Origin of the sequence: Coleofasciculus sp. B1-GNL1-01, assembly GCF_040220235.1 — a bacterium.
Classification (GTDB): domain Bacteria; phylum Cyanobacteriota; class Cyanobacteriia; order Cyanobacteriales; family Coleofasciculaceae; genus Coleofasciculus.
The window spans coordinates 1-53,822 of the sequence record NZ_JAVJTO010000050.1 but is presented as its reverse complement, the minus strand read 5'-3'; the positions used below and the strand labels follow the sequence as shown (position 1 = coordinate 53,822).

Sequence of the window (53,822 nt, the reverse complement as noted above, 5' to 3'; positions counted from 1 at the left end):
TGTCAATTTCTGTCAAGGGCGTTCTGACCAAACTCCCAGTCATTTTATCATCAGTGGACGCGGCGGAGTTCCGCCCACAATTTCTCAAGTCACGGGAACCGATAATGTGTGGGAAGATTTACGTCCGTTGACTCCCAGTAGTGATAACTCTCCGGCAAAAATTGAACCTGTAACCCAGACTCGTTCAACCCCAATCATTGAAGCCCAAGGCTTCCTAAAATTACCCGATGGAACAATTGTTCTCACCGCCCAAGCGCCTAATGTTACTCCTCATCCGGGTTGGCAAAATCCGATACATTGTCAGAGTGCGGTTGAGTGATAAGTGGGGGATAATGAGGAGATTGAGTTGATGAGTATCGAGGGTATATTTTTTAACGCAGAGGTTCGCAGAGGTTTACGCAGAGGGCGCAGAGGGATTGAGTGGTGGGGAGGTGAGGGGTTGATGGTTCGGAAATAAATAGGAGGTGGATGATTGATGACGTTTATTAATCCGAAAACCGATTTTGCCTTTAAGAAGATTTTTGGGTCGAAGAAAAGTAAGGAAATTTTGATTAGTTTCCTGAATGCCATTCTGTATCAAGAACAGGAGATGATTCAAGACCTAGAAATCCTTGACCCTTATCAATCGCCTCGCATCCAGGGAATTAAGGATTCCTATTTAGATGTGAAAGCCGTCATCACCGGAAACAAAACCGTCATCATTGAAATGCAGGTACTTAATGTTTTAGGCTTTGAAAAACGAGTCCTGTATAATGCCGCTGAAGCCTTTTCAATTCAACTGGGAGTTGGGGAAGATTACAACCTCTTAAATCCGGTGATTGCCTTAACCATTACTGACTTTGAGATGTTCGCCAACAGTGCCAAAGTCATCTCTCGCTATTGCCTCAAGCAGAAAGAAACCTTAACCGATTATACCGATGATATTGAATTAGTCTTTGTCGAATTACCCAAATTCAATAAAACCTTGGAGGAATCAGAAACCTTAACCGATAAATGGCTCTACTTTCTCAAATTTGCCAACACCTTAAAAGACGTGCCGCCGCCAATGGCAACGATTCCCGCCATGAAACAGGCATTTACTATCGCCAGACAGAGTAAACTAACCAAGCGAGAGTTAGAAGCCCTAGAGAAGCGAGAGCTATTTATTCACGATAGTCAAAATGCGATTCGTAAAGCCAAACTGGAAGGAAAAGAGGAAGGTATGAACGAAAAAGCAAATGCCATTGCCCGTGAACTCCTTGATGTTTTAGATGTTGAAACAATCAGTCAAAAAACCGGATTAAGCATTGCCGAAATTCAAGACTTAACCTAAATGTCAGTTCCCCTTCTCCCTTGATGGGAGAAGGGGTTAGGGGATGAGGGTGAAAACCTTACCAGTCATGCTTTTTACCTTAAATTGACACTAATAAAGACGTGCGCCCCATCCAGGATTGAGTTAAATCGATGCACTTCCCAAACAACAAACAACAAATGACAAAGGACAAATGACGAATGACTAATAACAATCGCCATCTACTCATTGGATTTATTCTCGGATTATTCCTATTCATCGGTATCCCCCCTGTCTTATCCCAACTGGATACAATTACCCCCCCTATCCAATCCGCCGCCCAATCTATAACCCAAGGGAGAACCTATTACGCCGCCAAAGAGTATCAACAAGCCATTCACTTCTGGCGACAAGCCGCCCAAGGCTACGAAACCCAAGGGGATACCCTGCATCAAGCCCAAGCCTTGAGTTATCTCTCCTTAGCCTATCAAAAACTGCACCAATGGACAGACGCCGACGCCGCCATCACAGCCAGTCTGACTCTATTAGATACCGTAGCAGAATCAACAGAGCGATCGCGCCTTTATGCTCAAGCCCTGAATCACCAAGGTCGTCTAGAATTAGCCTTAGGGCGGGCGGAATCTGCATTAGCCACCTGGAAGCAAGCCACGCAAATCTATCAGCAACTCGATGATGACATCGGCGTCACAGGTAGCCGATTCAACCAAGCCCAAGCCATGGAAGCTTTGGGATTCTATCGTCGCGCCTGTCAGATTTCCCTGCAAGCCCTCCAGGTAGACAATCATTGCAACTTATCTGAGTCAGGCGAATTAGACGCCGCCGTTAACACCTTTACCCAGCACTCTCAACCCGCATTTACCGTTGTCGGGTTACGCCATCTAGGAAATGTTCTCCGCCTGGTTGGACATTGGCAAGAGTCAAACCTTATGTTACACCAAGCCTTAGACTTAGCCGCACAAATCGACTCCCCATCCAACCAAAGTGCTACATTATTCAGTTTAGGTAAAACCCAATACGCCTTATACCGTCAAGCCAAAGACTTATGGGAGAGAAGTAATATAATCGAAAATCGCGACAAAGCCAAAGAATTGGCAAGGGATGCATTAAACTCCTATCAGCAAGCCGCCGCCATCAACACCGACTCCACCACCCTACCCCTAGAAGTCCAACTACATCGACTCCATTTATTAATCGACTTTCAACAGTGGTTACAAACCCTAGCCAAAACCGATACAACCGCAAACCCCGCCGAATTTACCCCTCAAATAAAATCCCAAGTTGAAACATTACTCAACAGTCCCCTTGCCAACTTACCGCCCAGTAAAATCGCCATTTATAGCCAACTCACCTTTGCCCAAGAATTACTGCAATTACCCCAATATGACCCAAACTTTAGTCATGCCCTAAATTATAGCCAAACCGCATTTAACCAGGCAAAATCCCTGCAAAACAAACGGGCAGAATCTGAAGCCCTGGGCACCTTAGGTCACATTTACGAACACAATCACCAATGGAAAGATGCCCAAGACTTAACCCATCAAGCCCTCGGTTTAGCCCAATCCCTTGACACCGAAGACTTAGCCTATAAATGGTTATGGCAATCGGGACGAATTTATTGGCAACAACAGCAAAAAGAAAACGCCATTCACGCCTATAACACCTCAATCAACGTACTTAATTCCGTGCGGCGGAACTTATTAGCCATCAACCCTGGCGTGCAGTTTTCCTTCTTAGACGATGTGCGACCCATTTATCAAGAATTCCTGCAAATCCTACTCCAACCCGACGCCAATCTTGACCATCTCCGCCAAGCCACACGCATCAGCGAAGCCCTACAACTGGCTGAACTCGAAGACTTTCTCCGCTGTAGCTTTACCAACTTAGTCTCCATTGACCAAAGTGAAAATCCCCCCGATGCAATTATTTATCCCATTTTACTCGAAGACCGCCTCGAAGTTCTAGTTAAATTGCCCCAATCTGAATCATCTCCGGCAAACGTTTATCGGTATACAACCCAAGTTTCTGCTAAAGACTTTAGCCAAACCCTCTACGACTTACGCCACCAATTAGACGACTACCAAAATCCAGTCAACACCCTCATTTTACCCTCTGCCCAAAAACTCTATAACTGGTTACTAAAATCAGCGCAAGCAGACTTACCCAAAACCGGAACTCTAGTCTTTGTACTGGATAGCACCCTACAAAATCTCCCCCTTTCCATTCTCCACGATGGTCAGCATTACTTAATCGAAACCTATAACATTACCGTTAGCCTCGGGTCACAATTTCCCAACCTTAAACCCTTATCCCCAAGCAATTGGCAAGGGCTACTAGCCGGAATTCATAAACAAGCCGATAGTTACCCACCCCAATTACCCCCCTTATCCAGTGTCTGGGAGGAACTACATCAGATTCATAATACTGTCCCCAGCCAACTTCTAGAAAACGAACAATTTACCCAAACCAACTTCCTAAACCGACTGATTGACCATCCATTTTCCGTAATTCATCTAGCCACCCACGGCGAATTTAGTTCAGATGCAACCAAAACCGTCATCTACGCTTGGGACAAGGAAATACCCGTAGAAAAATTTGGTCAACTCCTGCAACAGAGAGAACAAACTCGCAGCGAACCGATTCAATTATTAGTCCTCAGCGCCTGTCAAACAGCCTCTGGAGATCAACGCGCCGCCCTAGGATTAGCCGGAGTCGCCTTAAGAACAAATGCTAGTAGTACCGTCGCTAGTTTATGGCGAGTTAGTGATAATTCTACCGCCCAATTAATGAACGAATTCTACCAGCAATTAAATCAAGGCATTCCCAAAGCCGAAGCCCTAGCCAACGCGCAACGAAAACTTCTAACGAATCCCGATAATCCATCCCATAAACATCCTTACTATTGGGCAGCATTCATCCTCGCCGGAAACTGGTTTTAATCGTTCGTAGTAAGGGAACCTTAGCCTGTAAAAATGTTGGGTTTTCTACGTAAACCCAACCGACAATCAACTTATCATAGTCAAAATGTACTGGCGTGACCGGGTTAAAATAGGACTTTGTTTGTAGTAAGCACTTTAGTGCTTTAACGCCTAGCTGGAGAGGGCTAAAGCCCTCACTACGAACCAAATCTATTTCACCAAATTAGCTGGGTCAGTCCACTACGTCAGCTACGTCAGCATTTGAGTCTATGACAAATCAATTTAATCGCTGCATCGCTTTTTCTATGTTCTCAATCCGCTGTTCAGCACCAATTGCCTCATATCCCACCTTAGCTTCTTGATACCAAAGCCGCGCCTCTTCATAATTATTATCCATTTCATAAACTTCGCCTAAAAACTGGGCTACTTGCGGAGTCAATTCAGCATTATTTAACTGCTGATAATGGCTGTATGCTGCCGTTAACACCTCAACAGCTTGCGGTAATTTTTCCTGCGCCACAAAGGATCTCGCCAGTCCAATTTGCGCCTGGGCAAGTCCGGCAATATCTTGACGACTTCTTGCCAAATCTAGGGATTCTTGATAAACTAATTCTGCTACTCTCGGTAACTCCAATCGATTATATAAATTCCCCAGACTCTGATAAACCTCTAAATTTTGGCGATTTTTTTCAATCGCGTCTGTTAGCGTTTGAATCGCCAGAGTCATCAAGTCATAATCTTGGTAAACTTGGGCAAGTTGTAAAGCCATTTCATCTGCACTCAGATTCTGCTGGCGAATCTCTTCCACCTCAGCCATAACAGATTCAGCTTGGCTGGATGTCATCAGTCTAAACATCGATTTCCCCGCCTTTCCATCCGCCTCAACCATTAATTCATAATTAATCCCAGGAGTTAATGGAGATTGATTAGCCGGATAGGAAATTTCGGTGTCTCGCACATTCGGTAATTCCCAGACAGTTTCCCCCGATCGCAACAAACGCACGGTATACTCTTGAGTATCGGCTAGCGGTGTCCAAGACAAGGTAGGTTGAGGATTTAGCAGCGAACCTCTGGGGGGAGTGATAACCCGAATATCCGTAAAACCACTGCGACGAGGGAAACGACAAGGACCATTTTCTGGGCAGATTGGCTTGGGGTTTTGGGTATCCGCGATCGCACGTTGCCAAACAATGCTTTCGATTCCCATTGCTAGAGCAAATGCGACGAGTAAGGAAAATAATACCTTAGGCTTCATATTAACACAAAAGCACGGTAGCAGCACAAAACATTAATATCATTGTATAGACATTAATGGCTACATTGCTATCACTATTGCTTGTATTAACAAAATTGTTGCTTGTCTGAACAAAATCGTAGGGTGCGTTAGCGCAGCGTAACGCACCGTTGTTCTGTAGAATTACTGTGAATTTAAATATTCCTGGGCTTCACCTTGCCAAGTTTGAACTTCGGGCAATCCTCTCGACTCAAATTCAAGGCAGTTTTTCCAGGAAATCAGTGCATTTTTCTCATCGCCTTGTTTTTGCTGTACTTGGGCGAGTAAGCAGTGTGGCGCAGCTTGGGTTTCATCTAGAGTAATAGCAGCTTGCAAATAGTTCTCGGCTTGCTGATAGTTAGCTTTTTGTCTAAATGCCCAGCCGATATTTTTGTAGAGTACGGATTGGAGACTATTTTTTTCGGTCTGATCTAAATCCAGGGTTTCTGTACGCTTCAATGCCTTGAATAGCAGATTAATCGCTAAGTCATAATTCAACTTTTTCCAGATTTGCAGACGGGCGAAATTGTTCGTAGCATCAATACCGACATAACCGTTATCTTGCATGGCACGTTTATATTCAGCCAGCGCCTGTTCAAGGTCAAATTTTTCGATGTCTTTGTGGGGTATTTCTAACTCGTAAAGTACTCCTAAATTGTAGTGAAGTGTTGCCCTTGTTTCAGCGTCTGGCTTTAGTTGTAAAGCTTGGATGAATTGTTCTTTAGCACATTTAAAGTCTTCTTGATAATTACAAATCAGTCCTAAGTCACTACGCGCTATGGCACTATTAGGATTAATTTTAACCGCTCGTTCCAGATTTAATCTAGCTTGCTCTAAGCGAAGTTCCATGAGATCTTCTCGTCCCTGTTTAAAATAATACTGAAATCGCCAAGGTTGTGAGACATGATATCCGCCAATTCCCATGATTCCTAGAGTAATAATAGTGGCAATTCCTTTAGGCGATCGCACCCAGCAACCCAACCCCCGCAACCACAAACTGACGCGGGTTAACCCCTGCGCGATCGCTTTCACATCTTGGGGACGATTCACCGCCGCATCCGCCATCAAATCATCGATAAACTCTGCCAAAGGTTTAGAGATTTGCGGTGCTTTATCTTGCCAAATTAACTGACCTGTTTTAGGATTGACAGGTAAGCAACTGGGCGGTTTATTCGTGAGTAAATAAACCAACGTGCGTCCCAAAGCATAAAAATCAGACTGAGGCAAACATTTACCCTGAATTTGCTCCGGTGCGGTGTATCCTTCTGATATAATCTTAGTTAGTTCAACATCGCCCCGAAGTTTAGCCAAGTACGTCTCGGTAATCTCCCGCACACTACCAAAATCAATCAATACCAATCTGCCATCCGGCTTCAGGATAATATTACTGGGTTTAATATCCCGATGAAAGAATTGGTTTTGGTGCAAGTAATCAATAATCTCCAGAAGTTGTCTCAGCCAGTTGAGCGCTAATGATTGAGAAATCGCCCCATACTGTTTTGCCCAGGCTTCTAAATTCTGTCCCTCAATTTTTTCCAGAACTAGGCAGTGTAATTCTGTGTTATTATTAACAGTAACCGTAAAATACCCATCACTCTCAACTTTCGGAATTCCTGGATGATTTAACAGTTCCAGCGTCAAAGCTTCCCGTTCAAACAGTTCAACTAATTTGGCATGATTATCTTTGAGAACCTTCATCACTTTCCCGGTTCCCTGATCATCCACCTCAAAGATATCGGTATATTTCCGCGAATCTAATCGACGTAGGGGTTGAATCAACCGATATCGGTCATGAATCAATAGTGGAGTACCGCAGGTTTGGCAACACTCCAATTCATCGGGATTTTGACGCTGTTGACAGTGGGGATTAATACAGTAAATCACATAGTTATTAAGGGTAGGAGGGTAAACCTGTAGAGACGTTGCATGCAACGTCTCTACAAATCATTCAGTTTGAACGTTTTCACATATTTCCTAATAATCGGTTGTAAAGTAAAAAATGGTTCGCTAGTCTTTTTCTTATCACCCCCAGTCTTCTCAATCAGAGAACGTCCCCGCAAGGAGTCCAATACCTCTAATAATTCCGAAAACGAGATAGAATTATTTTTTTGCAACGTCCTCAGAGACAGCGGCTTGTCTTGACTCGCTAAACTCTGTATAATTTCTTTCTCTAAATCCGATAACTTCTCAAACTGTCGGTCGAGGTTTTCCCGAAAGATATCATCAACTAAAATCGTTTGCAGGTTAGTGAATTCCACCACATCCCCATTAAAATACTCTTTAATCGTCGCAGCGACTAACTTTAAAGCTAAAGGATTCCCTTGATAATCCCGAATCAAACTCTCCCATTTTTCCTCACCCGTTAACCCGTTTTCGGCTAAGATTTGGCGGGCGGCGTCGTCGGGTAAGGGGTTAAGTTGTAAGGAATGAACCGAGGGACGAGTTGTTTCTAAGCGCCGGATATCTCTCAGGGTTTCTTGAGAACAAAGTAATACACAACCTTGATGGGACGTTTCACCAACTTGTCTCAGGAGTAACCCATAATCCTCATAGTCAGGACTATAGCGTCCAAATCTATCACCGCTTCGCACAATTGTCTCCACATCATCCAGGATCAATAGACAACGGTGCTGACTTAAATAATCTCGCAACAGAGAGAGTCTCTCATTCAAGTCTGTAGGTAAATCCGATTCTTCCTGATTTCCCAAACTTGTAAGCCAATCCGCTAAAAGACTGTCCAGGGGTAGCGGATTTCTAAGCGATCGCCAGATAATAAACTCAAACTCCTCCTCTATCTCCTGCGCCAGGTTCACCGCCAACGTGGTTTTACCAATTCCACCCATTCCCAGGATGGCGACTAAGCGCGAGTTATCCTTGACAATCCATTGCTTTAGCCTCTCCAGTTCCTCTTTACGCCCATACATCACCGAGACATCCGGCGCTTCTCCCCAATCTCGACGCCGAGCGGACTGAGTTTGATGAGTTTGATAAGCACGGATGAGGCGTTGTTTCAATTCCACTAACTTACCCGGACCCGTTCCCGTAATCTCAAACTTGCGATAAACTTCACCCAATCGCTTCCGCAAGGCGATAGGAGTGATCCCCAGGAATTGAGCAATCTCATCCTGAGTTGACTGACCTGTCAGGACTAACGACAACGCCTCCAGTTCAGTGTCAGACACACCGCGTTCGTCGGTCAAGGTTTTCAGGAATTCAGGGGGAATCGGGGAAGTCAATGTCTTCGTTTCTCACGTCAGTCTGTACTTCTCATTATAGACTGTGAGACGGACAGTTTGCTCCGTTCGTCGTTCGTTCGTCGTTCGTAGTTGAGGAACCTTAGCCTTATCCACCTATAGCAGTATCCTCTCGCGTAGTTACAGTACAAATGTTCTAAAGCACTCCTGATAAAGCCTCCATTTCTAATGTGTAAATACGCCAGCGCGTAGCGCTATATCAAGGGAAGCATCTCTAGTCTTAGTCCATTTTAATGGACTTTAGCTATAAGCCCGGAGTTTGAACTCCGGGTTCCTCCAGGTTCCGGGCGGGTATCTGACTTTATATAAGGTGAGAATTAATTCAGAATTTTATCTGCCACAATTGGGTCTTTGGATCATTTTTTGTCCCTAAACACTACCAAAAACCCAAATGTGAGGCTTGGTTAACCCCATCACAGAGGCTAACGCCGAACATTTGATCCACCAGAAGAACGCAACGATGGAGCCGCAGCCGCACCATAATTCACTCGGCAACCAATATTAAAGATACTGACACCACATTCTAGGGGAACTACGTCACCGTTCCGCATGGCACTACAGCTCACATAACCATCATTGTTGGTATCTTTCATCATGCACTCAATGGGTTCTGCACCAGCACGATCAGACCAAGAATTCATCCCCATCCCAGCAACAATGTGATGCCAGAAGAAAACCAGCAGGAAGAAACCCAGAAAAATTGAAACAACGGCTGTCGTGATTAACCCGGCTTTAAATTTCCAACTTTGCAGAAAATTGCCCGACTGAGTTGGAGCTGCGTCTGGCGTAGACGTAGATTCATTAATTGGTTTATCTTGAGTTTCGGTCATTTTTTTCCTCAGATCTTAAAGTTTAATCGAATCTGACCACTTTATATTCAACGTTGACCACTCTGAAAATTATAGTAAATTAGTAGGTAGTCGTCTCTAGAGGCACTGGGGCTGGACTCGTTGGCGAAGCCTGTTCCGAAGGAACGTATCGCACTCCCTTCATTACCATCTGCACACCCCCTTCTGGGGAAACCGTGAAGCCACGACGTTTGGGTTTTACGGGTTTGGTATCTCTTAGTGCTAACTGATAGCGCGACAAAATAGTCGCCAGAACCAGTTTCATTTCCATCTGCGCCAATGCCAAACCCACACAGCGACGACTGCTACCCCCAAAGGGTAAATACTCGTAAGGAGAAAACTGGCGTTCTAGGAAACGTTCTGGCTGAAACTGTTCCGGTTCGGCATAGATATCTTGCCGATGATGAGTCAGGTAAATGGCAGGAAACAATGTTGTGTTGGCGTCATAGTCATGACCCATAATTTGCATCGGTGCTTTGGTAATGCGGGGGAAGGTAATGAAAACAACCGGGTAAATCCGCAGGGTTTCTTGGCAAACGGCAGTGAGATAGGGTAATTTTGCGATCGCCATTGGTTCTGGGTGAGTCCCTAAGCCATCCAATTCTTGTATCAGTTTTTGATAGACCTCAGGATGTTTGTGAATCCAATAAAACGCCCAGGCTAACGCCGTCGCCGTCGTTTCGTGACCAGCAAACAGAAGCGTCAGCAACTCATCTTTCAACTCCGCATCGGTCATCGGCTGACCCTGTTCATCACGCGCCGACATCATTAAACTAAGGACATCATCTCCTTCTAGGTGTGACTGTTCTCGACGTTCATCAATCTCCGCTTGCAAAAGTTGATAAATTTGCTGCCTGCGCCGGACAAAGCGCCCCCAGGGACTCCACGCGCCCCAATCTTGTTGCAGAAATTGGAAAAATAGCAGACTGGAACTCAGGGGAGAGTCGGTCATATTTAACAGGGTTGCCAAAAGGGGCTTGAGGCGTTGGTAACGCGCCCCCTCCCGCAGACCAAACACGGCTTGCATAATCACTTGCAGGGTAATGTCCTGCATTTGCTCCCGCATACAGAGTGGCTTGTCAACTTGCCACTGACTAGCAACCTGTTCGGTAATGTCGCCAATTAATTGAGCGTAAGTCTGCATCCGTTCCCCATGAAAGGGCGGCATAATCAAACGTCGTTGCTGTCTGTGACGGTCGCCATCAAGCAACGATAGGGAATTTTCTCCCACTAAGGATTCAAGAATCTTGTTCCCCCGACCTGAGTCAAACTGTTTGGGATCGGTGGTAAAAATTTCCCGAATTGCTTGGGGATGGCTGAGGAAAACGAAAGGCTCAAAGTTTCTCAGATTTACGGTAAAGGTGTCCCCGTAGCGCTTGGCACAACTATCCAAGAATTCCAGAGGGTCAATAATCCACTGGATCAGTTGCACAATGGCAGGGCTTGTCGGACCTTCAGGCAGTTTCATGGCAGGGTGTTTGAGTTCATGTTTCTTAGAGTAGCGAATTATCGCCTATTGACATAATCCTGATTGTATGAAATAGATTCAACTCCTTCCGTGAATCCCGTCTGATGACCTGGAATTATCGCTGCATAACCCAGAATTGATTAACTTTAACAACATTCAAGTTGCAAAACGTTGTAAAATTTTCATAAAGTTAATCTACCGATACAATTATTTAAGGTACTCAGCATGACTGCAACAACCCCAAAAACTACGTCACCCGTTCCAGCCTTTTGCGAAGGCATCCAATATTTTGGGCAAGCCTTACCGGGTTTGGAGACGTATGGTGGAAAATCTGCCATTGCTGAGGACAAGGTTGCGATCGCCTCTCCCTCTGACCCAGCGGCTGTCTTCCAAACTCTCCTCGCGGCTGATGCCCTGCGTTACCTCACCCTGCAAGTCACGGCATCGAAAGCATCCGGTCATCCGGGCGGATTTGCCAGCGTCGCCGAAGGTATCGCCGCCTTAGTCATGCTGGGCTATAAAAATATTATTACCGAAGTGGGACACCATGCCCCCGGCTTTTACAGCACCATGTTCTTAGACCGTTCCTTAGAGGACATGGGGATTACCACCGTGCAACAGATGCGGGAACGGTTCCGGGAAATGCATGGACTCCTAGGACACCTTTCCGGTCAAATTCCTGGACTGCTTAACCCCGCAGGACCCTTGGGACAAGGGCAGCATTTCGCCATGGCGGGGGCGTTACTGCACCGGGATACCCTTTTCCCCGTGACAATTGGCGACGGGGGGATTGGTGAACCTTACGTGATGAGTAGTTTCGGTCACTTCCACACCGCCTATCCCGATGTCACTAACTTCCTACCCATCTTAGTTTGGAATGGATACTCTCAGGAACACCACAGTATGGTATCCACCAAACCCAATGAAGAGATGATTGAATATTGGGAAGGTAATGGATTTAAAGAAATTATCCTAGTCAATGCCAAAGACTTTGACGACGCCAACCAACCCGGTGAATATGTGGATAGCACCGCCTTTTCCTGGGAAAAACGCTTGGAATTTACCAAAGCTGTCTTAGAAGCGACAGACAAAGCCGCTAAATCTGCCCTGGGCGGTAAGCTTACCGTACTAATTATCAAACAGCTTAAAGGTTCCGGTGTCCATGCGCGAGGGGCTAAAGCCCACAACCTCTACGGCTACCATACCTTAGACAATGAAGAGATTGTCCAAGCCTTAAAACAGCGTGCCTTACCTCCAGCCGCGTGGCAACTGGTACGCAGCAACTTTGAACGGGCGGCTGGGGGTCCGGCGTCCCATCAGGTAGTGACGGAGAAGGAGTTATCCCTACCGGATTTAGGCACATTACCCTTAAACGAATTTGAAATTAAGAGTGATAAGCAAGTGGCGACGACGGCGATGGGGGCGTTAGTTGCCCATGTCGGGAAACAAGACCCTAACTTTATCATTTCTAACGCCGATGGCAATGCCGCCTCTGGGATTAATAATGTTAACGTGGCGCTGAAGATTCTCCATCCTACCGTTGATGACCTCTATTATCAGGGACCCAAGGGTCAGGTATACGAACCCTTAAGTGAAGATGCTTGTGCAGGGTTAGCCGCGAGTTTAGCTTTGTTTGGTTCCCGTACTCTGTGGTGTTCCTATGAATCCTTCGCGGTGAATGGGTTACCAATATGGCAAACCGTTACCCAAGCCATGGCAGAATTGCGCCGTCCAACACCTGCGACAATTACCTTATTTACCGCTGGCGCATTGGAACAAGGGCGTAATGGTTGGACTCACCAGCGTCCAGAGATTGAAAATTACTTTGCTGCGATGATGCGGAATGGTAATGTGTTCCCCTTGTTTCCCTGTGATGCCAATAGTATCCAGGTGTGTTACGACTGGGCGTTAACGATGAAAAATAAGGGGATTACGATTACGGCGAGTAAGTCACCTTTACCGGTATTAACCACATTTGAACAAACCCGTCAAGCCTTAAAAGATGGGGGTGTGGTACTCCATGAAACCGAAGGGAGTCAGAAAGTCGTATTTGCCGTGATTGGCGATATGCCACTGATTCCCGTCTTAGATGCAGCCGTTCACCTGGAAAATCAAGGAATTGGGGTGCGAGTTGTTTCTGTAATTAGTCCCCGACGTTTGTATCGTCCCCATGATGTGGCGTGGGAAACTTGTAAGGAACCCGATAGCCACTTTTTAGATGATCAAAGATTTGAGGAGTTCTTTGGTGGCGATGCGTTAATTGGTGTAACCGGAGGTGCCAGTGCCATGCTGGAACCATTGATGTTACGGAGTACCGTTAAGCGCGATATTTTTTCCTGGAAGCGTGGAGAAACGGCATCAAGTGCGGGTCAAGTTATGGCGTTTAATGGGTTAACGGCTGAGAATTTGACGAAGCGGGCGACTGAGTTGGTTGGATAAGATTGATTTGCATTAGGGCTTGCTGAATCAGGATTGTAGAGACGCGCCATGGCGCGTCTCTACACAGTGGGGTGGGGTTGACGGTCGTGATATTTCTGACGCCGTTACCTGTTTGCAAAATTTGAAATCAAGTTCTAGCTTTGCGATTAGTATAGTCACACAAATGGAATTAATTGTCGGCTGTGCTAACAAGGCAGAGTTGCAAACACTATATCGTATCCGTAAAGCAATCGAATTATATTAGTAAGCTAATGTTAGAAAGCTTAGTTGATAGGTTGGACTCTTGAAACGTAGGCTCTCGCCTTCTCGTACTCGCCTAGGAGAACCCGAAGAGTAGAGTAACCCAATGCAAGCGGGTTAGACTGTTGGGTTTCGACTTCGCTCAACCCAACCTACTTGAACTTACCCAAAAGAACAATGACGGTTCATATTGTGTAGATGTAATATTAAATGAGTTGGAGAAAGGCTATAGATATGACTTTGGCATCAAATGGAAAAGCCGCAATCATCCGTACAGAACGGGGACTGACTATAGTAGGTACACGCATCACCCTCTATGATGTGATGGATTTTTTGAAGGCTCAGTATCCCCCTAAGTTAATCCGTGATAAATTTAATCTTACGGATGAGCAAATTAATGCCGCATTGTCTTATCTTGAAGCTAATCGCACTCAAGTAGAAGCTGAATATCAACACGTTCTGCAAACCAGGGAAGAAATTCGCCACTATTGGGAAGAGCGCAACCGCGAACACTTTGCCCGAATTGCCACAATGCCCCATAAACCTGGTCAAGAAGCTTTATGGGCAAAGCTAGAGGAGCAAAAAGCCAAACGCGCCTCAAAATTGCCATGAATTTTCTGGTAGACTACAATCTTGATGGATATGCCCTGGTTTTTCTGGGAATCTTAACCAAAGGGGCTTGGCTAGAGTTTCTGTCTATCCAGTTTGTAACATTTACAGAAGCTGGATTGTCAATGGATAGTAGCGATCGCCTTGTCTGGAGTTATGCTCAAGCCAACCATAAGATGATTCTCACAGCGAACCGGAATATGAAGGGTGATGATTCATTGGAGCAAGTCATACGCGAGGAAAACAGATCGAATTCATTTCCTGTCGTTACCATTGGTAGTCTTGAGCGCCTTGACGAATTTGACTATCGAGAGCGATGTGTTGAACGCCTCATCGAGATTGTACTGGACATTGAAAACTATATGGGGGTTGGTCGCTTATTCATTCCATAGTGCCAGATAAAGGAGCGAATTCATGAAAGCACAATACCCTATGTTTTCCCAAGTTGCCCTGGCTCAAGACTTACCAGAATACAACCTAAAACGGGGAGATATTGCCACAATTGTAGAATATTACCATAAGGCTGAAAGTGAAGAAGATGGATACAGTTTGGAAGGGTTTGATCTGCCTCAAGTGACAATCGAGGTTGCCGCCTCGCAAATTATCCCCGTTGTTCAATAGCAGTGAGAATCAGCAATTTTACGCAAGTTGCGTCAGCTATCAGAATTGATACCAAATCCAGGTTAGCCACCCCCTTTATAATCTAGTCCGCGCAGGCGGACTTTGTTTGTGTAGCTGCGACTTCCAGTCGCCATGGCTAATTCTAAACATATTTTTCAATACAATCGTATTAGTGTACTCCTGGTACGCTCTGTGTTAAGGTCTGATATAGTTGAGGCGAGAATGGCGTTTATTAATGGGATACGACAGTCGTAATTTCCCGGTTAATCTCATGTTAAGTTGAAGGTTGAGACTTGGGCAAAAACAATGACTAGGAGAAACCCTATGCAAATCACAATAAACATCCCCAAAGACCTAGAACAAAAGCTGATTCAACAAGCTACCCAACTCAATATTCCCATTGAAAGCTTTATCCTCCAATCCTTGCGTCAACTGACTCAAACAACCCAAAGCAAAGTTGCCTGTTGGTCAGATACTATCCTTAGCTATAAAGGTGATCCTGACTTTCCAGTATTTGAATCTTACCGTGATCAACTTCTACCACCCCGCGAACCGGAGTTATTCTAATGCGCTACCTGCTTGATACCTGCGTCATTAGCGACTTCATCAAAGGGGAACCCGCTACCCAAGCCCGACTCAAGCAAACGTCACCAACTGACATTGCGGTTTCCGTGATCACGGTTATGGAATTGCGCTATGGGTTACAACTCAACCATCAACGCGCCCAGAAAATTGAACCCGTTATTACCAGTTTTCTCAGTTCCATTACCCTGCTTCCTTTTGGCATTTCAGAAGCAGAACAAGTGGCTCATATTCGTGCCATTCTCAGATCTCAAGGACAGCCAATTGGCGCTTACGACGTGCTAATTGCTGCTACTGCTCTTCAGTACAACCTTGTCATGATCACTGCCAACCAACGGGAATTTGATCGAGTTCCTGGTTTACAAACTGAAAACTGGCGACAGTTATAGAAGAGCATTATTTGAAGAGCAAGCTTTTGGATATCACTCACAATGTCCCGTCAACTCGGTCAAGCAGCTTTATGGGCAAAGCTAGAGGAGCAAAAAGCCAAACGCGCCTCAAAATTGCCATGAATTTTCTGGTTGACTACAATCTTGATGGATATGCCCTAGTTTTTCTGGTAATCTTAACCAAAGGGGGTTGGCTGGAATTTATGTCTATCCAGTTTGTAACATTTACAGAAGCTGGATTGTCAATGGATAGTAGTGAATTATTCCGGTTGTTCAGTAGCAGTGGGAATCAACAATTTTACGCAAGTTGCGTCAGCTATCAGAATTGATACCAAATCCGGGTTAGCCACCCCCTTTATAATCTAGTCCGCGCAGGCGGACTTTGTTTGTGTAGCTGCGACTTCTAGTCGCCAAGGCAAAAAGGGGTTTACTTGCGTTGACATGCAGCCTTTCAACTGAGCGCTCTTATGGGATTAGCCACTAAAAGATATAGTATAGTTTTAACAAGGTATCAGCATGACACAGGAAGAGTTGTTGAATGAGTTTTTATCCCTACCTGCTGAAGCACAGCGCCAACTTCTAAACTTCATCGCTTTTTTACGACAAAAATACAGGATAACTGAACCTGCATCTCAAGCCAGAGATGTTGATTGGATAAATGATCCATTCATTGGGATATGGCGAGAGCGTCAAGATTTAGCTAATAGTACGGCTTGGGTGCGTGGTGTTCGAGAAAACGAGAGGCTAAAATCCCGTAGCTAATCCAACTATTGTAGATATATAATCAATGTTAGAAAGGTTAGAACTCCATAATTTTAAAAGCCATCAATCTACACAACTTAGCTTTGATCGTTCCCGTTTATATGCTATCGTCGGACAAAACAGTGCTGGGAAAACATCAGTCCTGCAAGCGTTGCATTATCTTAGTCGATTGGCTGGCTCAGAATTTAAAAATATCTTCCAGCAGGAAAGATCACCTCAATTTATTACAACAACAGGCAAAAACAATATGTCGGTTACTGCCAGCGGTTTTTGGGGATATGACAAGCGGCAAGATTGGCAAGCATCCTATAGCTGGACACAAGAAAAGCCGGATTATTGGCATCCAAAGGCGTCGTGGAAAGTAGATGGCAAACTCGATAACTGTGAGGGATGGCAAAGCTCACTAAAAGATGCGGAATATCCCATTCCTCAGTCTCTCAGACATACAGTTTATCTTAAGCTAGTAGCCAGTAATCTTGCCAAAGCAGCGTACAGTGACGAAATTACACCACGAGTTGAGTATGATGGTTCAGGACTAGCACCGACTCTGGACTTTCTGCGTAATGAGAATCCAGATAATTTTCAAGCTTTAGAAGAAAGGTTAAGGCAAATCGTACCCGGTATACGCAAGATAGGCGTCAAGCGAGCAAAGGTTGTCGTCAATCGCCAGCGTTCCCTCGAAGTCAATGGTAAATTTATTCCTTATGAAGAAACTCAGGAACTTACCGGACAAGAAGTTGTACTCGATATGAATAGTGGTGAGCGTATACCAGCCCATTCCGTTAGCGAAGGAACAATACTTACCCTAGGATTGCTGGCTGTGCTGATGAATCCTAATCAACCTAATTTGGTTTTACTCGATGATATTGAACAGGGACTTCATCCCAAAGCCCAACGAGAGTTGATGACTGTTTTTAAGGAAATTATTCAAGACAACCCGAATTTGCAAATTATCTTTTCAACTCACTCTCCCTATATTATTGATGAACTGGTTCCTATTCAAGTACATGTTTTAAATAATACTGATTCCGGCTTCACTATCTCCAAGCGGTTAGATGAGCATCCTGATGTGGAATGGGCAAAACAAACGTTAACAACGGGTGAGTTTTGGGATGCTGAGGGGGAAGATTGGGTTGTTGCAGGAGAAGGAAGTGACTGAGTTTATTGTTATTGTGGAAAGTGGTGCAGATGCACGAACGGCTACCACATTAGCTGAGCGTGTTTTGGTCGAGAAAGTAGATTGGTTAGATGAGGATAATCTTCAGTATTTTTTCCAGTGGAGTGGATTACAAAATGGAACACAACATTCCTGCTGGAGTGACATTGGTAAAATTATTGACGAGGCAAAAGAACAACTGAGATTTAAACCGCCACGATTTTTGGGTCATGATAGAAAGGGTGAACCGTTAAAAGCTGATGGGGCAATATCTGTAAAAGTCCTGAATTTGGTTCGTTTCCTGCAAAAAACACGACAGATTAAGGCAATTCTCTTTATCCGTGATGTAGATAATCAACCAGAACGCCGCCAGGGGCTTGAACAAGCACGCTTAGAACAGGTTAATCGACAACCTTTATTAGAAATTATTATTGGTACAGCGAATCCCAAACGTGAGGCATGGGTTTTAAATGGATTTGTTCCCTTGAATCAACAAGAAAAACAAATTTTAGCAGAAATAAAAACTAAATTAACCTTTGATCCTTGTACGGAATCACACAGATTACGCTCTACTTCACGGAAAGAACCTGATCGAATGAGAAATGCGAAAGTTATAGTTGAACAACTAACAGACGGAGATATGAGACGCGAACAGCAGTGTTGGGAAGATACAGACTTAGAACTTCTGCGCGAAAGAGGTATTCATACAGGTTTGGTAGACTATATCGGTGAAGTTGAGCAACGATTACCCGCTCTAATTCAATAGATACTGAAACTTGTCTCGATTGGCTTAATTATTACTAAGCATTTGTGTACTCCTCCGAAAAGTTTAAATTCACTATGACTATACAACTTACAGAACAACAAAACCCAGTTAACGACCAGTATTTTATCCTACCCGGACGTTATAATTGGCAGCAATTCAAAGCAATTCAAGCCGTGATGCAAGAGGTTCCTGGATTAAAGTTAACTTATCTTGATGGGTGTGTGGAGTTCATGACGACAGGTGAAGACCATGAAATGATTAAAAAATTTCTCGCGATTCTCATAGAAGCCTATTTATTTGAAACGGGTATTCGATTTATTCCGATTGGGAATGCCACTCGTGAAGCTGAAATGAAAGGGGCTTCCTTTGCTCCCGATGAGTCTTACTATATTGGCACAAAGAAAGACCATCCTGATCTGGCAATTGAAGTGGCTCTCACCAGTGGCGGAACGGATAAACTCAAAAAGTACAAGCGGTTTCAAATTCCTGAAGTTTGGTTTTGGCAAAAGAATAAGATTTTCATCTACCGTTTTCGGCAAAATGACTATGAGCAAGTTGAGCGCAGTGAGTTTTTACCTAAATTAGATTTAGAGTTGCTGGTGCGCTGTGTGTTAATGTCTGATATAGTTGAGGCGAGAATGGCGTTTATTAATGGGATACGACAGAACAAAAGCTGATCCAACAAGGCGATTGAAATCGCTGCTACACAAACAAAGTCCGCCTGCGCGGACTGGGTTATAAGGGGGGTAGCTAACTCGGATTTATTATGACATTACGGTTTCTGTGATCACGGTTATGAAATTGCGCTATGGCTTACAACTCAACTCTCAACGCGCCCATAAAATTGAACCCGTTTTAACGGGTTTTAGCTTTTAGCCCTAACTTTAGTTAAGGGCTTAAGTTAACTGCTCTAGCGATACGATTATGGCGCTAAAGCGCAACTACAAACATTAAATGCCATGGCTTTTGCCAATCACCCAATGACGACGGAAAAAACGAGCTAGCGCTGATTCTTCTAGGGGTAAGTAAATCGGACGCCCATGGGGACAGGTGCGGGGATGGCGGGTCATTTTCCATTGATTTAATAATGTCTGCATCTGGTCTAAGGTTAAGGGTGTGCCATTGCGAATTGCACTGCGACAAGCTGTGGCAACTTGTGCGTTTTGTAAGTCTCCACCTAAACTGAGTTCTAATAGGGCATCAGCACAATCATCTCGCTGGTGCAGTAGGGCGGGTGCGTTGCGAACAGCCCACATTTGATCGCCAAAGGGTTCTATTTCTAAGCCAATCCGTTGCAGTTGTTCGAGTTGAACGGGGGTTAAATGGTTGAGAATTACGGGCGGTTCTAGGGGAACCAGTTGCCAGCGATCGCACAGTTGTTCGTACAAGACTCGTTCATGGGCAATGTGTTGCTCAATTAACCACATTCCTGTATCATGTTCTGCCAGAATATACATGTTACGTACTTGGGCAACGGCTTTTAATTCAACTAAGCCAATATCCGAAGTATTACGCTCCTGTTTTGGTGACTCATCCAAGTGATAAACGCCCTTTTTTGCCGAGGCTGTCAGTAATTTGCCGACGCGATGGGATTGAGAGGCGGTGTCGAAATTTTCCGCCCCAATCCGCAAGGCTTGTTCAATGGCTTGGCTAATCTGTTCTTGCCAATAGGAAAGGGAATGCAGATAAATTTCGGCTTTGGCGGGATGACGATTCCAATCAATTTGACTGGGGCAAATTTGTAGGTGAATAAAACAAATTGGATAGCGATCGCGTGGTAAGGTTTTCGCCATGGCGGTGAGAATCGTTTGTTCCAATTCTGGCGATCGCACTAACCGTCCATTTGTCGCTACTTTAACCCAATCCGGGCGGCGACGGTGACAGCGATCAGGCAATCCTAACACTAAATGTAGAGACGCGCCATGGCGCGTCTTTGGGGTTGAGTTGTAAGTAAACTCCCTTATCTCCCCTGCACTCCCCTCCTCTGGTGTAGGAACATCTACGGTTAATTGCTGCAAGTCATGCACCCGAACCTGTTTGAGAAGTTGTGGGATGATCTGTTGAGTCGTTTTACCCGGACTAATTGTAAACCAGGAGCGATCGCTTTGCTGAACTTGCCAAGTCACCGATGGATGGCAAAGGGCTATATTCTGTATCGTGGCTTGGATTATGCGTTGTTGTTGACTCCTCGACGGTAATCCCTGACGACGCAGACGCCACTTGCCAAATAGATTCGAGACAGTCACCACGGTACCTGGCGCGATCGCAACCGCTTCTGTGTCTTCTGCTTCTCCCTCGGTATTATACCTACAGCGCCATCCATTCAATGTACCTGTCAGTCGGCTGCATATCTCCAATTCGGCTAACGCTGCAATACTATGCAAGGCTTCACCGCGAAATCCCAAACTGGTAATCTTGTATAAATCATCGCGACTTTGAATTTTGCTGGTACTGTGGGCTGATGCAGCTTGTTGTAAATCTGTCAAGTCCATACCCGTGCCATTATCTGCCACGCGCACGCGCCACAAATCAAACCATACAGCCACAGCGATGCGCGTCGCCCCCGCATCCAAAGCATTTTCCACCAATTCTCGTACCACGGCGGCTAAGGAATCAATCACCTCGCCAGCCGCAATTAAGTTAACAACCTCCATTGGTAGGGTTTGAATAGAACCAGTCATAGTTTTGAAGTAGGGGCGGGGTTAGCACTGTTGCGTTTCGCTGTTGATGATAACGTTTTCTCAAAACCAGCCCTGTAAACACTGATTTCACGGATTTATTGAAACGGTGGTGGAGAGGGTGTCACAGGTTAGTTACACTGATTTCACGGATTTAGGGTAGCGGTGGAAACACTGATTTCACAGATTTATTGAAACGGTAGTGGTGGGGTGTCAGAGGTTAGTCACACTGATTTCACAGATTTACGGTAGCGGTGGGGCTGTGATACCAAATCCGGGTTAGCCACCCCCTTTATAATCTAGTCCGCGCAGGCGGACTTTGTTTGTGTAGCTGCGACTTTTAGTCGCCAAGGCAAAAAGGGGGTTTCTTGTCTGTGTTAATCTGTGTCATTTAATCGTGAGACTTCTGGAGAGTGTTATTCAATCTGTGTAATCTGTGTTTCGGAGAAGCTCTAATTTATTTTTTTCTCCCCCTGCTTCCCCTGCTCCCCTTGCTTCCCCTGCTCCCCTTGCTTCCCCTGCTTCCCCTGCTCCCCTTGCTCCCCCTGCTCCCCCTGCTCCCCCATCTCCTAGGGGTAACATGACTGTAAACGTTGTACCCACACCCACTTCACTGTGAACCGCCAATTTACCCCCGTGTAAATCAACCGATTTTTTGACAATGGATAAACCTAAACCTGTTCCCTGAATATTACCCACATTTTTAGCCCGATGGAAGGACTCAAAAAGTCGCTTTTGATCCTCTGGAGGAATGCCAATCCCTTGGTCTTTAATTTCAAACAGAACCTCCTGTTCTCGACAGTGACAGTTAAACTGCACGGTAGAACCTGGCGGTGAATACTTTACCGCATTTGTCAGCAAATTAGTCAAAATATGCCGCAGGAGTTTTTCATCCATGCAAGCCTTGCTCGCCATACCTGAATTAATCCAACTGATTTCATGCTGCTTACCGATACCTAGTTCAATGTCTTCGACTAAATCCCGGCACAACTGGTTTAAATTTAAGGGTTGAGGATTAAACTCCAATTTGCCGGATTCCGCTTTGTTGACAATCAACACATCATCTAATAGGGTTGTCATGCGGTTCACTGAGTCTTTAATTCGATTAAAGTGTTTGAACTTTTTCTCCTCCGCCCAGTTATGACTATACTGTTCCAGTAATTCGGTCGAGGAATAAACCGCCGTTAACGGAACCCGGAATTCATGACTTGTCATGGAAATAAAGCGAGATTTTAGTTCCGTAAGTTCTTTTTCTCGCTCTAGCGCCTGAAGCATTTCCGCTTCCAAAAGTTTACGCTGGGTCAAATCTCGACCGACATAGACGAAATTGAGTGAACCTTCTAGATCAGTTATCAAAGCCGAACAAGAAAACGCTACAGCGACGGTTTCACTCTGTTTAGTCAGGCAATTTAATTCGATGTCCTGAAATGTCGAACTATCCGGTGATAAATGACTTAAGTTATTTAAAAAGTCTTGATTTTTAATAATTTTGGTAATCGGTTGTCCGACTAATTCGTCTATCTTGTATCCAAATAGACTTTGTGCGGCACGGTTTGCCGTTTTGATGTCTCCTGAAGCTGTAGTGACTAATAGGGCATCAGCCATTGAACTGATAATTTTATCAATATAATTTTTAGAATGAGTTAGCGCACTTAATAATAGATTAGTTTCATTTGATTTTTGAATTAATTTTTGCTGTAACATCATCCATTCGGTAACATCCTTAAAGAAAAGGATTAAATAATTTTCATTCTCATCTTGATGGTGACAAATATGTAAATCAAAATAAAAAGGAGAATCAGTCGCTTTAGCTGTGTGATGCTGATCAGCTCGAACAATCCCTGCTAACTGAAAACTCATCTGCCGTCCTGCTAAAATGTCCATCATTACCCCTTCCATACCGACTAATTCCGGAAAGGCTAAGCGGACATCTTCGCCTAATTTTAAATCTTGAGGAGATTCCGCAAAATTAGGAACACCGTCAGACAAGTCTTGAACGAGTAACTCGGGATCAAGGGTGAGATACTCGTAGTCGGGTGCTAATACTTTTAAGCGGGACGGCATACAAATTCTAAGCCCTTAATATCTTATCAGCAAGTTGTCCAAAAATTTCATCGACATAAGCACCTGTTTTCGCTGAGGTTTGATAAAGTCCGGCTTCGGGATTTAAGTCTTTATCCTGAACGATTTGAACCAGTTGGTTCAGTTTTTCCGGTTCGACTAAATCCGATTTATTTAAGGCAATGGCAATTTTGCCTTTGGGATTAACCGATAGAAACAGGTTAACGTGTTCATCTAATCGCTCAACGGTTTCCAGGCGGCTGACATCAGCCACGACGATGACACCACTCGCCCCCTGTAAGTAACTGGGAGCGATGGATTTAAATTTAGTATGTCCCTCCAAGTCCCAGATGAGCAACTGTAAATTTACGGATTCTAGGGTTTTCCGGGAGATCTTCACACCGACGGTGGACAGATACTGATCGCTAAACTGGCGTTCGACGAAGCGGCGAATTAAGCTGGTTTTGCCTACGCCAAAGTCACCGACGAGACAAATTTTTTTGGATATTTTAGCCATTGGTCATTGGTCATTTGTCATTGGTCATTGGTCATTTGTCATTGGTCATTGGTCATTTGTCATTGGTCATTGGTCATTTGTCATTGGTCATTGGTCATTGGTCATTGGTCATTGGTCATTTGTCATTGGTCATTGGTCATTGGTCATTGGTCATTTGTCATTTGTCATTGGTCATTGGTCATTGGTCATTGGTCATTGGTCATTGGTTCGGGGTAATCCTTTTTACTGTTCCCTGTTCCCTTGTCCTCATGTTTAACTTTAATTATGTCCGACTACTTATGCTGTTAACGGGCGATCGCCTCAAATTCGACGAATCGGCTGTACTTATGGGGTTCATCCGCATACACGCCTGTGGGGGGTTTGGTGGTTCCGGACACTTCTAAGCGTCTCGCATCAATCCCTTGACGCACTAGGGCTTCCGCGACGGTTTTTGCCCGTTCCAGGGCTAATTCCTGATTTTCTAAGGGTGTACCACTGGGATCACTATGACCAATGACTCGCAGGGATTGGTTGGGGTAATCGTTGAGGAATGCAGTCAAGGCGTCCATTTTGGCTTGTTCTGAGGCTTTTAAGTCAGCGGAATTGAGATCGAAGTAGATGCGAGAGGCTAAGGCTAGAGGTTGTAGTTGCACGGTGTTGGTTACAGAGTCTACTCCCGGAATTTCCTCCAACGCCTCGGTGATTTTCTGGGCATCTTTGACCTGAATGACACTGCCTTCTACGGTAACTTGACCGTCCTGAAAATTCGTCCAAATTGCCAAACGTTCGGTTTGATTGAGGATCGCGGTGACACGCTCAACCTCGGCGGCGACTTCGACGGGATCGGGTGGAACCTTGATGGCAATGATATCATTATCTATCTCACCATTGGGTAGAGTCGTTTGGGCAATTTGTCCCGCTTTTTCGACGAGATATTGATTCGGTAATTTGCCAGATAGGGTAATCGTATCACCTTGGGCTTCCACGTTTAAGCGATAGACGGCAAGTTCGGGATCAGATGCCAAAGCAACAGCAGTTTTTTCCTCAAACTGCTGATTAACACCACTACGATGCAGATGAATACCCCAAGGAATAAAAATCAAACCCAATACAGCAGCACAAACGCTTAACAAGGCGACAGGAACTTTACGCGGCGGCTTTTCGGATTTGGGATTAACGATGGTTAATGATTCCAGAAGGGAGGGGATTTGATCCGGTACATTATCCGGATCACCATCAAAGGATTCGATCGCCTTCCCATGGCGAAGAACGATCGTACTTAAAGCCTCGCGCATTTTGTCGATAAATGACTTCGGCGGATCGCCTTGTGTCACCACAGCCAGATAACAGTACCCAGCGACTTCCAGGAGAATGTCACAATGTCCATATTCGATGCGATCGAGTTCGGAGATTTCACCGGATTGCATAATACAATCATTCACAAAACTGCGAATGGCGGTTAGCATCCCCGCCACCATATCTGATTCCAAGTGTTGTTTGCCAAAGGGTTGAACTTCAGCAATCACTAATCCTGAGGCTTTGTGAATCAGAAAAATTGCTTGGATGCTAAATGGCATCGACTCTTTAAATATGAGTTCTGCCTCAGAGATTCCCTGACTTTTCGCCCGAATTTTGCGAGCAATTCCCTCCGGACTTAAGGAGTTTTCTAATTTTTGATCAATCGCCCGCATTGCTTCGGACAAATATTTATAGAACGTCCCCCCCATAACTGGATAAAGGGCGTCTACCATGGCATCCCGTTCAATATCAATTTGTTCTTTAATCGCCGCACTCATTTCTGGGGCAATGGCTCGGGCAAATTCACCGGGATTACTGAGAATTTGATAGTTAACGGCGGAGGGGATAATCGGCGCTAAGGCGGAACAGATGCCCTCTTTATCTTCTTTGGTTTTCGCCTCGATCATCTCATCCACAATGGGCGCGATCGCACTTGCCATTTCTTCTCTAGCTTCAGCAATTTTCATGCTTAAAATTTGAGTAATTAATGGCAGCATTAATTTAATTAAATTACTCGGATCATAAATTTGATTTTCTAAAGAGGAAAATTTTTCTTTGAGTAGTTCAATCCCTTCTTGCGAATCGAGGATATCGGGAGTTAGGAGTAATTTTTGCAATCGTTCAAATTCATCCTCAATATTTGCATCATACGAAGTGAGGGATTCCTGGTTCTGGTTTTCAGGTATATGTTGAAGCTGAGACGAGGAGGCGGCTGACTGTTCAAATTCCTCAGTTTTTGGCTGATCAGATTCGCTTAACTGGGATGAGTATAGTCCATTTTCGGCTGACTCTAATGAGGATTGATTCAACTCTCCTAGTGCTGTTAAAAGTTGATCAGAAATTAAATGATCGCTGGAGTCGGTAGATTTTTGAGACACGTTTTCAGGTGAGGTTGGGTTGATCTGAGATTGATTCAATGAGTTCAAGTTTTCAGAGGAGGATAGTTCAGGCGTCGAATGGTCAAATAATGATTCAGTTTCCCCATTGGATAAATTTGTTACTGCTGTTTTAGTCTCCTTTGCAGCGAAATGATCTGTAGGATTTTGCTCGGATTTCTCTAGATTAGTCTTACTTTTCACGGAATCTGAAACATCTCTCTCCCAAGCTTGCTCCTGCTCTTGAGAAGGTGTTGAATTCTGGGAGGTTGATTTATCCTCCAGACTACTCGAATCGGCTATAATTCCATCTTCCTCTGCTTCCTCTGCTTCCTCTGCTTCCTCTGCTTCCTCTGCTTCCTCTACTTCCCCTGCTTCCTCTACTTCCCCTACTTCCCCTACTTCCCCTGCTTCCTCTGCTTCCTCTGCTTCCTCTACTTCCCCTGCTTCCCCTGCTTCCTCTGCTGCTTTATCTTTTTCTACTCCCTGTTGTTGTAACTGATCGGTATGGGGTTCCTCCTGAGTTTCCCCTTTCTCCTTGGCGGAAGACATTCCTGTTGTGGTGGCTTCAGTCGAGTTAGGATCTTGTAAATCCATCAATAAATCCAGCAAATCCTCTAGCTGGGATATGGCAGATCCCTTTTTTCCTGGTAAAGCCATAATTTGATCCTGCCTTGTTCTATATCGGCACCGAGTTTGTAAATGCCAAATTGAGTCAAAGTTGGCATTTGACCCAATTCTAATCCTATTCATCTAGGACATCCACTACATTGCTAGCTTTGAGCCAACATTTTGCTGAACGTTAGGACTAATAACCAGCCACTTGAGTGAATGACAACAATTTATTTATCATCCCTTATTTTACTGCGAAAGGGGACCGGCTTCTAAAAGCCGAACATCAACATCCACATCACTACCTGCTGCTTCTTTCAGCTCAGGCGCAAACTCTGTTCCTTTAATTCTTAATCCCAATTCAAACAAAATGTCTGCCATATCATCTTTAGCAACTTTACCATCATTAATCAGGGAAAAGCGCCGTTCGAGTTCTTCAAAAACATACGATCTCAGGCTTCTAATGTCCTCTTGGAGTTTTTCGCGAGTTTCTGAGAGTTCGTTATGCAAATTATTGGTTTGTTTTTCTAAACTATTATCCAGGGATTCCAGATTTCCGGAAAACTTTTTGTTGACCATATCGATGGTTTGCCGAATCTCTGAATTATCGTTTTGAACTGTCATATTCAGCGACTTCAGTTTTTTCTCCAGGGAATCTACAGCGGCTCGTAGCTCTGTCGCATAGACAGTCTTGGTTTGCTCGATGCGATCGCGCATTTCTTGCTGGATCAATGCCAGATTCGACTCAATTTTGTCAATTCGGCTATCGTACTCTCGGAGTTGAGCGCCGAAGATGATATCTCGGATCTGGTCAATATTGCCTAGGCGCTCGCGCATTTGTTCTTTACTGATTTCTGCCATACTTTTCCCTCTCACTTGGTTAAACGTCTAGTCGGCTCAACTTGATAGGTTGGTTGTAAATATCCTCCGATCAGGGGGTGACACTACTATAACACTGCTGTTGGCGCTAAAAGATAAGTTAGAATCCTTTCAGGTAGAGTCTTTCCTAGTGAGTCAGTTATTGGATTGGCGGGTTGTCTCATCTATTTTATTGCCATCCCTATTTTTATCGAGTTTACCGATTGTTTTCTTAGATTACCAATTCAGCTAAAAAGACTTGACAAATTTAAATTTATATGCAAAGCAAGGGTACGACATTTCGTACCCTTGCGATGGTGTATATTAGTGGATCAATTTCGATTGACTACGGTTGTGACGACGATAAAGGTACATCAACAGGCGTATTCTGAGATGCGAGTGACTCACCCACCAGATTGCTAAGTCCCGCCGCATTCAAAAGGTTGACCCACTGATTCGCCACCTCCGAATCACTCGGATAATTGCGGCGCAGTTCAACAAGCTGTGCTAGAGTATCTTGCCACAGTTGTGCCTCAGCATAGAGTTCCACTTTTTTTGTCGGGGATGCCTGCGCTAACTGAGTTTCTAGGGTAGGAGCGATCGCTACCCGTCTCACCCATCCTTCAACCACCAGATCATTAGAGCGTTCGTCCTCAGGTGGACAGAGAATCGAGAACGTCCAACGATAATCTTCACCCACCGCCAAGGGTGATAAGCTAACGTCCTGAGGTAGATTTAATGTGATGATTCCTGACTTGCCATTGGTACGGAATTTGCTTTGATAAACGAGATTTCCCTCGCTATCCTCCAGAACAAACTCCACAGGTAAGGGTGTACTGGGATCGGGTGAGGCTGGTAGGTAGACAAAAAAGCTGGGATAAGCCGCAACCGTTGTACCAAAGCGATCGCTCGGCATTAAAGCCGTTAACGGTTTACCGACAACAGGGCAATTAACTCCAGAACTTCGGGTTGCCCCTCCTTCGACACGATTCGCCGAGCCAATTCCCCTTGGCGGTTCATATTTGTTAGTTGTCCAGGTTTGGGGGATTCCCTGAGCCTGGACTATTTGGGGGCTGTGGATCAGGGCAAACCCTGCGGCAAATAGCGCCAGCTTTATCCCCACAGCGAGAGAAAATCGATAAAAAGGACGTCGCTTATGTACCATGACAGTGACTCAGTGATTAGTTCGGATTGGTTCTGGCACCCTGAGCTACTGGTTCTTCGACAATTTGCTCGAGTTCGACTGAACGGAGCAATTGGCTCCACGCCGCCTTCAAACCCTGATCATTGGGGCGATCGCGACGTAGTTCCACTAAGGTATTCAACGTTTCATACCAAAGTCGCTCACTGGCGTAGATAGCCACTCGCTGTTCCGGCGTTGCTTGTTGGATGCGGCGTACCAGACTGGCATCAGGTTCCACCCGCTCGAACGCACCATCGACATATACATCACCGGATGGTTCTTGAGTATTACAAATCAGCCTTAACGTCCACTTATATGTCTGATCCGTCTCTGGAGGAAGGACACTACTCTCTAAGTTAGGCAACGTTAAGCTCATAATACCGGGAGCGCCGACCACATATTGTTTGTCATCTCCCTGAGAATCTTGTCCGGTGTAATGGTCGAAGGCATACTTCGTCGAATAAATTTCCTCACCCTTGGCATTACGCACCATTAACTCTACTCCCCAAGCTGTGTTTTGCGGTAGATACCAAGAGAGAGTCGGATACTCAGCGATGGTTTTTCCAATCCCGGACTCAGGCACCAATGCGATCGGCACTTGACCGGGTTTAGGGTTTGCAATACAAGGTCCTCTTGTACCACCACCTTCTCTATTGCCTGGAATCGCTGGACCTTGACTGTCTGGCGGCGTGAATTCCCATTCGGTTGGGATATCACGGCTGAGGGATGAACCCCCTAACTGGGCTTGTACTCCAGCGGGAAGATTAGCCACCAGTCCTAGGGTTAGCGCTAAAGCGACTGTAAAACGGGATGAATGTGTAAACCAAGCCATAATAATTTAGAACTCCTTCTTAATCAGAGTCTTTCAAAGTTTTTGGAAAAATCTGTCTGAGCAGACACTTAACCTTCCTACAAAAGGGATGATAATTGCAGAATTTTCAGGGTTCTCGTCGAATAATTTGCCTGAATAGTTCTATTCTAGCTTGAGATAGGGAGGGAGCTGAAACCTGGGGTTGGACTCTTATCTGAATCTTTATGTTAGTTTTTCCCTATCTTTGTATTGGTTGTTTTATTCAACAGAATTAGCTCCTGAGTTAGACAACGATTCAGTTAAAGCAGCACTCCTGTCTGGATTTAATTGCTCAGAAAGACTTTGTAAGCCAACTGAGTGCAATAACTTGTTCCACGCGGTTTGCACGTTGCGATCATTGGGAAAATCCTGATGGAGTTCTACCAAGGTGTCTAACGTGTCATACCAGAGCAATTCCTTGGCATAGAGTGCCACTCGTTCTTGAGGCGTTGCCTGTTGAGTCCGCATTTTTAGCGTTAGACTCGGTTCAACTCGCTTAATCCCACCACCCACAACCATATCTGCTGAACGATCCAGGGCGTCGCAAACCAATGCTAATTGCCAGTAATAGAGCTGATTTGTTTTCAGGGGAGTAAGATTAGCAGAGGCAGGAATCGCTAAACTCATAATTCTCGGCATCTGTGTTTCCCCTGTCGCCGACTGCTCCAAGGAATACTTAACCTGGTAAATTTCTTCATCATTAGCATTTTTCAGTACAAACTCGACTGCCGATGCTGTTGTTGATGGCATATACCAGAATAGTTTGGGATATTCCTCTAGGGTTTTGCCGATCAATGATTCTGGAACTAGGGCAATTAGTGATTGATTATTCGGCGTACAATTCTCTGGACTTCGCGTTCCACCAGCTTCTCGATTCACGGGAATCGGCTCAGGTGTTGAACTGTCTGGAGTTCTGAATTCCCACTGAGTCGGTAGTTCAGCACCCAGAGAGGTCATCCTAACCGGGGTTGGCACTTGAGCGACTAGCTTGGTAGCTAATCCTAGCATCAAAGCTATTGTTAAGAATGTTAGGTGTGATAAGCGGGTGAAGCAAGCCATAATTCAGATATATGCTCGTAGAACCGAGTCTTTAGTATATAGATGTTAGAGCAGAAGCCAAGGTTCCAGACTCAGGTTAGTTTCTGTCAGACATAATCACCTTTTTAGCTCAGACAAGCATCTACCTTGAGGGAAATGTTGCTGAATTAAGAGTTTGTCGTAAACGCTGCCAGTCATGCTAGCCGACTTTTGGTCTGACTACGACCCCTGGTTATATCAGTACCATTGTCTTAAGTTGTTAATATTTTAACGTTAGACATGGGTAATCCCGGAACGTTGTTTCCACTCTTATCTAAATCTTCATCACTCTTAAAGCCAATTCCTGATTTCCATGCTTCTATCGCCTGAAAATTTAAATCTTTTGTAAAGATATAGCTATTCTCACTTGAGTGAAATACATGAATTCCTGCGAGATGGGGAATTCGCCCTTGTCCTCCTAGGTGACAAGGACTAGAGAAACTGGGCATCCAATGTTCCAGACTTGCTATGGCGCGTCTAGAAGCAGGGGGAACAGAAATTAGAGCTTATCCGAGTAGAATCATATCTAACCCGACAGACTTCAGTAGCTTGTCCCAAGCCGCAATCACAGCCGGATCATTCGGGCGATCGCGCTGGAGTTTCACCAACGTCCCTAATGCTTCATACCACAGTCGTTCCTTTGCGTAAAGTACCACACGCTCCTCAGGTGGTGCTTGCTGTAGGCGACGGCTTAGAGTATGGTCAATTGACACTCGCCGGATTGTGCCTGCCAGATAAACATCACCGGATGGATCATTGGGGTTACAGATTATTTTTACAGTCCAGTCATACTTCTGATCCTCTTTCAGTGGCAGAGAGCTACCCGTTAATCTCGGTATGGTTAAACTGAGTATACCGGGCGTGCCAACAACCAATTGGTCATCTTGTCCCTGATAATCGTTTGAGGTGCCACGGGCAAAGGCATACTTGGTCGAGTAAATTTCCTGACTATCACGATCTGTTAACTTAAACTCCATGCCCCAAGCCCTTGTCCGGGGTAGATACCAAAAGATGGTGGGATACTCCGCCAGTGTTTGTCCCATACCAGAGGCGGGTACTAAGGCAATGGGATAACTGCTGAGGCAACCCGCAAACGGTAAATTACTGCTATCTTGTAGACCTGAATCACCAGAATTAGGCAGTGGCGCGGATTCCCATTGATCGGGTAACTGAGAACTGATCGAGGCATTGCTTAACTGCGCTTGTACCCGAACTGGCTCTTTCAGGCTCAACCCCACGATTAAAAGCAATGTTACTAAAGCGGTTATGGCTAGTTTGTGGGGGAAAAAACGGATGAGTTTCATAATACATACAAAATTATTTTTGTCAATAAAATTATTGAATGAAAACGGCTACCCAATAACAACCAATGTTCAAATGTGCGATCGCACATTTAAAATATTGCAGATGCACGCCCGGAGCATCCGGCTAAATGGGGAGGGTATTGACACCACCTGAGTATAGATGGCGACGCTGAAATCTAAATCTTGATATAGACTGATCATGATTCCTAATCCTGATTCCTCTGTGTCACCTAAATTGAAATCGTTCCACACCATTCGACCGATTGGGGCGGCTGCCCTACAGGGTATTGCTTTTTGGGGAGAAAAATTGATTGCCATCGATGCCACGAGTGGCTATCTGTTGCAAATCAACCCCCAAACTGACGATACCAAAATTTTGAATTCCTCGCCGGATCTCGATTTTGCCGATGCGACGGGTTTAGCCGTCGTGGGGGATACGCTGTGGTTGACGCGGAAAGAAAGTGTATACTATTGCCAACTCAACGGCGATCTTCAGCTTCAGCATTTCCTGACATTACCCTACACCGCCAATGGTGTTGCACTCAAGGACTCGACGGTCTATATCACCTGTCAAAAAATGGGGTATATTCTGATTTACAGTCGGGATACCGGGCAGGAGATTACCCGCTTATATGCCCCAGGAATTGGCATGGAGAACATTACGGTGCGGGATGAGGAACTTTGGGTCTCGGATCAGGAAGAACAGACCGTGTATTGCCTTGATCGCGCCACAGGAAATATTATCTTCAGCGTCTTAACTCCTTTTGAGAATCCCACGGGTTTAACCTTCTACCGAAACCCGCAAACGAATCAGGAGATTCTCTATGTCGCCTATGCAAGCGAAGAACCCTACATCCGCGATAATCCTAACGCTCAACCCAACCACGAACTACAGTATCGCGATCGCACGTTTATTCATCCCCTCTCCTTTCACTACAATGCCGAGGAACGCTATGCTCTCTCCAATGGCTATTTAATCGAAATGTCTTACGTTGAGGAACTCTCTCCCTTAGACGACGTAGCCTTGCAGGACATAGAATGGCGCATCGCCTTACCCTCAGAAACCGCACGTCAAAAAATCCGCGCCATTGAAGCCGTTGGGATTCCCTTCACCGAAGAAATCCAAGGCAATCAGCGGGTGGCGGTGTTTAAATTTGATGCCCTCGCCCCCGGAGAACGGCATTTATTTGGCTGGAAGGCGCTTCTAGAAGTTTGGAGTATCAAATATCGGATTACACCCAGAGATTTAGAAAATACGCCAGAATTGCCAGCCGAATTCAAAACTCGCTACTTAGTGGATGATGACGAGTTAGCCATGGATACCGAAATCATCCGCCGCGCCGCCCTTGACGCCGCTGGTCGAGAAACGAATGTATTGCGGCAAATGTATAGTATTCGCAATTATGTCTATGACCAACTCGCTTATGGAATCAAACCCCATATCGATACCCCAGATGTGGTGTTAGCGCGAGGAATTGGGTCTTGTGGGGAGTATCTCGGTGTCTTATTAGCCCTATCCCGTCTCAGTGGAATTGCCTGTCGTACCGTTGGTCGTTACAAATGTCCCGCCCATCCCGATCAACGAGACATTCCCTTACAACCTGATTTTAATCATGTTTGGATGGAATTTTACTTACCAGGATTTGGTTGGGTTCCCATGGAATCTAATCCCGATGATACTCGCGAAGGTGGCCCTTACCCGACTCGATTTTTTATGGGATTGGCTTGGTATCATGTAGAAATTGGTAAAGGAATTACGTTTGAAACCCTGACCAGTAAAGGTGTTCCCGTTAACAAGGAAGAGGTTTCGATTGGGGATCTGGCGATTAATCATGTCCGGTTCAAAATTCTCGAAGAATTACCGCCTTTGGGGGGAGAGTTTTGAGGAATGTAGGGGCGGGTTTCACTATTATCGTTTTGGGTTCATCCAAATGTGACTAAACCCGCCCCGACTGAACCTTCGCTGCACTCAAGGACATGGTTTTGATACCCTGTTTTTCTACGAATGACAAATGACCAATGACGAATGACCAATGACGAATATGAACGTTATTCCAGCTATTGATATACTCGAAGGTCGCTGTGTACGGTTATACCAAGGCGACTATGAACAATCGCAAGTTTATAATGAAAACCCGGTGGAGGTGGCGAAACAATGGGTTGACCAAGGGGCGAGTCGGTTACATCTGGTGGATTTAGATGGGGCGAAAGCGGGACATCCGGTTAATACCAAAACCATCGAAGCCATTGTCCAAGCGGTATCGGTTCCCGTAGAAGTTGGGGGCGGATTGCGCGACAAGGAAGGGGTTAGTCAACTGCTTTCTGTTGGGGTTCAGTATGCGATTCTGGGAACGGCGGCGGTTGAAGATCATCCCTTGGTCGAACACCTGTGTTCTGAGTTTCCCGATCGCATTATTGTTGGTATCGATGCGCGAAATGGACAGGTTGCAACACGGGGATGGCTAGAAACCTCAGAAATTACCGCGACTCAACTAGCACAGCAAATGGCTAATTTGGGTGTATCGGCAATTATTTATACAGACATTCACCGGGATGGTACACTCACCGGACCCAACCGCGACGCCTTGCGAGAAGTAGCCAGCCATGTCTCGATTCCGGTGATTGCGTCTGGGGGTGTCAGTTCGATTACAGACTTATTAAGTTTACTGGCATTGGAACCCCTAGGCGTGATTGGTGCGATCGTGGGTCGCGCCCTGTATACGGGTGATGTTTCCCTCAAAGAAGCGATTCAAGCGGTGGGACAAGGGCGTCTTCAGGATATTCCCCCCGACTTGGGATCGTCTTCATTAGCTTGAGGGAAACAGGGAACTGGTAACTGGTAACTGATAACTGATAACTGAGGATAAAGGTGGCGGTTACTAGGGCTAATAGGAAACAATAGATCAGGAGAAACCATTTTTTTCCTAACTGAACCCTGACTCCTCAATAAATGATCCCAGATGTCTGCCAAAGTTATCCTTACAGTCATCACCGGAAGTCTCAAAGGTGAGAACTTTGAATTTTGCGATCGCACGACTTGTATTCTAGGTCGCGCCAAAGATTGCCATCCCCGACTCCCTAATGATCGGTATCACAAGACTATCTCACGCTATCACTGTTTGCTGGATATCAATCCTCCTGATATCCGTATTCGTGACTTCGGTAGTCTCCACGGCACTTATGTTAATGGTAAGATTATCGGCAAACGTCATCGATATCAAACGCCAACCGAAGGGGCTAGGATACAGTTTCCAGAGTACGACTTAAAGAATGGCGACGAAATTAAGCTTCGCCATACGGTATTGCGCGTCAAAATTGAAGGGGTAAACCACAGTGACGTGAACTCCTCTGAATCACAAACAATTTGTGTTGATCCCAGTGAGAAACCTCTCTTACCCCGTGAAAGTGGCTTAAAAAGCGCTTCGACGACGTTAGGGTGTGACTCTTATCTACCTAAGATTCGCGGCTACACAACGCTGAAACGATTAGGTCAAGGGGGATTAGGAACAGTCTATTTAGCCCATCATGACCGAACTGAGGAATTAGTCGCCCTCAAAATCATGCGATCGCACAACAGGCGTCCCAGTGATGCGATCAGGCAATTCCTGATGGAGATTGACAAAACCAAAGCCTTACAACACCCTAATATCGTTAAACTCCGGGAACTTGGTTACGACCAGGATTCCTTTTTTTTTACCATGGATTATTGTAATGGTGGCAGTGTTCTGGATTTAATGCAGCAACGCGGCGGCAAATTGTCGGTTAATGAAGCCATGTCAATTACGCTGCAAGTCTTGGATGGGTTAGACTATGCCCACACTATCCAATTACCTAATATTACCCTAGCCCAGAGTGGTAATATTCAAGTCCAAGGATTAGTACACCGTGATCTGAAACCGGGGAATATCTTTCTTGCCAATCTGGGATTAGGGCGTCTTGCCAAAGTTGCTGATTATGGATTGGCTAAGGCGTTTGATTTGGCAGGATTGAGTGGGTTGTCTCGCAGTGGTCAATATGCGGGAAGTCCTGCTTTTATGCCCCGACAACAGGTTATTGATTTTAAGTATAGTAAACCCGATGTTGATGTTTGGGCAACAGCGGCTTGTTTGTACTATATGTTAACGGGTAGATTACCTCGCGATTTTGGTAATAACGATCCATTCTGGGTTGTATTGCAAACCAAACCTGTACCGATTCGTCAACGAGATGCTGGAATTCCCAAGGGACTAGCGGAGGTAATTGATTTAGCGCTTACCGATAATCCTCAGATATATTTTAAGAGTGCTGCTGCTTTTAAACGGGCGTTGGAAAATGAATTATGACTGATGTAGAGACTGGGAAACCGTGGGATGAACCAACAGGATTTTAAACCCAGCCACTGATTTCAGAATCCGTTAAAATTTTCCCCAACTTCAGAGATTCGCTTTTCGTCGCTTGTAAAAGATGTTTCATCATAACAGGTTCACCCGCATCAGCCGCAATAAACGCCGCATTTAAGGCAATATTACGGATATTTCCCCCCGCCATATTTAGTTTGCCCAACTTTTTCATATCTAAGTTCTTTGTCGGCGTTTCTTTTGGGAAAATGCGCTGCCAAATCTCGGTTCGTTCTGGGGCGTTGGGAAAGGGAAACTTCACCGAAAAATTAATCCGACGCATAAACGCTTGATCTAAGGCGTCGAGCAGATTTGTCGTCAAAATCGCTAATCCCTGATAGGCTTCCATCCGTTGCAATAAATAACTCACTTCCACATTCGCATGGCGGTCATGGGAGTCTTTCACTTGCGTTCGTTTACCAAACAAAGCATCCGCTTCATCAAACAATAAAATTGCCCCACTGGTTTCCGCTGCATCAAAGATTCGCCGCAGATTCTTCTCCGTTTCACCAATATATTTACTCACCACTGCACTCAAATCAATCCGATAAAGGTCAAGGCGCAATTCCTTTGCCAATACGTCCGCCGCCATAGTTTTTCCAGTTCCACTCGGTCCGGAAAAAAGAGCGCTAATCCCTAAACCGCGTCCTCCTTTTCCCGCAAATCCCCACTCATGATAAACTTTTGCTCGTTGGCGCACATGAGTTGAAATTTCATGTAATGTATTTTTTTCCCGTTCTGGTAGAATCAACTCTTCCCAAGTCGCTACAGCATCAATCCGTTGCGCCAAATCATCTAAACGGGGACGCGCTTGAACTTTACAGAAATCCCATAAATGAGTTTGCAGGGGAGATAAATTATGTTCTATTTTGGGTTGAGTCTTTTGAGTTTTCGATGAGCGACGACGGGTTGAGGATGAAGATGTTTTGGCTGGTTCTTTATCGGTTTGTTTGTCTTCCTGTGGTTTATCCGTTGATGTGGACGTATAGTCACTACTATTCAGCGATAAACAGGCAGCTTGAATAGTTGCCGCATCCAGATTAAATTGAGAAACGATGGTATCAAGTTGTCCATTCAGTTCTGTTGTCAGTGAACCGAGATGGAATTTCCAGATATCTCGTTGTTCAGCATGACTCAGTTGACCCACCTCTAAAGTAATCATCGGGCGTTGATGTTGCGGTTGTCGTTCCTGGGTGCTGAAAATTAATGGCACTTCTAATTGTTCAACAAACTCAGCAATTGCCCATTCTCGCCGAGGATCACCTTGAGTCATCTCATCAGCATTCAGGAACAAGAAACTGTGGTTTAATAAAGTTTCCCGGAAACACCGTTGCATCAACTGATACAGTTCATTGGGATTAAAGGGAAGAACAGAGGCTGATATCATCTGAAGATTCCAGCCTAATGCACTACAGGCGACAGTAGCAATAGATTGCTTTGCCCCTATATCTGAACCACATAACTGAACAACGGGATCGTCAAAATTTGCCAGTGGTTTAGACCAAGTGGCGATAAGTTTGTCAGCAATTTCTTGATACGAAGGGGGAAGAGGAGTGGAAGATGAAGGCGGTACAGGTAAAAGGATACCTGCCAATTCCTTATCTACGCAAGGTTCACTCAACAGATAACAGAGAATGCGCCGATTAATGCGTAGAGGTGATTGAGTAAAGAATAATCCTTCCACCCTTTCAATCAGTTCCCAGTAGTGTAAGGGAGATTGGGAGGAAAGAATGCTCAGATCAGACTGGTGAAACGTAGATAAGGCTAGATTCAGCGTCGGATAATTTTGTTTAGGATTGCCGTTAATTTTGGCACATAAGACTTCAAACTCACTATCCAACTCCATGCCAACGCATAATAAGAGGATATAGCGGTCAAATTGGGAGAGGTGAAATAAAGCGCAGAGTTTATCTAATACTGGCGGTGCATAGTCGAGAATCGTTGCGGCATCTGGGGCTAACGTTGTTTCCAATTTGGCTAAGTTGGGCTGATTTTGCTGGTAAGCGAGGTAATCTTCCAAAACCTGTCGGACTTGATTAACGGCTATCTGGAGATAGTGAAAGTTGGCTTGATACCAGGTGATGGGTGTGGGACTATCCATATAGGTTTATAGGTTTTAATGGTGTTAAAGTTTATCGTTTGTTGAGAGCGTGAAAACGGGTAATACTCAAGTGGGTTGGGAAGAGCGATTCCCTCCGGGATAGCTATAGCCCTTCGGGCATGGCTACGCTAACGCTTACCGCCAAACTCAACAGTCTCTCCCCTTGCTCCCGTTTGCTGGCTCTTATGTTAAAACATATTTCCGGTTGAATTCGGTTTAGACAAAATAGTTTATAATCTAGCCAACACCTCAAGATGTCTTGGGTCAAGCCGCTGTCCAGCGTTTTCTGGGAACGGGCTAGGCATTGGCTGATCAGACCATCACCCAGGATTCTTGAGGAAATCGGCTCCAATCCTTACATTATCGGGCAACTGAGGCGGCATCATGGAGTATAAACCCGTACAAAAGAAAAATTCCTCCTGGACTCCAACCCCAGTACAGAAAAAGGGTAAGAGTCCCGGTAAAATGGGACATTTTTCGATTCAACCCAAGTCAAACCCGTCATCTACCCCATCCCCAGAAATCGGGGAATACTCCAGAGCATCAGCTGATAGACTCACCGCCAATGTAATGCGAGGAATCCAAGCTAAGGAGCAGGAGCAAGCCGAAGGGTCAACGCTACAGCGTAAATCTGAATCGCCCTGGGCACCCACGTTTGATCCACCCCCACCCTTACCACAAAGCCCAGCTTCCAAATTAAAAGGTGCTTTTGCCCCAGTATCACAGAACCCGATTCAACGCCAATGTGCTGATTGTGCCAACCAAGAGCAGGAACAGGCGGGGGAAGCCGGGAAAGACTTAAAGGAAATTGGCATTCAAACCAAGTTGACGGTAGGAGCGCCAGGAGATCCCTACGAGCAAGAAGCTGACCGAGTAGCGTCTCAGGTGATGTCCATGTCAGCCCCTGCGGATAGTTCAGCATCAGTTCAGCGTCAGTTGGACACCAATCACCCCCATCACCCCCATCAGATATGGAAACGAGCGCAATCCATTAAACCCGTGGTGCACAGGCAAATTGATCCGCGTGTGCAGATGCGCCAGATGATACAACGGGCGCATCAAATAGATGGAAATCAAGCATCTGGGGATTTAGAGAATCGTTTAAATGCGTCTAAGGGTGGAGGTTCTCCGTTATCCGAGGACGTGAGAAGGTTTATGGAACCGCGCTTTGGGGCAGATTTTAGTGGAGTGCGGGTGCATACGGGTGGTGAAGCGGTGCAGATGAATCAGGAGTTGGGCGCACAGGCGTTTACTCATGGGAGTGATGTTTATTTTGGGGCAGGGAAATCGCCGGGAAATAATGAGTTGACGGCGCATGAGTTGACTCATGTTGTGCAGCAGACGGGTGTTGTGCAGAGGAAGAATAAACAAGAACAGATCCAACCTAGCCTTTTGCATGGCATCGCACCCAAGAGTCAAGTTTTGGGTCATCTACAAGCTATGCAGGAGCGATTAAATATTGATGGAGCTTTGTACCGTAAAGAAATTGCTCAATTCCAGCAGACCCATTCAACTGAACAGATTCTTGAGAAACAGCGACAACTCTTGCCAACTCAAAATGGAAGTATAACTCAGACAGGTGATAACTCTAAAATTTTTCGAGCTTGTGGGGATAGTAATGCGGCTGGCAAAATCACTCATAAAACAAAATTTAATGCACCAGATGGCTCTCCAAATTCACGAACGGTTGTTGGTGTAGGTGAAGAGGTTAAATTTCAAGCACCGAGTGCAGGGAAGTGGACGGCATCAGCTGGGACTCCTGTAACTTTGCCTAACGGAAATACGTTTAATTGGACTGCCCCCAATAGAGCTGCATCCGTGAAAATAAAGTTTGAGCTAGGTGGTAAAGAATCCTCAGTCTCGATGAATGTCATAGAACCCAATGGTATCACCGGAACCAAGACAAGTGAAGATACTTACCCTGCGGGTACTCAGGGTGCTGGTATGCGCCTAAACTTTAATTTTCACCCCAAGAAAGTGTCTTTCGGAAATGCTTTCATCAAAGAGATTCCTGGTCCAGCTACTAATATATCGGGATACTTCAAGCCTTACCCTCCTGCTAGTTTGTATCACCATCCGAATCCTAATTTTGTCCCGATTGCACAGGATAATACACTTGGTACATTACGAGACCACGCGGCTTTCTCTGGCCACCCTGCACCATGGAAAAAAGGTGGATTCAAGTGGGATATTCCAAACCATTTTAGGGTTAAAGGTGAAGGGGGTAATGGAAAGAAATTTACAACCGTAACCCAAGCCTTTTCGATATCAGGCTCGGATGGTACTTCCAAGGTCAAAAAAGCTGGTGAAAGTGTCGAAAGGACTCCGTGATGAATGTTTGCTTAGAATTTTTTGCGCGTTACACGCTTATTATCCTTAGTGTGACTATGCTGGTTATATGTCAAACTGAGGGTCAAAATCAGGCGGCTGATCCCTCACTGCCAGAAAATGGAGAAGAAACGATGAAAGAACAAAATACAAAGATAGATACTGTCCAGCTACAAATTACCGCTGAACCGTTGGAGTTCTCCATATCGGAGATACAAAACTTCAAGATTTCTCTTACTGCTACCAACCAGAGTGACGAAGTCACAAATCCAGAACTTCATCTGGTAAAGCTTTTCATCAATGGTGAGCAATCTATGGCATGGAATTTAGCAATTAGTAATGGTCTACGAGAAGAGAAGTGGTTTGCTCTCCCTGCTGGTGATAGAGTTTCAATGAGTTGGTCAATGGGTCAGTCTTTGTTTCCAACGCCTGGTGAGTACACATTAGTACCTAGCTACAAAGACAAAGAGCTAGAGCCCATTCAAGTCCATGTACTTCCTTAAGTAATAGATGACACGGGTTTCAAAATATGGATTGGCTAACATCACTATATCCAGAAGTGCGTCAGGTGCTTGAAGATGGAATTCCGGATTGCTGGCCAGAGCTGAGGCCAATTTTTGATACAATCTTCGCTAAACCACCGCCACTGCTATCTGTAGCTATCTTACCGCTGGTTAGTTGTCATGCCGTTAATGGGACAGCGAGGGAAGCTGTACCTGTTTCCGCAGCACTTATTGCCACAGAAGTCAGTCTGCGAATATTTGATGACTTGGAAGATAAAGATCGTCCAGGACAGTTATGGGAACTGCTTGGAGAAGCTCGTGCCTGGAATTATGCCTCAGCTATTCATATTCTATCCTTTGAGATACTGAGTAAGGCCTCCTTTTCTCCCCAAATATTTCGGAAAGTTAATCAACTCTTTATAGATGCCTTTTTCTATATAACTGTAGGTCAAGAACGTGATTTGATCGGGTTGTCGAATAGTATTGAAGACTATTGGCGAACTATAGAATTGAAAACAGCTACAGCATACTCAGCCGCCTGTGCATCGGGAGCAATGCTTGGAACGGAAAACCAACAGCTGATTGAAGCTTGCCACGTTTTCGGTCATCATGTTGGATTGGCTATTCAAATCTTTAACGACATGGAATCAATATGGCAACCTGATGGAATTACAGACTTAAAGCAAGGAAAAATTACTCTTCCTTTACTGTATGGTTTGCAAGCCCAGCACCCAGAACGAGATGAGCTATTATCCCTAGTGACAGACAATGACATTGCTATTCATGCAGAAAGAATAAAAGAAATATTAGACCAAATTGACACGAAAAGCTTCTTGATATGGGCGGCTCTAAAAGAACGGGAACAAGCCTTAGAAGCTATAAAAGTTTGCCCCAATGCTGAGGGAAGAGAAGTGCTGGAATCCTATATAACCGGGATGTTTGGAGATATTGATTTATTACTGGAAAAACCAGAAGGTGACAAGACTTAACCTGAAGTTCCTCTCGTGATGTATTACACCCAGGCTAAAGCCTTACTCGGTAGTGCGATCGCCTTCCGTAACAAAGATATATTTTCAACCTCCGAAAATAGAGGAATACGGCGATAAGTAACCAAGGTTAGAAAAAATACTCCTCCTGGCACATAAGAACGACTATATTGTGACATAACATTATAGAATTAACGCCAAGTGCGATCGCAGGGTAAGAGCATCTCAATCAGGCTTGACACAAGGCATCAGAAGCCTCTAATGTATTGTTAGTAAAACAACAACTGAGAACTTGAATCATATAATCATTATCCATAGCTGCTCGTTTACTTTTTTGTCGAAGACTACGTTTATATGTATGTTCTCGGTTGAGGGCATTAAGAGCCATGCGCCGCAAGAGAGCAAAATTTCGAGGACTATGGAAAGAACGAATACGGGAAGCATCTTCAGCCAAAGTGACGTCAAGAGTCCAATGAACTTGGTTCTCAATCCCCCAATGTTTTCGGATAGCTCGACCGATAAGTTGAGCATTACTGTATAAAGAAGTCAAATAAAACTGAACTTCACGAGTCGTTTTATTCCAGAGATGACGCACTCGGATAACCATGACAAGGCTTTGGAGTCCTGCCCAGAGTCGAGGTTGATAAATATCACCAAGAGCAGAAACAGGTACAGACCAAACTTCGCGGATTTCCGTGCGATGATGTGCTTTTTCAATGCGTCTATCATAACTAACATCAATTCCTGCAAACTGCTGGGCTTGAGCTTGCTCAAACCAAGCTTTCACCTGACAGTAGAGAGTGGGATGATTCGCTTTAAGTGCCAGGACATAATCAGCTTTCTTGTGGATAATCTTTCGGGCAATATCGGTTTGGGTTCCTATCGCATCAATAGTCACAATGCATCCGGTTAAATCCAACAACTCTAATAGTGGGGGAATGGCAGTGATTTCATTAGATTTATCTTCAACTTTTAACTGTGCCAGCACCAAACGTTGTTCGCTTGCCCAAGCACTAATGACATGGAGTGCTGATTGGCCTTGATTTCGGTCGTAGGAACTTCTCAAAGTCTTACCATCTATGGGGACGATTTCTCCGTTCATCTGAGTCACCAGGGTTTCTACCCATCGCACAAAGCATCGATGCAATGCTTCTGGGTCAATGAACTCAAATACCCGTCGGAAGGTGTCATCTGAGGGAATGCCGTTAGGTAATGCCAAAAACTCCTCCAACCACTTTTGCTTACTAATGCCATAATTTTCGATATCTTCCCATCCTTTTGCTCCAGCGATTATTGCCAGAATTGCAATTACTAAGATGTCTGTGAGCTGATGTTTCTTCGTTCGCTCTACTCTCTTGTCTTTGATATCAGAGAAATTCTCAACTAAGTTCTGTTGAATAGCTTCAATTGATACGGCTTCTCTGGGCTTCGACTGATGACGAGTAGTTTTGTTGGCTTGATGCGATTGAGTTTCAAATCCTTCAGACATAAAGCTTCATTCCTGAAGTTGTTTTAAGGGTGAGTGCATTGCTGTCATCTCACTTCTTTGGCTCAAATGTCAAGTAGATTTTTTATCGGCTGGCTTATACAAGTCTTGTTGCCCCATGTCAGGGACACGATCGCTTTCCCTTTCTCTTGCTCCCAGATAATCGCCTGACAACGGTTTTGGCTCACCCCGTCAGGGGCGCGATCGCAAACCCTTCGTCTTCCTCCATAATGACCGACTGATCACAGTTGTGGCTCACCCCGCCAGGGACGCGATCGCAAACCCTTCGTCTTCCTCCATAATGAGTATTACTTTTGTCAAGTACAATTTATACCAAATTAGATGAGCTTACCCTGAGTGCGATCGCCTAATATTGCAGGGTGGGCAAATTATGTTAATTTAACGACTTCACTAGAAATTTTATCCATTTGCCCACCCGACTCGCTTCTAGTTGAAAGATTGACCATCTTCACCCTTTTACTTTAATATGTAAATATGAAGCGATTAATTTTTGAGTGGGATAACGAAAAGAATAGAATCAATCAAGAAAAGCATACCCAATCCATTTGCCCAAACATTAAAACAACAAGTAACTTTACCCTTAGGGATAGAAGTCATAGAATATTTTGAGGAAATGGCACAAGAAAAAGGAATGTTTTGGCAAGAATTAATTAATTTATACCTTGAAGATTGTGTTGCTAGTAAACGCGAACTATCTTTTGATATCTCGTAAGCTGTCATGCATTTAAATTGGGTATTAGTAGCGAGCAAGATGCTCGCACTACAAGGATTGCGTCATTATTGATATTAAGGTTTAAATGCCGAACAGCTTAGTGCGATCGCCCAATCTGGTAGGGTGGGCAAATTATGTTAATTGAATAATTTCACCAGACATTATATCCATTTGCCCACCCTACACCTTAACTCTTTACCAAAATCAACAAATCTTTGCCATCAGCAATCTGAAACCGGGTAACTCTGGATCACCACTAACCTGCTCTGGATTCTCCAAGACTTGAACCTCTTGATTCGGGCGATAGACATAGACAGTGCGATTTTTGCGGTCAATCAACCAGCCTAGAGATACACGATTCTCTATGTATTCCTGCATCTTCGCTTTCAAACCACTTAAAGTATCACTCGCCGAGCGTAACTCAATCACACGCATCAGGATAAATTGGGGCAAAGGATGCTTTTTCTTCTTCAGTTAGAGCATTCCACCGTTCTGTTTTAATCCAAGACGCATCAGGCGTTCGCGAAGCGTCTCCGTAGGAGAATCGCGTTGCACTATTAGGAAGCGTAAATCCTGCACTGGAGTCAAAACCCTTTCCCTGTACCATCAATTTCCGCCCAGATACCAAGCTGTACGGCTAGATTAAAATTGCGGTTTCCGGTATCTGAAAAAGCAGGTGGCATAATGACAACATCTCCAGCCGCAGTACGTTCGATACGCAAGTCTCGATTCGCTTGGCAAAAGGTATAGAACTCCTCGCGAGTCATTGGCGCGATCGCAGGTAGCGAAATCTTTAAGGGAGTGGTTTCAGTTTGAATAAGTAGAGTTGTGGTCATAGCAATATTCTCTCCGACCAAGACGCGCACCTTCCATAATGGGTCGAGATGTCCTGTATCAAAAGTCTGTCTTAGTCGGAATTTCCCAAGTGACCAAAGAGGGCTAGAGTCACAACATTATCGTTCAGCCGGGGAAGCGATCGCACTGATTTTCTCTTGATGATTGACTATAATTGTATAACTCCTCAGCATTATTGAAGCAATTGGCTTGGGATCAGTAAATCATTGGGTAACTGAAGCGGCATCATGGAGTATAAACCCGTACACAAGAAAAATTCATCCTGGACTCCCACCCCAGTACAGAAAAAGGGTAAGAGTCCAGGTAAAATGGGACATTCTTCGATTCAACCCAAGTCAAACCCGTCATCTGCCCCATCCCAGGAAATCGGGGAGTATTCCAGAGCATCAGCCGATAGACTCACCGCGAATGTGATGCGAGGAATCCAAGCCAAAAAACAGGAGGAAGCTGAAGAGTCAACGCTACAGCGTAAATCTGAATCACCATGGGCACCCACGTTTGAGCCACCCCCACCCTTACCACAAAGCCCAGCTTCCCAATTAAAAGGTGCTTTTGCCCCAGTATCACAGAACCCGATTCAACGCCAATGTGCTGATTGTGCCAAAGAAGAGCAGGAACAGGCGGGAGGAGCCGGGAAAGACTTAGAGGAAATTGGCATTCAAACCAAGTTGACGGTAGGAGCACCAGGAGATCCCTACGAGCAGGAAGCTGACCGAGTAGCATCTCAGGTAATGTCCATGTCAGCGCCTCCTGATAGTTCAGCATCCGTTCAGCGTCAGTTGGACACCAATCACCCCCATCACCCCCATCAGATATGGAAACGAGCGCAGTCAATTACACCTGTGGTGCACAGGCAAATTGATCCGCGTGTGCAGATGCGCCAGATGATACAACGGGCGCATCAAATAGATGGAAATCAAGCATCTGGGGATTTAGAGAATCGTTTGAATGCGTCTAAGGGTGGGGGTTCTCCATTATCGGAGAACGTGAGAGGGTTTATGGAACCGCGCTTTGGTGCTGATTTTAGTGGAGTGCGAGTGCATACGGGTGGTGAAGCGGTGCAGATGAATCAGGAGTTGGGCGCTCAGGCGTTTACTCATGGGAGTGATGTTTATTTTGGTCAAGGGAAGGAGCCGGGGAATAATGAGTTGACAGCGCATGAGTTGACTCATGTTGTGCAGCAGACAGGTGTTGTGCAGCGGCAGAATCAGAAACCTCAGAAACCGGCAATCAATTTAAAAGAAGTACCGATTCTGGAAGGGATAGCACCTAAGAGTGATGTATTGAGCCATCTGCAATCCTTGGGAGGAACTACTGGTCATGATTCCTCGGTTTACCGCAAGGAGATTCTTCAGTTTCAACGGGAAAATTCGGCTGATAAAATTGTAGCTTCTCAGCAACAGGTTTTAGAGGAACCAAAGGCTGTAGATATTCAGAAAAAAGATAACTCCCACACCCTGAGAAGGTGTATCTCTGGATGTACTCCCCAAACAACTTTTAAGAAGGGGGAAATACTGGGTGTCTCTTCTGGAAATACAGAGGGTTGGGTGGTTGGACTAATAGGAAATAATCAGCGGAGTTTTCCTGATGCATTGAAAGTTGAATATCAAGAACAAAAAGGGGAACGAGATTATTTTACTATTTTGGAAGGACCCTGGGAGGGAACAAAAGCAAGCCTGAAACCAGGATACCTTGGTTTGACAAATTGGGGAGGAGCCGTAGCGGTAACTTTTAATGAAAAAACTGGGATATTAGATTATGGTGGTGGCACTGCCAGAGCAACAATAGATACTAATCCCAACGATCCGAGTGCTCCTAAAATAGCCCTTGATAGAGAATATCCTCTTCGGCTTCCTGATCACCCTCATGCTGGGGGTGATAATTACGGAAATTATGCCAAAACGTGGTTTAGAATTGAAGGTGGACCCCAAGGAGATGAGTATTTACACCGTGGAGACGTTTCTTGGGGATGCGTAAGTGTTACAGATAACAGTTGGCCATCTATTTACAAACATCTAATTAACAAACGGAGTGGCACCCAACATATAGGAACAATTAAAAGAATCAACCACTAATAATGATGTTTTATATCAAAAAGTTTATGGTGAACCGAATCATTTTTTTGCTTTTATGCCAGGCTATTTTAGGTTTGCTATCTTGTAGCACTCAACGTCCGACAATCATATTGAGTACTTCTCCACAGGCAATGCAGGTATCAAACCATTCACAAATGCCAATCTCAGAGCCTTCCCAACTGTTTCCTATCAGTCAGAATGGTAAGTGGGGTTATATTAATTCTACGGGGCAAATTCTTATCAAGCCCAAATTTGATGAAACTGGTCAGTTCTCTGAAGAACTAGCAACCGTCAGAATAGGTGATAAGTGGAGTTATATCGATAAAACTGGACAAATTGTTATTGAATCTGATTTTGATTCTGCTTATAGCTTTTACGAAGGATTAGCTGCTGTAGATATTGATGGCAAGATGGGCTATATCAATAAGACGGGTAAATTAGTTATTCCTCCCCAGTTCGATTTAACATATAGGTTCTCTGAAGGGTTGGCTGCTGTAGATATTGATGGCAAAATGGGCTATATCAATAAGACGGGGCAAATAGTCATCAAGCCTCAGTTTAATGAGGCTAGGGAGTTTTCTAAAGGGCTAGCATTGGTGAGACTCGATAGGCGAGTAAGCTATATCAACAAAATTGGGCAGATAGTAATCAATCCATCTTCAAATTTGGTTAGGGAATTCTCTGAAGGATTAGCTGCTGTCAGAGTTGGAGACAAAGTAGGCTACATTGATACAACTGGTCGGATAGTTATTGAACCCCAATTTGATGAAGGTTATGACTTTTCTGAAGGACTTGCAGTCGTCGCAACTGGTATGATCTCTGCTGAGAGCAAACCACCAAACATGACTAATGTCAAATGGGGCTATATTGACAAAACTGGGAAAATGGTTATTGATCCACAGTTTAAGGAGCGACCTATTAATTTCTCTGAAGGGTTGGCAGCAGTAAAGATTGAGGATAAGTGGGGCTATATCAACAAAACTGGGCAGATAGTTATAGAACCCCAGTTTGATTGGGCTAGTATCTTCATCGAAGGGCTGGCATGGGTAAAGATTGGTGAAAAGCAAGGCTATATTGACAAAAAGGGAAAGTATGTCTGGAATCCCACAAACTGACGAATTATGCAATAGTTGAGGGCTCCATCACAGCCTCAATTGGTCGTAAATTTTGAGTAAATTGACATGAATTCTTTAAAATCATTATATCCAGAAATTAGAGAGGTTTTTCAAAACTCAATTCCCAATTTTTGGACAGAATTGAAGGTGGTACTAGCCAAATTGTTTGAAGAACCAATGATTCCAGAGGCGATATTACCATTAGCTTCCTGTCAAGCTGTTGATGGAGAAGCCAAAGAGGCTATTCATGTTTGTGCTGCACTTCTAGCTCTGGGTCTATGCCTACGCATTTTGGATGATTTGGAAGATCAAGATCGAGATGGACAGCTATGGAAGGAGGTCGGCGCCACTAGAGCTTGGAATTATGCTTCAGCTATTCATATTCTTTCCTTTGAAATCCTGAGCAAAGCATCTCTTGAACCCAAGATATTTCACAAAATTAATCAGTCCTATATTGATGCCTTTTTTCGTATATCAGTAGGTCAGGATAGAGAGCTAGTTGGAACTACTCGAACTGTTGAAGACTATTGGTTAACCGTAGAAATGAAAAGTGCTGGCTTTGTGGCTACAGCTTGTGCTACTGGTGCTATGGTGGGAACAGATAACCCTGAACTGATTCAATCTTGTGGTGCTTTTGGTCATCATCTGGGGCTTGCTCTACAAATTCTTAACGACATGGAATCCATTTGGCAACCTGATGGTATAACTGACTTAAAGCAGGGAAAAATTACTCTCCCTTTGCTCTATGGGTTGGAATCTCATCACTCAGAACGAGATGAGCTATTGTCCCTAGTGACAGACAATGAAATCGCTACTCATGCAGAACGAATCAAAGAAATATTAGACAAAATTGACACGAAAAGCTTCTTGATATGGGCAGCTTTAAAAGAACGGGAACAAGCCTTAGAAGCTATAAAAATTTGTCCCAATGCTGAAGGAAGAGAAGTTCTGGAATCCTATATAACTGGGATGTTTGGAGATATTGATTTATTACTGGAAAAACCAGAAGGTGACAAGACTTAACCCAAATCGCCAAATCTTTGCCATCAGCAACCTGAAACCGGATAACTCTGGATCACCACTAACCTGCTCTGGGTTTTCCAAGTGCGATCGCAGATGCCCTCAACCTCTTAATCAAACCCCTGCAACTCATGCCCTCCGTGGACACAAAAACCCGTGAACAGATTGTAAAGAGAGTGCTAACCGCCCGTAAAAATAGGGCTGAGTTTTTGCTCCAGATGAAAAAACTCCAGCAGCAAGGCTGGCAAGCAGCACGCCAAGCGGCTGCTACCCTGAAGGAGGAATTTGGCGCAAATCGCGTTGTTTTATTTGGTTCAATGCTTGATCACCAGCGCATGACCTGGCATTCTGATATCGACCTTGCCGTTTGGGGAATTGAAACAAACCATTACCTACGGGCTGGGGCAATTGCCGAAAGAGGACATCATTTCCCCATTGACCTGATAGATGCTGAATCATCACCCCCCCATATCCAAGCAGCCATTCAGCAAGGGATAGAACTGTGACGATGACTATGTTGGTTCAGCGCATTGAGCAGGAATTAGCACAAGGCGAAAGAAGCAGTCACTCAAACTCAACGACTGATCAACAAACTTCCCCAAACTCAAGATGATGATATGCAAAACGCACTCATCGCGGCTATTGCGCTGAATATGCAAAGCTATTATACGGGAGCAGAGCGTATCTTCTATGAAATTGCTAAAGAGATAGATGGAGACGTGCCAACAGGTGCAGATTGGCATCGGCAAGTATTGGAACAACTGTCTGTAGAGATCCCGACGGTTCGCCAAGCTGTACTTTCAGAGACAACATTAATTGACTTGGACGAATTCCGACGCTTTCGCCACGTTGTCAGAAGTAACTATGCTCATAATCTCAATCCTGATCTAGTCGTGCAATTATCAGAAAAATTAGCGATTTGTAGCCAGAAGTTGATGCAAGATATTCAGGTTTTTATGAGAGGTATGGGGCTAGGCTGAACTAGCTTGCGATCGCGTCTCTAGCACCAGCTTACCCTGATCACCTATCTCAGGAAATCAGCTACGATCAATAAAATAGTGTTTGTGCGATCGCACTATACCTCTTCCCCCTGTCTTGGGATGAATCCATACCTCGAAACACTCCAACCATTGTCAGAATAAAAGAGTCGGCTAATTATCGCTATCGCAAATACCCTCAATCTCCAAATCCTTCCAAAATATAGGGCTGCGGTTGAACGCCGCATCTATAAAATGAGCAATGGGTAAATTCATCTGAGTCGAAATTCCTCCAGTGACAAAAGAGGGCTAGAGTTACAACGTTATAGTTCACCAGGGGAAGCGATCGCGCTGATTTTCCCTTGATGATTGACTATAATTGTATAACTCCTCAACAGAGAAGGAACAGGCGGGAGAAGCCGGGAAAGACTTAGATGAAATTGGCATTCAAACGAAATTGACCCTTCGACTTCGCTCAGGGTCAACCATAGGAGCGCCAGGAGATACTTACGAGCAAGAAGCTGACCGAGTAGCGTCTCAGGTAATATCAATGTCAGCGCCTGCGGATAGTTCAGCATCCGTTCAGCGTCAGTTGGAAGCCAATAATCCCAAGCAGATATGGCAACGAGCGCAATCAATTACACCCGTGGTGCAAAAGCGAATTGATCCGCGTGTGCAAATGCGCCAGATGATACAACGGGCGCATCAAATAGATGGAAATCAAGCCTCTGGGGATTTAGAGAGTCGTTTGAATGCGTCTAAGGGTGGAGGTTCTCCATTATCAGAGGACGTGAGAGGATTTATGGAACCGCGCTTTGGGGCTGATTTTAGTGGGGTGCGGGTGCATACGGGTGGTGAAGCGGTGCAGATGAATCAGGAGTTGGGCGCTCAGGCGTTTACTCATGGGAGTGATGTTTATTTTGGGGCGGGGAAATCACCGGGGAATAATGAGTTGACGGCCCATGAGTTGACTCATGTGGTGCAGCAGGGAACCGCACCTGATATCAAACAACAACCTACGAATGAACGCAGCAATACAAATATTCAGAGCAAAAAAATACACACCAAGATGGCAGGTCAAGTAGTGCAATTTTATCCTGGTGATGGTATGGTGCCTCCAGGAGACTGTAGTTGGGCCCGATATACAGCCTTATTAGTAGCAGTAGAGTCAACTAAAAAAGTCACAGCTACACTTGGTAGATGTTATGATACCGACGACTGTGTAACCCTTGCGACCAAGATCGCCGCCGCTACTGCAGAAATCGCCGCACGGACTGCAATGGCTACTACGTGTTTTAAGGGTGGGGATAAAATACATCGTGATCACATAGAGCAAACGACGAACATGATGATGCGTTGCTATAGGTACTTCGATGATTCTAACTGTCCACAACAATTAGTACAAGTAATGGAGGAAGTAGTTGAACGCACTCAAAGGCTTGTCGAAGCAGGACTAACTATTGCTGCAATAGCTGCACTTATTGTCGCAATCATTGCACTTGGGAAAGCCATTCTTGCCGTAGGCGTGGCTGGCTCTATAGCAGCAGGGATTTTAGCGGTGATAGCGGCGCTCGAGTCAGCCCTAAAGCAAATTCAACAAGCACACTAAACAATCCGCGATGATATGCAAATACCTTCTAACAAAGACCTCAGAGCATATTTCTTTGATGCCTTTGCTTCACGCCCTCGGCCCCTAGATACTCAGATATTAGTATCGTTGCCTCGAGTGCAGTACGAGCATAGAAAACTGGGTCAATTTCTGGCTAGGATAACCCCCAGAGAACTCACTGCTGAGGAGATGCGCTATGAGATAGGAGGTGACCTTGTGATGCTAACTCCGGAGGCATTTCGGTATTTTCTACCTGCGTTTTTATCTGCTTCTGTAAACTCATACGAATCCGTCGATTTCTTTGTAGATGTGCTTATAGGCACGCTTACCAAACCATCTCGCCCGGATATTGTAGAAAGCTACGATTACCTGGCTCAACGTTCACCTGGTCTCCCAGATGATATGCTAGAGTTGCTCAGGGAGCAGCAACTAGAATACTTCGATTCTGGAGAGCAACTAGCCCAGTTTCACGAGCGCTTCGACAGCTTGACTGTCGAGGAAGGAAAAGCAGTTCTGGCTTTCTTAGTTGCTTTAAAGGAGTATTATGATAAGGACTTTCCTTTCGGAGAGTTGGATAAAGCTATCGACCGTTACTGGAGTCGCTATTTTGAAGACTGTGATATATAAATACTTAATCCTTTTATGTGAGTGCGATCGCCTGATCTTGTCGGGTGGGCAAATTACGTTAATTTAACGATTTCACCAGAAATTCTTCTATCCATTTGCCCACCCTACACCTTAACTCTTTACCTAAATCACCAAATCTTTGACATCAGTAATCTGAAACCGGATAACTCTGGATCACCACTAACCTGCTCTGGATTTTCCAAGATTTGAACCTCTTGATTCGGGCGATAGACATAAACAGTGCGATTTTTGCGGTCAATCAACCAGCCTAGAGATACACCATTCTCTATGTATTCCTGCATCTTCGTTTTCAAGCCACTTAACGTATCACTCGCCGAGCGTAACTCAATCACAAAATCCGGACAAATCGGCGCAAAGGATGCTTTTTCCTCCTCAGTCAGAGCATTCCACCGTTCTGTTTTAATCCAAGACGCATCAGGCGATCGCGTGGCACCATTAGGAAGCGTAAATCCTGCACTGGAGTCAAAACCCAAACCTGTACCATCAAGTTCCGCCCAGATACCAAGCTGTACAGCCAGATTAAACTGAAGTTCCCCTTTGACAAATCGCTACACTGTATGCGTATCTTGGCTTAGGGCGATTTCAGTTTCGGCTTCACTGGGTACATATCAGGCTGACGCCCAACAAATCTAAAGCCTTCCTTTGTACCGGAGTCGGTTCGGTTACTTTGTCAAAATCAAAATTTACACCTGGGATATTAGACTGAATTCGATTATTAACAATCGTGCCTAAATCAGCCAACAGGGTTTGAAAGCTATGCACGGGTAAGTTATCGGCTGTCCGCTTCTTTTTGGCTTTGTCAGAAGCTGAATTGCTCTTCGTTGAATGGTTCACAATTCCTTCGCGTAACTCAAGAGCATTTTCCCAATCATCTTCATCGAAAAG

The 53,822-nt window shown here is 44.9% G+C and carries 47 protein-coding genes and 4 pseudogenes; 29 read left to right on the top strand and 22 right to left on the bottom strand.

Annotated elements, in window-relative coordinates; all coding sequences use genetic code 11:
• The 3 genes and pseudogenes from RID53_RS12210 to RID53_RS12200 form a co-directional block, all read left to right on the top strand.
• Positions 1-319 (top strand): annotated as a pseudogene (locus tag RID53_RS12210) (hypothetical protein); the annotation flags it as partial.
• A gap of 156 nt (positions 320-475) precedes the next feature.
• Entirely contained in the window at positions 476-1,312 is an 837-nt protein-coding gene (locus RID53_RS12205; protein WP_446388363.1) for an Rpn family recombination-promoting nuclease/putative transposase, read from the top strand.
• 179 nt (positions 1,313-1,491) lie between these two features.
• Entirely contained in the window at positions 1,492-4,227 is a 2,736-nt protein-coding gene (locus tag RID53_RS12200) for a CHAT domain-containing protein (RefSeq protein WP_446388362.1), read from the top strand.
• 256 nt (positions 4,228-4,483) lie between these two features.
• Here the strand turns inward: RID53_RS12200 and RID53_RS12195 are convergent, their stop codons facing one another.
• From RID53_RS12195 to RID53_RS12175, 5 genes are all read right to left on the bottom strand, one after another.
• Positions 4,484-5,461 carry a tetratricopeptide repeat protein gene (locus RID53_RS12195; RefSeq protein ID WP_446388361.1) on the bottom strand — a complete coding sequence of 326 codons (978 nt, stop codon included), beginning with the start codon at positions 5,459-5,461 and terminating at the stop codon, positions 4,484-4,486.
• A gap of 162 nt (positions 5,462-5,623) precedes the next feature.
• Complete coding sequence (locus RID53_RS12190; RefSeq protein ID WP_446388360.1) at positions 5,624-7,411, bottom strand: protein kinase domain-containing protein; 1,788 nt, start codon at positions 7,409-7,411, stop codon at positions 5,624-5,626.
• Between the two features lie 5 nt (positions 7,412-7,416).
• Positions 7,417-8,715: an NB-ARC domain-containing protein gene (locus tag RID53_RS12185; protein ID WP_446388359.1), complete on the bottom strand. Its 1,299-nt coding sequence runs from the start codon at positions 8,713-8,715 to the stop codon at positions 7,417-7,419.
• 440 nt (positions 8,716-9,155) lie between these two features.
• On the bottom strand, positions 9,156-9,563 hold the full coding sequence (locus tag RID53_RS12180) for a hypothetical protein (protein ID WP_446388358.1): 408 nt from the start codon (positions 9,561-9,563) through the stop codon (positions 9,156-9,158).
• A 79-nt stretch (positions 9,564-9,642) separates the two neighbouring features.
• Positions 9,643-11,049 carry a cytochrome P450 gene (locus RID53_RS12175; RefSeq protein WP_446388357.1) on the bottom strand — a complete coding sequence of 469 codons (1,407 nt, stop codon included), beginning with the start codon at positions 11,047-11,049 and terminating at the stop codon, positions 9,643-9,645.
• 225 nt (positions 11,050-11,274) lie between these two features.
• Here RID53_RS12175 and RID53_RS12170 point away from each other — a divergent pair, with 225 nt between their 5' ends.
• From RID53_RS12170 to RID53_RS12120, 11 genes are all read left to right on the top strand, one after another.
• On the top strand, positions 11,275-13,488 hold the full coding sequence (locus RID53_RS12170) for a phosphoketolase (protein WP_446388356.1): 2,214 nt from the start codon (positions 11,275-11,277) through the stop codon (positions 13,486-13,488).
• Positions 13,489-13,962: 474 nt separating this feature from the next.
• Positions 13,963-14,340: a DUF433 domain-containing protein gene (locus RID53_RS12165; RefSeq protein ID WP_446388355.1), complete on the top strand. Its 378-nt coding sequence runs from the start codon at positions 13,963-13,965 to the stop codon at positions 14,338-14,340.
• Positions 14,337-14,729 (top strand): ACP S-malonyltransferase, encoded by a 393-nt coding sequence (locus RID53_RS12160; RefSeq protein WP_446388366.1) that lies wholly within the window; start codon positions 14,337-14,339, stop codon positions 14,727-14,729. The genes RID53_RS12165 and RID53_RS12160 overlap by 4 nt, the downstream gene beginning before the upstream one ends.
• 22 nt (positions 14,730-14,751) lie before the next feature.
• Positions 14,752-14,958, top strand: a complete 207-nt coding sequence (locus RID53_RS12155; protein ID WP_446388354.1) for a DUF4926 domain-containing protein — start codon at positions 14,752-14,754, stop codon at positions 14,956-14,958.
• 324 nt (positions 14,959-15,282) lie between these two features.
• Positions 15,283-15,525: a hypothetical protein gene (locus RID53_RS12150; RefSeq protein ID WP_446388353.1), complete on the top strand. Its 243-nt coding sequence runs from the start codon at positions 15,283-15,285 to the stop codon at positions 15,523-15,525.
• A complete protein-coding gene (locus tag RID53_RS12145) occupies positions 15,525-15,929 on the top strand; it encodes a PIN domain-containing protein (protein WP_446388352.1) in 405 nt (134 codons plus the stop codon). The genes RID53_RS12150 and RID53_RS12145 overlap by 1 nt, the downstream gene beginning before the upstream one ends.
• A gap of 26 nt (positions 15,930-15,955) precedes the next feature.
• Entirely contained in the window at positions 15,956-16,258 is a 303-nt protein-coding gene (locus RID53_RS12140) for a hypothetical protein (protein ID WP_446388351.1), read from the top strand.
• A gap of 187 nt (positions 16,259-16,445) precedes the next feature.
• A complete protein-coding gene (locus RID53_RS12135; protein WP_446388350.1) occupies positions 16,446-16,691 on the top strand; it encodes a hypothetical protein in 246 nt (81 codons plus the stop codon).
• A gap of 25 nt (positions 16,692-16,716) precedes the next feature.
• Entirely contained in the window at positions 16,717-17,850 is a 1,134-nt protein-coding gene (locus tag RID53_RS12130) for an AAA family ATPase (RefSeq protein WP_446388349.1), read from the top strand.
• Positions 17,843-18,613, top strand: a complete 771-nt coding sequence (locus RID53_RS12125; RefSeq protein WP_446388348.1) for a hypothetical protein — start codon at positions 17,843-17,845, stop codon at positions 18,611-18,613. The genes RID53_RS12130 and RID53_RS12125 overlap by 8 nt, the downstream gene beginning before the upstream one ends.
• A 74-nt stretch (positions 18,614-18,687) precedes the next feature.
• Positions 18,688-19,290, top strand: a complete 603-nt coding sequence (locus RID53_RS12120; protein ID WP_446388347.1) for a Uma2 family endonuclease — start codon at positions 18,688-18,690, stop codon at positions 19,288-19,290.
• A gap of 273 nt (positions 19,291-19,563) precedes the next feature.
• On the opposite strand, the gene mutL is transcribed toward RID53_RS12120, so the two are convergent.
• The 3 genes from mutL to RID53_RS12105 form a co-directional block, all read right to left on the bottom strand.
• Positions 19,564-21,294, bottom strand: coding sequence for a DNA mismatch repair endonuclease MutL (mutL, locus tag RID53_RS12115; protein ID WP_446388346.1), 1,731 nt, complete (start codon positions 21,292-21,294; stop codon positions 19,564-19,566).
• A gap of 417 nt (positions 21,295-21,711) precedes the next feature.
• The gene (locus tag RID53_RS12110; protein ID WP_446388345.1) at positions 21,712-23,355 is read right to left on the bottom strand and encodes a PAS domain-containing sensor histidine kinase; all 1,644 of its coding nucleotides are present in this window, start codon (positions 23,353-23,355) and stop codon (positions 21,712-21,714) included.
• A 7-nt stretch (positions 23,356-23,362) separates the two neighbouring features.
• A complete protein-coding gene (locus RID53_RS12105; RefSeq protein ID WP_446388344.1) occupies positions 23,363-23,869 on the bottom strand; it encodes a Rab family GTPase in 507 nt (168 codons plus the stop codon).
• On the opposite strand from RID53_RS12105, the gene RID53_RS12100 reads away from it, so the two are divergent.
• Positions 23,853-24,125, top strand: coding sequence for a hypothetical protein (locus tag RID53_RS12100; RefSeq protein ID WP_446388343.1), 273 nt, complete (start codon positions 23,853-23,855; stop codon positions 24,123-24,125). The genes RID53_RS12105 and RID53_RS12100 overlap by 17 nt on opposite strands.
• A gap of 28 nt (positions 24,126-24,153) precedes the next feature.
• Here the strand turns inward: RID53_RS12100 and RID53_RS12095 are convergent, their stop codons facing one another.
• The 8 genes from RID53_RS12095 to RID53_RS12060 all read right to left on the bottom strand — a co-directional run bounded on the left by RID53_RS12095 (position 24,154) and on the right by RID53_RS12060 (position 32,326).
• A complete protein-coding gene (locus RID53_RS12095; protein ID WP_446388342.1) occupies positions 24,154-26,901 on the bottom strand; it encodes an OmpA family protein in 2,748 nt (915 codons plus the stop codon).
• Positions 26,902-27,102: 201 nt separating this feature from the next.
• Positions 27,103-27,714, bottom strand: coding sequence for a hypothetical protein (locus RID53_RS12090; RefSeq protein WP_446388341.1), 612 nt, complete (start codon positions 27,712-27,714; stop codon positions 27,103-27,105).
• A 343-nt stretch (positions 27,715-28,057) separates the two neighbouring features.
• Positions 28,058-28,876: a DUF928 domain-containing protein gene (locus RID53_RS12085; RefSeq protein ID WP_446388340.1), complete on the bottom strand. Its 819-nt coding sequence runs from the start codon at positions 28,874-28,876 to the stop codon at positions 28,058-28,060.
• A 16-nt stretch (positions 28,877-28,892) separates the two neighbouring features.
• The gene (locus RID53_RS12080; protein WP_446388339.1) at positions 28,893-29,726 is read right to left on the bottom strand and encodes a DUF928 domain-containing protein; all 834 of its coding nucleotides are present in this window, start codon (positions 29,724-29,726) and stop codon (positions 28,893-28,895) included.
• A gap of 237 nt (positions 29,727-29,963) precedes the next feature.
• Positions 29,964-30,752 (bottom strand): DUF928 domain-containing protein, encoded by a 789-nt coding sequence (locus RID53_RS12075; RefSeq protein WP_446388338.1) that lies wholly within the window; start codon positions 30,750-30,752, stop codon positions 29,964-29,966.
• Positions 30,753-31,033: 281 nt separating this feature from the next.
• Positions 31,034-31,270: a hypothetical protein gene (locus RID53_RS12070; protein ID WP_446388337.1), complete on the bottom strand. Its 237-nt coding sequence runs from the start codon at positions 31,268-31,270 to the stop codon at positions 31,034-31,036.
• Between the two features lie 57 nt (positions 31,271-31,327).
• Positions 31,328-32,125: a DUF928 domain-containing protein gene (locus RID53_RS12065; RefSeq protein ID WP_446388336.1), complete on the bottom strand. Its 798-nt coding sequence runs from the start codon at positions 32,123-32,125 to the stop codon at positions 31,328-31,330.
• Between the two features lie 69 nt (positions 32,126-32,194).
• On the bottom strand, positions 32,195-32,326 hold the full coding sequence (locus RID53_RS12060) for a hypothetical protein (protein ID WP_446388335.1): 132 nt from the start codon (positions 32,324-32,326) through the stop codon (positions 32,195-32,197).
• On the opposite strand from RID53_RS12060, the gene RID53_RS12055 reads away from it, so the two are divergent.
• The 3 genes from RID53_RS12055 (at position 32,325) to RID53_RS12045 (ending at position 36,447) form a co-directional block, all read left to right on the top strand.
• Positions 32,325-34,010, top strand: a complete 1,686-nt coding sequence (locus RID53_RS12055; protein WP_446388334.1) for a transglutaminase domain-containing protein — start codon at positions 32,325-32,327, stop codon at positions 34,008-34,010. The two genes, RID53_RS12060 and RID53_RS12055, sit on opposite strands and share 2 nt — an antisense overlap.
• Positions 34,011-34,167: 157 nt before the next feature.
• On the top strand, positions 34,168-34,941 hold the full coding sequence (gene hisA, locus RID53_RS12050; protein WP_446388365.1) for a 1-(5-phosphoribosyl)-5-[(5-phosphoribosylamino)methylideneamino]imidazole-4-carboxamide isomerase: 774 nt from the start codon (positions 34,168-34,170) through the stop codon (positions 34,939-34,941).
• A gap of 144 nt (positions 34,942-35,085) precedes the next feature.
• Positions 35,086-36,447, top strand: a complete 1,362-nt coding sequence (locus RID53_RS12045; protein WP_446388333.1) for a protein kinase domain-containing protein — start codon at positions 35,086-35,088, stop codon at positions 36,445-36,447.
• Between the two features lie 43 nt (positions 36,448-36,490).
• Here RID53_RS12045 and RID53_RS12040 read toward each other — a convergent pair whose 3' ends face one another.
• The gene (locus tag RID53_RS12040) at positions 36,491-38,602 is read right to left on the bottom strand and encodes an ATP-binding protein (protein WP_446388332.1); all 2,112 of its coding nucleotides are present in this window, start codon (positions 38,600-38,602) and stop codon (positions 36,491-36,493) included.
• Between the two features lie 384 nt (positions 38,603-38,986).
• On the opposite strand from RID53_RS12040, the gene RID53_RS12035 reads away from it, so the two are divergent.
• From RID53_RS12035 to RID53_RS12025, 3 genes are read left to right on the top strand one after another with little or no spacing between them, the layout of a single operon-like run.
• Positions 38,987-40,933 (top strand): eCIS core domain-containing protein, encoded by a 1,947-nt coding sequence (locus RID53_RS12035; protein WP_446388331.1) that lies wholly within the window; start codon positions 38,987-38,989, stop codon positions 40,931-40,933.
• A complete protein-coding gene (locus RID53_RS12030; protein WP_446388330.1) occupies positions 40,933-41,433 on the top strand; it encodes a hypothetical protein in 501 nt (166 codons plus the stop codon). Before RID53_RS12035 ends, RID53_RS12030 begins: the two co-directional genes overlap by 1 nt.
• Before the next feature lie 26 nt (positions 41,434-41,459).
• Complete coding sequence (locus RID53_RS12025) at positions 41,460-42,422, top strand: polyprenyl synthetase family protein (protein ID WP_446388329.1); 963 nt, start codon at positions 41,460-41,462, stop codon at positions 42,420-42,422.
• A gap of 23 nt (positions 42,423-42,445) precedes the next feature.
• On the opposite strand, the gene RID53_RS12020 is transcribed toward RID53_RS12025, so the two are convergent.
• Both RID53_RS12020 and RID53_RS12015 read right to left on the bottom strand, forming a co-directional pair.
• Complete coding sequence (locus RID53_RS12020; protein ID WP_446388328.1) at positions 42,446-42,598, bottom strand: hypothetical protein; 153 nt, start codon at positions 42,596-42,598, stop codon at positions 42,446-42,448.
• A 50-nt stretch (positions 42,599-42,648) separates the two neighbouring features.
• On the bottom strand, positions 42,649-43,908 hold the full coding sequence (locus tag RID53_RS12015; protein ID WP_446388327.1) for an ISAs1 family transposase: 1,260 nt from the start codon (positions 43,906-43,908) through the stop codon (positions 42,649-42,651).
• A gap of 517 nt (positions 43,909-44,425) precedes the next feature.
• On the opposite strand from RID53_RS12015, the gene RID53_RS12010 reads away from it, so the two are divergent.
• Positions 44,426-44,638: an antitoxin gene (locus tag RID53_RS12010; protein ID WP_446388364.1), complete on the top strand. Its 213-nt coding sequence runs from the start codon at positions 44,426-44,428 to the stop codon at positions 44,636-44,638.
• A gap of 204 nt (positions 44,639-44,842) precedes the next feature.
• On the opposite strand, the pseudogene RID53_RS12005 reads toward RID53_RS12010, so the two are convergent.
• A pseudogene (locus RID53_RS12005) lies at positions 44,843-45,474 on the bottom strand (Uma2 family endonuclease).
• A gap of 246 nt (positions 45,475-45,720) precedes the next feature.
• Between RID53_RS12005 and RID53_RS12000 the strand changes: the two are divergent.
• From RID53_RS12000 to RID53_RS11970, 7 genes are all read left to right on the top strand, one after another.
• On the top strand, positions 45,721-47,568 hold the full coding sequence (locus tag RID53_RS12000; protein WP_446388326.1) for an eCIS core domain-containing protein: 1,848 nt from the start codon (positions 45,721-45,723) through the stop codon (positions 47,566-47,568).
• Between the two features lie 155 nt (positions 47,569-47,723).
• Positions 47,724-48,683 (top strand): WG repeat-containing protein, encoded by a 960-nt coding sequence (locus tag RID53_RS11995; RefSeq protein ID WP_446388325.1) that lies wholly within the window; start codon positions 47,724-47,726, stop codon positions 48,681-48,683.
• 66 nt (positions 48,684-48,749) lie between these two features.
• On the top strand, positions 48,750-49,706 hold the full coding sequence (locus tag RID53_RS11990; protein WP_446388324.1) for a polyprenyl synthetase family protein: 957 nt from the start codon (positions 48,750-48,752) through the stop codon (positions 49,704-49,706).
• Between the two features lie 128 nt (positions 49,707-49,834).
• Entirely contained in the window at positions 49,835-50,209 is a 375-nt protein-coding gene (locus tag RID53_RS11985) for a nucleotidyltransferase family protein (RefSeq protein WP_446388323.1), read from the top strand.
• Between the two features lie 111 nt (positions 50,210-50,320).
• The gene (locus RID53_RS11980; RefSeq protein WP_446388322.1) at positions 50,321-50,683 is read left to right on the top strand and encodes a ribonuclease toxin HepT-like protein; all 363 of its coding nucleotides are present in this window, start codon (positions 50,321-50,323) and stop codon (positions 50,681-50,683) included.
• A 376-nt stretch (positions 50,684-51,059) separates the two neighbouring features.
• Complete coding sequence (locus RID53_RS11975; protein ID WP_446388321.1) at positions 51,060-52,289, top strand: eCIS core domain-containing protein; 1,230 nt, start codon at positions 51,060-51,062, stop codon at positions 52,287-52,289.
• Between the two features lie 216 nt (positions 52,290-52,505).
• Positions 52,506-52,916, top strand: a complete 411-nt coding sequence (locus RID53_RS11970) for a hypothetical protein (RefSeq protein ID WP_446388320.1) — start codon at positions 52,506-52,508, stop codon at positions 52,914-52,916.
• A gap of 128 nt (positions 52,917-53,044) precedes the next feature.
• Here RID53_RS11970 and RID53_RS11965 read toward each other — a convergent pair.
• A pseudogene (locus RID53_RS11965) lies at positions 53,045-53,473 on the bottom strand (Uma2 family endonuclease); the annotation flags it as partial.
• 58 nt (positions 53,474-53,531) lie between these two features.
• Positions 53,532-53,822: pseudogene (locus RID53_RS11960) on the bottom strand (IS1634 family transposase); the annotation flags it as partial.

Bases quoted from the DNA above. Each gene is read 5' to 3' on its own strand.
- RID53_RS12205 (WP_446388363.1), top strand. From the start codon at position 476: ATGACGTTTATTAATCCGAAAACCGATTTTGCCTTTAAGAAGATTTTT.
- RID53_RS12200 (WP_446388362.1), top strand. From the start codon at position 1,492: ATGACTAATAACAATCGCCATCTACTCATTGGATTTATTCTCGGATTA.
- RID53_RS12195 (WP_446388361.1), bottom strand. From the start codon at position 5,461: ATGAAGCCTAAGGTATTATTTTCCTTACTCGTCGCATTTGCTCTAGCA.
- RID53_RS12180 (WP_446388358.1), bottom strand. From the start codon at position 9,563: ATGACCGAAACTCAAGATAAACCAATTAATGAATCTACGTCTACGCCA.
- RID53_RS12175 (WP_446388357.1), bottom strand. From the start codon at position 11,049: ATGAAACTGCCTGAAGGTCCGACAAGCCCTGCCATTGTGCAACTGATC.
- RID53_RS12170 (WP_446388356.1), top strand. From the start codon at position 11,275: ATGACTGCAACAACCCCAAAAACTACGTCACCCGTTCCAGCCTTTTGC.
- RID53_RS12165 (WP_446388355.1), top strand. From the start codon at position 13,963: ATGACTTTGGCATCAAATGGAAAAGCCGCAATCATCCGTACAGAACGG.
- RID53_RS12160 (WP_446388366.1), top strand. From the start codon at position 14,337: ATGAATTTTCTGGTAGACTACAATCTTGATGGATATGCCCTGGTTTTT.
- RID53_RS12155 (WP_446388354.1), top strand. From the start codon at position 14,752: ATGAAAGCACAATACCCTATGTTTTCCCAAGTTGCCCTGGCTCAAGAC.
- RID53_RS12150 (WP_446388353.1), top strand. From the start codon at position 15,283: ATGCAAATCACAATAAACATCCCCAAAGACCTAGAACAAAAGCTGATT.
- RID53_RS12145 (WP_446388352.1), top strand. From the start codon at position 15,525: ATGCGCTACCTGCTTGATACCTGCGTCATTAGCGACTTCATCAAAGGG.
- RID53_RS12135 (WP_446388350.1), top strand. From the start codon at position 16,446: ATGACACAGGAAGAGTTGTTGAATGAGTTTTTATCCCTACCTGCTGAA.
- RID53_RS12130 (WP_446388349.1), top strand. From the start codon at position 16,717: ATGTTAGAAAGGTTAGAACTCCATAATTTTAAAAGCCATCAATCTACA.
- RID53_RS12120 (WP_446388347.1), top strand. From the start codon at position 18,688: ATGACTATACAACTTACAGAACAACAAAACCCAGTTAACGACCAGTAT.
- mutL (WP_446388346.1), bottom strand. From the start codon at position 21,294: ATGACTGGTTCTATTCAAACCCTACCAATGGAGGTTGTTAACTTAATT.
- RID53_RS12110 (WP_446388345.1), bottom strand. From the start codon at position 23,355: ATGCCGTCCCGCTTAAAAGTATTAGCACCCGACTACGAGTATCTCACC.
- RID53_RS12105 (WP_446388344.1), bottom strand. From the start codon at position 23,869: ATGGCTAAAATATCCAAAAAAATTTGTCTCGTCGGTGACTTTGGCGTA.
- RID53_RS12095 (WP_446388342.1), bottom strand. From the start codon at position 26,901: ATGGCTTTACCAGGAAAAAAGGGATCTGCCATATCCCAGCTAGAGGAT.
- RID53_RS12090 (WP_446388341.1), bottom strand. From the start codon at position 27,714: ATGGCAGAAATCAGTAAAGAACAAATGCGCGAGCGCCTAGGCAATATT.
- RID53_RS12085 (WP_446388340.1), bottom strand. From the start codon at position 28,876: ATGGTACATAAGCGACGTCCTTTTTATCGATTTTCTCTCGCTGTGGGG.
- RID53_RS12080 (WP_446388339.1), bottom strand. From the start codon at position 29,726: ATGGCTTGGTTTACACATTCATCCCGTTTTACAGTCGCTTTAGCGCTA.
- RID53_RS12075 (WP_446388338.1), bottom strand. From the start codon at position 30,752: ATGCTAGGATTAGCTACCAAGCTAGTCGCTCAAGTGCCAACCCCGGTT.
- RID53_RS12070 (WP_446388337.1), bottom strand. From the start codon at position 31,270: ATGCCCAGTTTCTCTAGTCCTTGTCACCTAGGAGGACAAGGGCGAATT.
- RID53_RS12065 (WP_446388336.1), bottom strand. From the start codon at position 32,125: ATGAAACTCATCCGTTTTTTCCCCCACAAACTAGCCATAACCGCTTTA.
- RID53_RS12055 (WP_446388334.1), top strand. From the start codon at position 32,325: ATGATTCCTAATCCTGATTCCTCTGTGTCACCTAAATTGAAATCGTTC.
- RID53_RS12060 (WP_446388335.1), bottom strand. From the start codon at position 32,326: ATGATCAGTCTATATCAAGATTTAGATTTCAGCGTCGCCATCTATACT.
- hisA (WP_446388365.1), top strand. From the start codon at position 34,168: ATGAACGTTATTCCAGCTATTGATATACTCGAAGGTCGCTGTGTACGG.
- RID53_RS12045 (WP_446388333.1), top strand. From the start codon at position 35,086: ATGTCTGCCAAAGTTATCCTTACAGTCATCACCGGAAGTCTCAAAGGT.
- RID53_RS12040 (WP_446388332.1), bottom strand. From the start codon at position 38,602: ATGGATAGTCCCACACCCATCACCTGGTATCAAGCCAACTTTCACTAT.
- RID53_RS12035 (WP_446388331.1), top strand. From the start codon at position 38,987: ATGGAGTATAAACCCGTACAAAAGAAAAATTCCTCCTGGACTCCAACC.
- RID53_RS12030 (WP_446388330.1), top strand. From the start codon at position 40,933: ATGAATGTTTGCTTAGAATTTTTTGCGCGTTACACGCTTATTATCCTT.
- RID53_RS12025 (WP_446388329.1), top strand. From the start codon at position 41,460: ATGGATTGGCTAACATCACTATATCCAGAAGTGCGTCAGGTGCTTGAA.
- RID53_RS12020 (WP_446388328.1), bottom strand. From the start codon at position 42,598: ATGTCACAATATAGTCGTTCTTATGTGCCAGGAGGAGTATTTTTTCTA.
- RID53_RS12015 (WP_446388327.1), bottom strand. From the start codon at position 43,908: ATGTCTGAAGGATTTGAAACTCAATCGCATCAAGCCAACAAAACTACT.
- RID53_RS12000 (WP_446388326.1), top strand. From the start codon at position 45,721: ATGGAGTATAAACCCGTACACAAGAAAAATTCATCCTGGACTCCCACC.
- RID53_RS11995 (WP_446388325.1), top strand. From the start codon at position 47,724: ATGCCAATCTCAGAGCCTTCCCAACTGTTTCCTATCAGTCAGAATGGT.
- RID53_RS11990 (WP_446388324.1), top strand. From the start codon at position 48,750: ATGAATTCTTTAAAATCATTATATCCAGAAATTAGAGAGGTTTTTCAA.
- RID53_RS11985 (WP_446388323.1), top strand. From the start codon at position 49,835: ATGCCCTCCGTGGACACAAAAACCCGTGAACAGATTGTAAAGAGAGTG.
- RID53_RS11980 (WP_446388322.1), top strand. From the start codon at position 50,321: ATGCAAAACGCACTCATCGCGGCTATTGCGCTGAATATGCAAAGCTAT.